At 68.9% G+C, this 42732-nt stretch carries 45 protein-coding genes, 3 tRNA genes and 2 pseudogenes; 27 read left to right on the top strand and 23 right to left on the bottom strand.

Annotated features, from left to right (window positions below):
• The 4 genes from NH339_RS05720 to coaD form a co-directional block, all read left to right on the top strand.
• Positions 1-1044, top strand: a 1044-nt coding sequence (locus NH339_RS05720) for a Dak phosphatase (protein ID WP_253023395.1), incomplete at its 5' end; no start/stop codon positions are given.
• Between the two features lie 10 nt (positions 1045-1054).
• Positions 1055-3253, top strand: coding sequence for an ATP-dependent DNA helicase RecG (gene recG, locus NH339_RS05715; RefSeq protein WP_253023394.1), 2199 nt, complete (start codon positions 1055-1057; stop codon positions 3251-3253).
• Positions 3250-3804 carry a 16S rRNA (guanine(966)-N(2))-methyltransferase RsmD gene (gene rsmD, locus NH339_RS05710; RefSeq protein ID WP_253023391.1) on the top strand — a complete coding sequence of 185 codons (555 nt, stop codon included), beginning with the start codon at positions 3250-3252 and terminating at the stop codon, positions 3802-3804. Before recG ends, rsmD begins: the two co-directional genes overlap by 4 nt.
• Positions 3805-3817: 13 nt before the next feature.
• Positions 3818-4297 (top strand): pantetheine-phosphate adenylyltransferase, encoded by a 480-nt coding sequence (gene coaD / locus NH339_RS05705; RefSeq protein WP_253023389.1) that lies wholly within the window; start codon positions 3818-3820, stop codon positions 4295-4297.
• Positions 4298-4311: 14 nt separating this feature from the next.
• Here coaD and dinB read toward each other — a convergent pair whose 3' ends face one another.
• Positions 4312-5526, bottom strand: coding sequence for a DNA polymerase IV (gene dinB, locus NH339_RS05700; RefSeq protein WP_253023387.1), 1215 nt, complete (start codon positions 5524-5526; stop codon positions 4312-4314).
• Between the two features lie 398 nt (positions 5527-5924).
• On the opposite strand from dinB, the gene NH339_RS05695 reads away from it, so the two are divergent.
• Genes NH339_RS05695 through mutM form a run of 4 tightly spaced genes read left to right on the top strand, consistent with a single transcriptional unit; the run spans position 5925 to position 8248 of the window.
• Positions 5925-6485, top strand: a complete 561-nt coding sequence (locus NH339_RS05695; protein ID WP_253023385.1) for a DUF177 domain-containing protein — start codon at positions 5925-5927, stop codon at positions 6483-6485.
• Between the two features lie 3 nt (positions 6486-6488).
• Positions 6489-6674: a 50S ribosomal protein L32 gene (gene rpmF / locus NH339_RS05690; RefSeq protein ID WP_055965465.1), complete on the top strand. Its 186-nt coding sequence runs from the start codon at positions 6489-6491 to the stop codon at positions 6672-6674.
• A gap of 19 nt (positions 6675-6693) precedes the next feature.
• Positions 6694-7386: a ribonuclease III gene (gene rnc / locus NH339_RS05685; RefSeq protein WP_256475026.1), complete on the top strand. Its 693-nt coding sequence runs from the start codon at positions 6694-6696 to the stop codon at positions 7384-7386.
• A gap of 7 nt (positions 7387-7393) precedes the next feature.
• Complete coding sequence (gene mutM, locus NH339_RS05680; RefSeq protein ID WP_253023381.1) at positions 7394-8248, top strand: bifunctional DNA-formamidopyrimidine glycosylase/DNA-(apurinic or apyrimidinic site) lyase; 855 nt, start codon at positions 7394-7396, stop codon at positions 8246-8248.
• Positions 8249-8319: 71 nt separating this feature from the next.
• On the opposite strand, the gene NH339_RS05675 is transcribed toward mutM, so the two are convergent.
• Positions 8320-9075, bottom strand: coding sequence for a metallophosphoesterase (locus NH339_RS05675; RefSeq protein ID WP_253023379.1), 756 nt, complete (start codon positions 9073-9075; stop codon positions 8320-8322).
• An 85-nt stretch (positions 9076-9160) separates the two neighbouring features.
• Here NH339_RS05675 and NH339_RS05670 point away from each other — a divergent pair, with 85 nt between their 5' ends.
• The 4 genes from NH339_RS05670 (at position 9161) to NH339_RS05655 (ending at position 13061) form a co-directional block, all read left to right on the top strand.
• Positions 9161-10390 (top strand): deoxyguanosinetriphosphate triphosphohydrolase, encoded by a 1230-nt coding sequence (locus NH339_RS05670; protein WP_253023377.1) that lies wholly within the window; start codon positions 9161-9163, stop codon positions 10388-10390.
• A gap of 23 nt (positions 10391-10413) precedes the next feature.
• Positions 10414-12294: a DNA primase gene (gene dnaG / locus NH339_RS05665; protein WP_253023375.1), complete on the top strand. Its 1881-nt coding sequence runs from the start codon at positions 10414-10416 to the stop codon at positions 12292-12294.
• A 98-nt stretch (positions 12295-12392) separates the two neighbouring features.
• A complete protein-coding gene (locus NH339_RS05660; RefSeq protein ID WP_253023372.1) occupies positions 12393-12998 on the top strand; it encodes a sigma factor in 606 nt (201 codons plus the stop codon).
• Positions 12989-13061 (top strand) — tRNA-Asn (locus NH339_RS05655). The genes NH339_RS05660 and NH339_RS05655 overlap by 10 nt, the downstream gene beginning before the upstream one ends.
• 62 nt (positions 13062-13123) lie before the next feature.
• On the opposite strand, the gene NH339_RS05650 is transcribed toward NH339_RS05655, so the two are convergent.
• From NH339_RS05650 to NH339_RS05630, 5 genes are all read right to left on the bottom strand, one after another.
• Entirely contained in the window at positions 13124-13681 is a 558-nt protein-coding gene (locus tag NH339_RS05650; protein WP_253023370.1) for a hypothetical protein, read from the bottom strand.
• Positions 13682-13710: 29 nt separating this feature from the next.
• Positions 13711-14295 (bottom strand): hypothetical protein, encoded by a 585-nt coding sequence (locus tag NH339_RS05645; protein ID WP_253023368.1) that lies wholly within the window; start codon positions 14293-14295, stop codon positions 13711-13713.
• A gap of 1 nt (position 14296) precedes the next feature.
• Positions 14297-15046: a PIG-L deacetylase family protein gene (locus NH339_RS05640; RefSeq protein ID WP_253023366.1), complete on the bottom strand. Its 750-nt coding sequence runs from the start codon at positions 15044-15046 to the stop codon at positions 14297-14299.
• Positions 15047-15142: 96 nt separating this feature from the next.
• Complete coding sequence (locus tag NH339_RS05635; RefSeq protein WP_253023364.1) at positions 15143-16333, bottom strand: heparan-alpha-glucosaminide N-acetyltransferase domain-containing protein; 1191 nt, start codon at positions 16331-16333, stop codon at positions 15143-15145.
• A gap of 909 nt (positions 16334-17242) precedes the next feature.
• Positions 17243-19357 carry a P-loop NTPase fold protein gene (locus NH339_RS05630; protein ID WP_253023362.1) on the bottom strand — a complete coding sequence of 705 codons (2115 nt, stop codon included), beginning with the start codon at positions 19355-19357 and terminating at the stop codon, positions 17243-17245.
• A gap of 202 nt (positions 19358-19559) precedes the next feature.
• On the opposite strand from NH339_RS05630, the gene NH339_RS05625 reads away from it, so the two are divergent.
• Positions 19560-20309 (top strand): hypothetical protein, encoded by a 750-nt coding sequence (locus tag NH339_RS05625; RefSeq protein ID WP_253023360.1) that lies wholly within the window; start codon positions 19560-19562, stop codon positions 20307-20309.
• Between the two features lie 388 nt (positions 20310-20697).
• Here NH339_RS05625 and NH339_RS18785 read toward each other — a convergent pair whose 3' ends face one another.
• The 8 genes and pseudogenes from NH339_RS18785 to NH339_RS19010 all read right to left on the bottom strand — a co-directional run bounded on the left by NH339_RS18785 (position 20698) and on the right by NH339_RS19010 (position 27333).
• On the bottom strand, positions 20698-22815 hold the full coding sequence (locus NH339_RS18785; protein ID WP_253023358.1) for an AAA family ATPase: 2118 nt from the start codon (positions 22813-22815) through the stop codon (positions 20698-20700).
• A gap of 100 nt (positions 22816-22915) precedes the next feature.
• Positions 22916-23212: a hypothetical protein gene (locus tag NH339_RS05615; RefSeq protein WP_253023356.1), complete on the bottom strand. Its 297-nt coding sequence runs from the start codon at positions 23210-23212 to the stop codon at positions 22916-22918.
• 311 nt (positions 23213-23523) lie between these two features.
• Positions 23524-24488 (bottom strand): annotated as a pseudogene (locus NH339_RS05610) (IS481 family transposase).
• A gap of 480 nt (positions 24489-24968) precedes the next feature.
• On the bottom strand, positions 24969-25292 hold the full coding sequence (locus NH339_RS05605; RefSeq protein WP_253023354.1) for an HK97-gp10 family putative phage morphogenesis protein: 324 nt from the start codon (positions 25290-25292) through the stop codon (positions 24969-24971).
• Positions 25293-25304: 12 nt separating this feature from the next.
• Positions 25305-25616 carry a hypothetical protein gene (locus NH339_RS05600; protein ID WP_253023352.1) on the bottom strand — a complete coding sequence of 104 codons (312 nt, stop codon included), beginning with the start codon at positions 25614-25616 and terminating at the stop codon, positions 25305-25307.
• 3 nt (positions 25617-25619) lie between these two features.
• Complete coding sequence (locus NH339_RS05595; RefSeq protein WP_253023349.1) at positions 25620-26534, bottom strand: hypothetical protein; 915 nt, start codon at positions 26532-26534, stop codon at positions 25620-25622.
• Positions 26531-26896 carry a hypothetical protein gene (locus tag NH339_RS05590; RefSeq protein ID WP_253023347.1) on the bottom strand — a complete coding sequence of 122 codons (366 nt, stop codon included), beginning with the start codon at positions 26894-26896 and terminating at the stop codon, positions 26531-26533. Before NH339_RS05590 ends, NH339_RS05595 begins: the two co-directional genes overlap by 4 nt.
• On the bottom strand, positions 26893-27333 hold the full coding sequence (locus NH339_RS19010; protein ID WP_374208216.1) for a helix-turn-helix domain-containing protein: 441 nt from the start codon (positions 27331-27333) through the stop codon (positions 26893-26895). The genes NH339_RS05590 and NH339_RS19010 overlap by 4 nt, the downstream gene beginning before the upstream one ends.
• Before the next feature lie 95 nt (positions 27334-27428).
• Here NH339_RS19010 and NH339_RS05585 point away from each other — a divergent pair, with 95 nt between their 5' ends.
• The 3 genes from NH339_RS05585 to NH339_RS05575 are packed head-to-tail and all read left to right on the top strand — an operon-like array spanning position 27429 to position 28828.
• Positions 27429-27881, top strand: a complete 453-nt coding sequence (locus NH339_RS05585) for a hypothetical protein (protein ID WP_253023345.1) — start codon at positions 27429-27431, stop codon at positions 27879-27881.
• An 11-nt stretch (positions 27882-27892) separates the two neighbouring features.
• Entirely contained in the window at positions 27893-28306 is a 414-nt protein-coding gene (locus NH339_RS05580) for a hypothetical protein (RefSeq protein WP_253023343.1), read from the top strand.
• Positions 28307-28318: 12 nt separating this feature from the next.
• Positions 28319-28828: a hypothetical protein gene (locus NH339_RS05575; protein WP_253023341.1), complete on the top strand. Its 510-nt coding sequence runs from the start codon at positions 28319-28321 to the stop codon at positions 28826-28828.
• Between the two features lie 10 nt (positions 28829-28838).
• Here the strand turns inward: NH339_RS05575 and NH339_RS05570 are convergent, their stop codons facing one another.
• Both NH339_RS05570 and NH339_RS05565 read right to left on the bottom strand, forming a co-directional pair.
• Complete coding sequence (locus NH339_RS05570) at positions 28839-29096, bottom strand: hypothetical protein (protein ID WP_253023339.1); 258 nt, start codon at positions 29094-29096, stop codon at positions 28839-28841.
• A gap of 118 nt (positions 29097-29214) precedes the next feature.
• Positions 29215-29460: a hypothetical protein gene (locus tag NH339_RS05565; protein ID WP_253023337.1), complete on the bottom strand. Its 246-nt coding sequence runs from the start codon at positions 29458-29460 to the stop codon at positions 29215-29217.
• A 512-nt stretch (positions 29461-29972) separates the two neighbouring features.
• Between NH339_RS05565 and NH339_RS19005 the strand changes: the two are divergent.
• The 3 genes and pseudogenes from NH339_RS19005 to NH339_RS05555 form a co-directional block, all read left to right on the top strand.
• Positions 29973-30305: pseudogene (locus NH339_RS19005) on the top strand (Arm DNA-binding domain-containing protein); the annotation flags it as partial.
• Positions 30306-30438: 133 nt separating this feature from the next.
• Positions 30439-31137: a site-specific integrase gene (locus NH339_RS05560; protein WP_253023335.1), complete on the top strand. Its 699-nt coding sequence runs from the start codon at positions 30439-30441 to the stop codon at positions 31135-31137.
• Entirely contained in the window at positions 31134-31469 is a 336-nt protein-coding gene (locus tag NH339_RS05555; RefSeq protein WP_253023333.1) for a hypothetical protein, read from the top strand. Before NH339_RS05560 ends, NH339_RS05555 begins: the two co-directional genes overlap by 4 nt.
• 72 nt (positions 31470-31541) lie before the next feature.
• Here NH339_RS05555 and NH339_RS05550 read toward each other — a convergent pair.
• A tRNA-Ile gene (locus NH339_RS05550) sits at positions 31542-31618 on the bottom strand.
• Positions 31619-31655: 37 nt separating this feature from the next.
• Between NH339_RS05550 and NH339_RS05545 the strand changes: the two genes are divergently transcribed.
• Entirely contained in the window at positions 31656-32084 is a 429-nt protein-coding gene (locus tag NH339_RS05545; RefSeq protein ID WP_253023330.1) for an HAD family acid phosphatase, read from the top strand.
• Between the two features lie 19 nt (positions 32085-32103).
• Here the strand turns inward: NH339_RS05545 and NH339_RS05540 are convergent, their stop codons facing one another.
• Positions 32104-32409 carry a GNAT family N-acetyltransferase gene (locus NH339_RS05540; protein WP_253023328.1) on the bottom strand — a complete coding sequence of 102 codons (306 nt, stop codon included), beginning with the start codon at positions 32407-32409 and terminating at the stop codon, positions 32104-32106.
• A 179-nt stretch (positions 32410-32588) separates the two neighbouring features.
• Here NH339_RS05540 and NH339_RS05535 point away from each other — a divergent pair, with 179 nt between their 5' ends.
• Entirely contained in the window at positions 32589-33083 is a 495-nt protein-coding gene (locus tag NH339_RS05535) for a DUF3145 domain-containing protein (protein ID WP_308207036.1), read from the top strand.
• 10 nt (positions 33084-33093) lie between these two features.
• Here the strand turns inward: NH339_RS05535 and NH339_RS05530 are convergent, their stop codons facing one another.
• Positions 33094-33921 carry an acyl carrier protein gene (locus NH339_RS05530; protein ID WP_253023324.1) on the bottom strand — a complete coding sequence of 276 codons (828 nt, stop codon included), beginning with the start codon at positions 33919-33921 and terminating at the stop codon, positions 33094-33096.
• A 74-nt stretch (positions 33922-33995) separates the two neighbouring features.
• Between NH339_RS05530 and NH339_RS05525 the strand changes: the two genes are divergently transcribed.
• Positions 33996-34949: an alpha/beta fold hydrolase gene (locus NH339_RS05525; RefSeq protein WP_253023322.1), complete on the top strand. Its 954-nt coding sequence runs from the start codon at positions 33996-33998 to the stop codon at positions 34947-34949.
• Here the strand turns inward: NH339_RS05525 and NH339_RS05520 are convergent.
• Together NH339_RS05520 and aceE are read right to left on the bottom strand one after the other, a co-directional pair.
• Entirely contained in the window at positions 34889-35971 is a 1083-nt protein-coding gene (locus NH339_RS05520) for a phosphatase PAP2 family protein (protein ID WP_253023320.1), read from the bottom strand. The two genes, NH339_RS05525 and NH339_RS05520, sit on opposite strands and share 61 nt — an antisense overlap.
• A 77-nt stretch (positions 35972-36048) precedes the next feature.
• Positions 36049-38811: a pyruvate dehydrogenase (acetyl-transferring), homodimeric type gene (aceE, locus tag NH339_RS05515; protein WP_253023318.1), complete on the bottom strand. Its 2763-nt coding sequence runs from the start codon at positions 38809-38811 to the stop codon at positions 36049-36051.
• Positions 38812-39031: 220 nt separating this feature from the next.
• Between aceE and NH339_RS05510 the strand changes: the two genes are divergently transcribed.
• The 4 genes from NH339_RS05510 (at position 39032) to NH339_RS05495 (ending at position 40499) form a co-directional block, all read left to right on the top strand.
• Positions 39032-39418, top strand: coding sequence for a DUF3052 domain-containing protein (locus NH339_RS05510; protein WP_067858566.1), 387 nt, complete (start codon positions 39032-39034; stop codon positions 39416-39418).
• A 62-nt stretch (positions 39419-39480) separates the two neighbouring features.
• Entirely contained in the window at positions 39481-39936 is a 456-nt protein-coding gene (locus NH339_RS05505) for a peroxiredoxin (RefSeq protein WP_253023316.1), read from the top strand.
• Entirely contained in the window at positions 39936-40241 is a 306-nt protein-coding gene (locus NH339_RS05500) for a thiamine-binding protein (RefSeq protein WP_253023314.1), read from the top strand. Before NH339_RS05505 ends, NH339_RS05500 begins: the two co-directional genes overlap by 1 nt.
• 184 nt (positions 40242-40425) lie before the next feature.
• Positions 40426-40499, top strand: a tRNA-Val gene (locus NH339_RS05495).
• Positions 40500-40526: 27 nt separating this feature from the next.
• Here the strand turns inward: NH339_RS05495 and NH339_RS05490 are convergent.
• Positions 40527-40877 (bottom strand): hypothetical protein, encoded by a 351-nt coding sequence (locus tag NH339_RS05490; protein ID WP_253023311.1) that lies wholly within the window; start codon positions 40875-40877, stop codon positions 40527-40529.
• A 71-nt stretch (positions 40878-40948) separates the two neighbouring features.
• Here NH339_RS05490 and NH339_RS05485 point away from each other — a divergent pair.
• The coding region (locus tag NH339_RS05485) for an ATP-dependent DNA helicase RecQ (protein WP_253023310.1) at positions 40949-42732 on the top strand (1784 nt) is incomplete at its 3' end.

Raw genomic sequence — 42732 nt, 5'->3', positions numbered from 1 at the left:
GTCGACGCGGGCGGTCGCGCGCTCGTGGTCGTCCTCGACGCCACCGAGCGGGCGCTCACGGGTCGTGCGCCCACCCCGGCGGCACAGCACGTCCCCACGCCGCTGGCCGCGTCGGGCGACGACTTCGTCGAGGGCGGTCCGGCGTACGAGGTCATGTACCTCCTCGACGCCGACGAGAGCGAGATCGCGCCGCTGCGGCACACGCTCGACGCGCTGGGCGACTCGCTGGTGGTCGTCGGCGGCGACCGGCTCTGGAACGTCCACGTCCACGTCGACGACGTCGGGGCCGCCATCGAGGCGGGCCTGCAGGCGGGTCGGCCCTACCGCATCGCCGTCACGCACTTCGCCGACCAGGTCGCCCGTCAGCAGGGTCGGCAGCGGTCGGGCCGGGCCGTGGTCGTGGCCGCCACGGGTGCGGGGCTGGCCGACCTCTGCCGCGAGGCCGGTGCCCACGTGCTCGAGTTCACGCGCGAGCGACCGGTCGACGTCGCCACGATGCTCGAGACCCTGCGCGGCCTCGACGCCGAGGAGGTCGTGGTGCTGCCGAACAACCAGCGCTACGTCGGTCTGTTCGATGCCGCCGCCAAGCAGGTGAGGGCCGACGGCGTCCGCGTCGCGGTCATCCCGACCCACGCGCAGGTGCAGGGCCTGGCGGCGCTGGCTGTCCACGACCCCGGGCGCGACTTCGACGAGGACGTCGTCGCCATGTCGAGCGCGGCGGCGCACACCCAGCACGGCGCCGTCACGGTCGCGGTCGAGCCGGGCATCACCATGGCCGGTCCGTGCGAGGCCGGCGACGTGCTCGGCGTCGTCTCGGGCGACTTCGCGGTCGTCGGCTCCGACGTCGCCGAGGTGGCCGACGCGGTGCTCGACCGGCTGCTCTCGCCCACCGCGGAGCTCGTCACCCTCGTCGTCGGCGACGGTGCCGACCACACGGTCGCGCAGACGCTGTCGCGCCGGCTGCGCGACGAGCGCGTCGACGTCGACGTCGTCGTGTACGAGGGCGGCCAGGAGAACTACCCGCTGTTCGTGGCGGTCGAGTAGGGGTGCGGTCGTGACCACCAGTCCTGCGGCGACGCCGGGTCCCACCAACCCGCCGGAGCGCCGGCTGCGCTCCGTCGTGGGCGACGCGACGGCCAAGAAGCTCGCGACCCTCGGCCTGGAGACCATCGACGACCTGCTGAGGCACTACCCGCGGCGCTACGTGTCGCTGGGGGAGATGACCGACCTCGCGTCGCTGCAGGTCGGTCAGTACGCCACCGTCATGGCACGCGTCGTCGAGGCGGTGAACAAGCGGTTCGGCCCGGGCGGGCGCAAGACGCGCACCGAGGTGACGCTCACCGACGGCAACGCCCGGCTGACGCTCACCTTCTTCTCCCAGCCGTGGCGCCAGGCGCAGCTGACCCCCGGCACGGTCGGCCTGTTCGCCGGCGAGGTGGGGCAGTTCAACGGGCGACTCCAGCTGACGCACCCGCTCTACGAGCCGCTCGAGGGCCCCGACGCGCTCGAGGGACGGATCGCGCGCGGGATCATCCCGATCTACCGGGCGAGCGCGAAGATCCCGTCGCTCGCCATCGAGCGCTCCGTCGAGACGGTGCTGCCCGTCGCCGACGTCGAGGACCCTCTCCCCGAGGACGTGCGCGCCGACCGGGGGCTCCCGTCCGCCGACGTCGCGTTCGAGATGATCCACCGCCCCCGCTCGGACCAGCAGTGGCGCACCGCTCGCGACCGCTTCCGGTTCGAGGAGGCCTTCGTCCTGCAGACGGTCTTCGCGCAGCGCCGCCACGCTGCGCTCGGCCAGACCGCGGTGCCGCGTCCTCGGCGCTCGGGCGGTCTGCGCGACGCGTTCGAGCATCAGCTGCCGTTCACGCTCACCGACGGGCAGCGTGCGGTGGTGGCGGAGATCGAGGCCGACCTCGCGCGCGAGCACCCCATGCACCGGCTGCTGCAGGGCGAGGTCGGCTCGGGCAAGACCGTCGTCGCGCTGCTCGCGATGCTCCAGGTCGTCGACGACGGCGCGCAGGCCGTGCTGCTGGCGCCCACCGAGGTGCTGGCCGCCCAGCACCACCGCGGCATCACGGCCATGCTGGGGGCGCTCGCCGAGGGCGGCATGCTCGGGGGAGCCGCGGAGGGCACGCGGGTCCGGTTGCTGACCGGCTCGATGGGCGCCAAGGCCCGCAAGGAGGCACTGCTCGACGCCGCCTCGGGTGCCGCCGGCATCGTCGTCGGCACCCATGCGGTGCTGCAGGAGACCGTCCAGCTCGCCGAGCTCGGCCTGCTCGTCGTCGACGAGCAGCACCGCTTCGGCGTCGAGCAGCGTGCCGTGCTCGTCGACCGCTACGACACCAAGCCGCACGTGCTGGTCATGACCGCGACCCCGATCCCGCGCACGATCGCCATGACCGTGTTCGGCGACCTCGAGACGTCCACCCTCAGCGAGCTGCCGGGCGGTCGCCAGCCCATCCAGACCACCGTCGTCCCGGCGGCCGAACGTCCCGACTGGCTCGCCCGGGCGTGGGACCGGGTGCGCGAGGAGGTCGCCGACGGTCGTCAGGCGTACGTCGTGGTCTCGCGCATCGGCGGCAGCGAGACGGAGCCGGGGGAGAAGGGGGCGGGGGAGAAGGCGGACCCCGACGGCCCGCCGACCCGGTCGCTGGTGGACCTGCACGAGGAGCTCGCGGCGGGTCCGCTGGCGGGGCTGCGGCTCGGGATCCTGCACGGACGCCAGCACCCGGAGGAGAAGGACGCCACGATGACGGCCTTCGCGCGGGGCGAGATCGACGTGCTCGTCGCGACGACCGTCGTCGAGGTCGGCGTCGACGTCCCCAACGCCACGGTCATGGTCGTCGTCGACGCCGAGCGGTTCGGCGTCTCCCAGCTGCACCAGCTGCGCGGGCGCGTCGGCCGAGGCGGGCACGCGGGGCTCTGCCTGCTGGTCACCTCCGCCGAGGACGGCTCGCCGTCGCGGGAGCGTCTCGACGCCGTCGCGTCCACGTCCGACGGGTTCGCGCTGTCACGGCTCGACGCCGAGCAGCGTCGCGAGGGCGACGTGCTGGGCGCGGCGCAGTCGGGGGTGCGCAGCAGCCTGCGCCTGCTCTCGGTCGTCAAGGACGAGCAGGTCATCGCCGACGCCCGCGAGGCGGCCACGGCGTTCGTCGAGGGCGACCCGCAGCTGGCGAGCGCGCCCGACCTGCGGGCCGCGGTCGAGCGCCTCGAGCAGTCGCAGCAGGCCGACTACCTGGAGCGCACGTGACCCGGGTGATCGCCGGGCGCTGGGGCGGTCGACGTCTGCGCACGCCACCGGGCGACGGCACGCGCCCGACGTCGGACCGGGTCAGGGAGTCGCTCTTCTCCTCGCTGCAGTCGCTGTTCGGTGGCCTCGACGGGGTCCGCGTGCTCGACGTGTACGCCGGGTCCGGCGCCCTGGCGCTGGAGGCGCTCTCGCGCGGGGCGGCGTCGGCCGACCTCGTCGAGTCCGACCGGCGCGCCGCCCAGGTGGCGCAGCAGAACGCGCGGGAGCTGGGCGCCGAGGCCACTGTTCACCGCACGAGCGCCGCCGCCTTCGCCGCCTCCGCCACCGGCCCCTACGACCTGGTGATGCTCGACCCGCCCTACGCGGTGGCCACCGACGACGTCGCCGCCGTGGTCGCGGCCCTCGCCCCGTCGCTCGCCGACGACGCCGTGGTCGTCGTCGAGCGCTCCACGCGCACGCCGTTCACGTGGCCCGCAGGGTTCGAGGGGTTCCGCGACCGCGCCCACGGCGAGACCACCGTGTGGTTCGGTGCCCGCTCCGACGAGTCCTGATAGCGTCGCCGCCGTGACGCGCGTCGTGTGCCCCGGCTCCTTCGACCCGGTGACCAACGGTCACCTCGACATCGTGCGCCGGGCCTCCCGGCTGTTCGACGAGGTGGTCGTGGCGGTCCTCGTGAACGAGAGCAAGAAGAGCCTCTTCTCGCTCGAGGAGCGGATGGACCTGCTCGCCCGGGCCACCGAGGACCTGCCCAACGTCTCGGTGGCGTCGTTCCGCGGTCTGCTCGTGAACTTCTGCACCGAGCAGGGGATCAGCGCGATCGTGAAGGGTCTGCGAGCGGTCTCCGACTTCGACTACGAGCTGCAGATGGCGCAGATGAACGGCAGCCTCACCGACGTCGACACCGTCTTCATCCCGACCAGCCCCGAGTACTCCTTCCTGGCCTCCAGCCTGGTCAAGGAGGTCGCACGCGGCGGTGGCGACGTGAGTGGTCTCGTGCCTGACTTCGTGCTCCAGCGCCTCGACCGGGAGTTCGGCCGGGCCTGACCCCGCGTCGACGCCTACGCGTCGTCCTCCTGGTCGGGGAGGATCGGCATGGCGGCGCGCTCCCCGCGCCCGAGCTGCACGCCCCGCCGCACGGCTCGCGCGCCGAACCGGTCTCGGACGGCGTCGAGCGCGGTGTCGAGGCCCGGGTCGGAGGCCGACGTGAGGGGCAGCAGCAGCTGCTCGCCCTGGTCGTCGAGCCCGGACGCCTGGAAGCCGACGAGGGTGACGCCACGTCGGGCGATCTCGCCGTGGCGTCCGCGCAGCAGCTGCAGCGTGGCGTCGAGGAGGACCTGCGTGTGGGCGGTCGGTCGCGGGAGCGTGTGCGAGGCGGTGGAGCTGGTGAAGTCGCCGAAGCGGACGCGCAGGGTGACGGTCGCGGCGGTGCGCCCGGCCGCGCGCAGACGCCGCGCGACGCGGTCGACCAGGCCCAGGAGCACGATCTCGACGCCCTCGGGCGTGCGCTCGTCGCGGCCGAGGGCGCGCTGCGCCCCCATCGAGCGACGCGACGGTCGCGCCCGCACCGGTCGGGGGTCGTGGCCGGAGGCGAGGGCGTGCAGGTGGCCGGCCGCACCGCTGCCGACCAGCGTGGCGAGCTCGCCGGGCTGCATGCGGGCGACGTCGGCGACGGTGCGCACCCGGGCAGCGTGCAGCTTCTCGGTGGTGCGGGGGCCGACGCCCCAGAGCGCCTGGACGGGCAGCGAGAGCAGGAAGCGTCGTTCGTCGTCGAGCGGGACGACGAGGAGGCCGTCGGGCTTGGCCATCGCGCTGGCCACCTTGGCGAGGTACTTGGTGCGCGCGACGCCCACCGAGATCGGCAGGCCCACCCGTTCGCGCACCTGCTCGCGCAGCGTCGTCGCGATCTGCGACGGTGCCCCGCGGATACGTCGGAGCCCGCCGACCTCCAGGAACGCCTCGTCGATCGAGACGCCCTCCACGAGAGGCGTGGTGTCGGCGAAGACCGCGAACACCGCGCGACTCGCCTCGCTGTACGCGTGCGGCCTGGGCGGCACGACCAGCAGGTCGGGGCAGAGCCGCAGCGCCTGCCGCAGGCCCATCGCGCCCTTGACGCCGTGCGCCCGCGCCTCGTAGCTGGCGGCCATGACCACCCCGCCGCCGACGGCCACCGGCCGCCCCCGCAGGCTCGGGTCGTCGCGGATCTCGACGGAGGCGAAGAAGCTGTCGAGGTCGGCGTGCAGCACCGTCCCCTCCCGCTCGGCCGACGTCTGCACCTGCGCATCCTCCCAGCCCCCACCGACAGTCCGGCGGACGGAGATTCCCAGGTCGACCTGGGAATCTCCTGTCCAGGCATGGTTTCCTCAGCCGGGCACGGAATGCTCTCCGTGCGTGGCTGAGATTCCCGTGCTTGGCAGTCCGGTGCGCGGAGATTCCCAGGTCGACCTGGGAATCTCCTGTCCAGGCATGGTTTCCTCAGCCGGGCACGGAAAGCTCTCCGGGCCTCGCTGAGATTCCCGTGCCTCGTCCGGTCGCGCCCGCCGGCCGCTGCCGACCGGTGGGGGAGCGATTGGTGTCGCGTGACCTGCACCGGTTATGATGGACGGCGGCCTGGAAACAGGCCGTGATCTGTTGTGCACCTCGACGGACGGACGTGACCGTGCAATCGGGCCCCTTGGTCTTCGACACCCAGGTTCTGGGTCGTCGACCTGGGACCGAACGTACCTTCACCCGCACCGTGGCGGCGCCGGCGGATCTGGGCCACGACGTCTACGGCGTGCCCGAGGACTCGCCCATCGACCTGGAGCTGCGGCTCGAGGCCGTCATGGACGGGGTGCTGGCCACCGGCACCGCCTCGGCGCGCGTGGTGGGGGAGTGCGTCCGCTGCCTGGACGTCCTCGACGACACCGTCGTGGTGGACCTTCAGGAGCTGTACCTGTACGACCCGATCGGCGCCGGCGACGGTGCCGAGGAGGACGGGGAGGAAGACGAGCTTCCGGCCCTCGAGGACGACTTGCTCGACCTCGAACCCGTCCTGCGGGACGCGGTGGTGCTCGCACTGCCGCTCAACCCCGTGTGTGATCCGGAGTGTCCGGGACTGTGCCCCGAGTGCGGGGCGCGACTCGCGGACGATCCAGACCACACACACGGCGATCCGATCGACCCCCGGTGGGCGTCGTTGAGCCAGCTGACCCAGAACCTCCCGGGCGACGTCCCGGGGCCGAACAAGGAGTAGATCGTGGCCGTTCCGAAGCGGAAGATGTCGCGCAGCAACACGCGCCACCGCCGGTCGCAGTGGAAGACCACGGCGACCACCCTCGTCGACTGCGCCAACCCCGCCTGCGACTCCAAGGTCGTCCCGCACCGTGCGTGCGGCGAGTGCGGACAGTACGGCGCGCGTGGCGAGCGTCGCCAGGTCCTCTGATCCTCAGGGCCACGAGGCCCTGAAGGAGGTGCTCGGCGTCCCCGACCTGGACGCCGAGCTGCTGGAGCACGCCCTCACGCACCGGTCGTACGCGTACGAGAACGGGGGCCTGCCCAACAACGAGCGTCTGGAGTTCCTGGGCGACTCGGTGCTCGGGCTCGTCGTCACCGACGCGCTCTTCACCAACCACCCCGACCTCGCCGAGGGCCGGCTCGCGAAGCTGCGTGCTGCCGTCGTGAGCGCGAAGGCGCTCGCGGAGGTGGCGCACACGCTCGACCTGGGTGCGCACCTGCGCCTCGGACGCGGCGAGGAGGCCACCGGCGGTCGCAACAAGGCGTCGATCCTGTCCGACACCGTCGAGGCGGTGATCGGTGCCGTGTACGTGCAGTTCGGCATCGAGCGCGCGTCGCAGGTCGTGCACGCCGTGTTCGACCCGTTCATCGCGCGCGCGGCCGACCTCGGCGCCGGGCTGGACTGGAAGACCTCGCTGCAGGAGATCGCCGCCAACCACGACCTCGGCGTCCCCCGCTACGTCCTCGAGAGCGAGGGCCCCGACCACGACAAGACGTTCACGGCGTCCGTGGTGGTGGGCGAGCAGCGATACGACGGCGGCACCGGCCGGTCGAAGAAGGAGGCCGAGCAGCAGGTCGCCGAGATCGCGTGGCGTGCCATCACCGCCGACGTGACCCCGGCCGACGCCGTCGAGGTCTGACCCGTCCGTGCCTGAGCTCCCCGAGGTCGAGGTGGTCCGCCGCGGCCTCGACACGCACGTCGTCGGCCGCACCGTCGTGGCCGTGACGGTGCACGACGTGCGGTCCCTCAAACGGCACCTGCCAGGCGCCGCCGACTTCGTCCCGCGTCTCGTCGGTCGACGGGTCGACGCGGCACGACGACGCGGCAAGTACCTCTGGCTCGTGCTCGACGGTCACGAGGCGCTGCTCTGCCACCTCGGCATGAGCGGGCAGATGCTCATCAGCGACGCCGACGCGCCGCCGCCGCGGCACCTGCGCATCGTGCTCGACCTCGACGACGGCCGTCAGCTGCGGTTCGTCGACCAGCGGATCTTCGGCGGCATGATGCTGGCCGACGTCGACGAGGAGCAGGTGCCCGTCACGATCGGGCACATCGCGCGCGACCCGCTCGACCCGCGGTTCGACCGCGACCTCTTCGCGACGCGGCTGCGTCGTCGGCGCACGGGCGTCAAGCGCGCCCTGCTCGACCAGACGTTGATCTCCGGCGTCGGCAACATCTACGCCGACGAGTCGTTGTGGCGCGTGCCGCTGCACTACGCGCGCGCGACGGAGAACCTGCGCGCCAAGGAGGTCGACGCGCTGCTCGGCCACGTCGTCGACGTGATGGGCGAGGCGCTCGAGCAGGGCGGCACGTCGTTCGACGCGCTGTACGTCAACGTGAACGGCCAGAGCGGCTACTTCGACCGGTCCCTCGCCGCGTACGGGCAGGAGGGTGAGCCGTGCCCGCGGTGCGCGACGCCGATCCGCCGCGACGCGTTCATGAACCGCAGCTCCTTCACCTGCCCCCGCTGCCAGCCCCGCCCCCGCAACGGGCGCTTCTGAGCCCGTTCGCCGCTGCTGATTCCCAGGTCGACATGGGAATCAGCAGCTCACCGAGGTGGAGGCAGGGTCAGTCAGCGTCCGTCGCGCGGGCCGAAGGCCGCGAGCGCCTCGGCGTCGCCGGCCGGGCGGCGGAACGTCTCGTCGGCCCACGCCTCGACGTCCGGCCAGCTCGACCCGTCGACGACGTCGCGCACCAGGCGGTCGACGTCGAGCGTCGTGCGCCCGAAGGTGACCTGTCCGCCGGAGAGCACCACCCAGCTCGCGCCCGCGTGGCCGTAGGGCAGACCCACGCTGCCGGGATTCACCACCAGCCTCCGATCGACCAGGCGGAGGAACGGCATGTGGGTGTGGCCGCACACCACGGTCCCGACCTCGGCGGGCAGGTCGGCGAGCACCTCGTGCCACCGCTCGAGCCGGCTGTCGACGAGCACGACCTCGGCGTCGTCGCGCGGAGTGGCGTGGCAGAAGCGGACGAGACCGAAGCCGGGCAGGTCGAGCGTCACCTGCTCCGGCATGGACTCCAGCAGGACCAGCTGGTCCGGTCCGAGCTGCGCGGCGCCCCAGACCGACAGCGGGTCGTCGTCGAGCCCGACGTCGAGTCCGCGCGCCATCTGCAGCAGCTCGCGGTCGGCGTTGCCGCGCACCAGCACGGCACGGTCACCGAGGGCCACGAGACGGTCGAGGACCTCGCACGGCTGCGGGCCCCAGGTGTGGTCACCGGTGACGACCACGAGGTCCGCCGCCCTCACCGCGGGCTCGGCCAGGACCGCGTCGAGTGCGGGCAGCACGCCGTGCACGTCGGAGAGCACCGCGACCGAACGGGTCATGGCGTCACTGTGCCACGACCCACGACCCCACCACCCACGACGCAGGGTCGCTGCGACGTGGTGCGCCTTCGGTAGCCTGCGTCCCGTGGAGAGTCCCTACGGCATCGAGGCGCGCGCCCGGGTCGTGGCGGAGCCGACGAAGCGGGCCGGGCGCACGCCGTTCGAGCGTGACCGCGGCCGCGTGGTGCACTCCGCGGCTCTGCGCCGCCTGTCGGCGAAGACGCAGGTCATGGGCGCCGGGTTCGACGACTTCGTGCGCAACCGGCTCACCCACACCCTCGAGGTGGCGCAGGTGGCGCGCGAGCTGGGCGCCTCGCTCGGCTGCGACCCCGACGTCGTCGACTGCGCCGCCCTCTCCCACGACCTCGGGCACCCGCCGTTCGGCCACAACGGGGAGGTCGCCCTCGACGAGGCGGCTGCGGACGTCGGCGGGTTCGAGGGCAACGCGCAGACCCTGCGCATCCTCACCCGGCTCGAGGCGAAGACCGTCGACGCCGCGGGCCGCAGCGTCGGGCTGAACCTCACGCGCGCGACGTTGGCCGCCTGCGTCAAGTACCCGTGGGCGCGCGGCGAGGCACCCGGCGGCGGCCCGAAGTTCGGCGTCTACGCCGACGACCGACCGGTCTTCGACTGGCTGAGGGCCGGGGCGCCCGTGTGGCGACGTCCGATCGAGGCGCAGGTGATGGACCTCGCCGACGACATCGCCTACTCCGTGCACGACGTCGAGGACGCGGTCGTGGGTGGCTGGTTCAGCCTGCTGCCCGGACGGCTCGACCTCGACGGGGTGCACGCCGTCGCACGCGACTGGTACGACGCGGGCGCCGACGACGACCGGCTCGGGGGCGCGCTGGAACGGCTGCGGGCGTTGCCGGAGTGGCCGCGCGCCGAGTTCGACGGCAGCCGCGAGGCCCTCGCCGTGCTGAAGAGCCTGACGAGCGCGCTCATCGGCCGGTTCGCCGTGAGCGCGCAACGGGCCACCGTCGAGCGGTGGGGGCCGGGGCCGCTCACCCGCTACACCGCCGACCTGGAGGTGCCGCAGGCGACGCGCGACGAGATCACCGTCCTCAAGGCCGTCGCCGCGCACTACGTGATGCTCGCCGACGACCGGGCACGCCAGCTCGCGACGCAGCGCGAGGCGCTCGGCGCGCTCGTGGCGCGGCTCCTCGCGACGGGGGAGGAGCACCTCGAGCCGGAGTTCCGGGCCGACCTGCGTCGCGCCACCGACGACGCCGCTCGCACCCGCGTCGTCATCGACCAGGTGGCGAGCCTGACCGACGGGTCGGCAAGGCTGTGGGCCGACCGGCTCCTCGGTTGACGCGCACCGCCTAGGATCGACCCGTGGCGGGACTGATCAACGACGAGGACATCCAGCTCGTCCGCGAACGCGCCCGCATCGACGAGGTGGTCGAGCAGTACGTCACGCTGCGGCGCTCGGGCGGCACCATGAAGGGTCTGTGCCCGTTCCACGACGAGAAGACGCCGTCGTTCCACGCCAACCCGGCGCGCGGCACCTTCCACTGCTTCGGCTGCGGCGAGGGCGGCGACGCGATCGCCTTCATCCAGAAGATCGAGGGCCTCAGCTTCGTGGAGGCCATGGAGCGGCTCGCGGCGAAGTACGGCATCCAGCTCCGGTACGAGGAGGGTGAGTCCCGCGGGCCTCGGCGCGACCCGCAGCAGCGTCAGCGGCTGCTCGAGGCGCACCGCCTGGCCGGCGAGTTCTACGCCCAGACGCTGGCGTCGTCGCCCGAGGCGTCGATCGGTCGCCAGTTCGTCACCGACCGCGGCTTCGACCAGCGGGCCGCCGAGACCTTCGCCATGGGATGGGCGCCGAAGTCGGGCACCGCGCTGCTCGGGCACCTCAAGGGCAAGGGCTTCACCGACGACGAGCTCGTCGCGGGCGGCCTGGCGCGCCGCTCGACGCGGGGCCTGTTCGACGTCTTCCAAGGACGTCTGCTCTGGCCGATCCGCGAGATGACCAGCGAGATCATCGGCTTCGGCGCCCGACGGATGTTCGACGACGACTTCATGCAGGGCAAGTACGTGAACACCGCCGAGACGCCGATCTACAAGAAGAGCCAGGTGCTCTACGGCATCGACCTCGCGCGCCGTCAGATCTCCTCGGAGAGCCGGGCGGTGGTCGTCGAGGGATACACCGACGTCATGGCCTGTCACGAGGCCGGCGTGCGCACCGCGGTCGCCACCTGCGGCACGGCGTTCGGCGAGGGCCACGCGAAGGTGCTGCGACGGATCCTGCTCGACGACGGCGCCATGCACGGCGAGGTCGTGTTCACGTTCGACGGTGACGAGGCGGGGCAGCGGGCCGCCATGAAGGCGTTCGAGGGCGACCAGCAGTTCGCCGCGCAGACCTACGTCGCGGTCGAGCCGCGCGGCATGGACCCGTGCGACCTGCGGATCGCCGACGGCGACGCCGGCGTCCGGGCGCTCGTGGACGCCCGGATCCCGCTGTACCGGTTCGTGCTCGAGAACGTGCTCCTGCGCTACGACCTCGACCGTTCCGACCAGCGGGTCGACGCGGTGCGCGAGGCGGTCGGTCTCGCGACGTCGATCCGCGACAAGAGCAAGGTCGAGGAGTTCCTGCGCGAGGTCTCCACGCGCGTGGGGGTCGACGTCGACCAGGTGCGGGCCGAGCACCGTCGGTACCGGCCCCCGACGAAGCCGGAACGCCGTGCGCCGGCGCAGCAGTCCGCCGAGCCGGCGCCCGCGCCACCGCCGCAGCCGTTCGTCAGCTTCGGTGCGCCCCAGTTCGCCGACGAGCGCGAGGCGCTGAAGGCCCTGGCGCAGCACCCGCACCTGGCGCGTCCGCACGCCGAGGAGCTCGACGACGGCGACTTCACGCACCCCGTCGCGCAGGAGCTGTGGCGCACGATGACCACGGTCGGGCTCCCGGCGCAGCCCGACCCGACCTTCGTGCCGCGGGTGTCCGACGCGCTCGTCTCCGACGACCTGCGGCGCGTGCTCTCCGTCGCCGCGATGGAGCCGCTCAGCTCGACCGAGGGAGCCACGGCGCGCGTGGTCGCGGCGATCATGACGCGGCTGCGGCTGCTGACGGTCGGCCGCACGGTCGAGGACCTGCGCTCCAAGCTGCAGCGCACCGACCCCGCCGAGCAGCCGGACGAGTACCGCGCGGTCTTCACCGACCTGCTCGCGCGGGAGGCGGAGTTCCGCCAGCTGCGCAACCGCACGCTGGGCGGCGAGTAGTCCCCAGGCTCGCCCTCACGGCGAGGTCCGCCGGGCACGCGTCCACAGGCGGCGCGGTCGTCCTGGAGCCGGGGCAGACCGGCGGCCAGGCTGGAGCCATGGACCTGGTGCGTCGTCTGCTGGGGGAGCCGTCGATCACCGCGGAGGAGGAGCACCGGCTCGCCGTCCTCGCCCGTGCGGGTGACGACGACGCGCGGGCGGTGCTGCTGCGCCGGTCGTTGCGCCTGGCGGCCCTGCGGGTGTGGGCGCTCGGCTTCCGGGGCGACGACGTGGACGACGCGCTGCAGGTGGCCGTGCTGGCCCTGATGTCGGCCGTGACGCGGTTCGACCCCGACCGAGGTGTCCGGCTCGCGACGTTTGCGTGGCCGTGGATCACCCGGGCTCTGCACGCCCACCGCGAGGCGCGTCCGGAGGTGCCGCACGACGTCGTCCCGGAACCGCGGCGCCGGCGCGCCGACCCGTCCGACGGCGTCGTCGCCGGGCACCTGGCCGGCCTGCCGCACCGCGAGCGTGTCGTGCTCGAGGCCCGCTTCAGCCGCACGCCGGAGGGCGCCTGCCCGACCCCGTGGACGGACGTCGCGACCCGTCTCGGCCTTCCCGTGTCCACGGCGCGGCGTGTCGGTGACCAGGCCCTGTCGAGACTGCGCGAGGGGGTTGGTAGAGTTACCGACCGTGCTCCCCGAGTGGGAGACATTCCCCCGTAGCTCAATTGGCAGAGCATTCGACTGTTAATCGAAGGGTTATTGGTTCGAGTCCAATCGGGGGAGCACAGGGCCCGCCAGGGCGACGAGAAGGGGACCGACGCCGCAGCGTCGGTCCCCTTCTCGCGTTAGCGGCCGAGGAGCGCGTCCATGCCCACGGCGAACGCGGCGGCGAGGCGGACGTCGACCCGGGGGTCGGGCACCGAGACCTCGTAGCGGTCGCGCACCGACGTCGCGCGCTCGACCGAGAGCAGCGGCTGGCCGGTCGCGTCGTCGACGACGTCGAAGTGCATCTTGAGGAAGGGCAGGTCGGTGAAGCGGCGCAGCACCGCGACGAGCTGGCTGCGCTCCTGGCCGGTGCCGACGAAGCCGTCGCCCTCGAGCGTGAAGGTGGTGCGCATCAGCGACGCGCCGAACTGCTTGCGGAAGCTGCCGATCGGCGAGCCGTCGGACGCGACCACGTCGTAGGCGCCGCGCAGGTCCATCACGTTGCGGGCGCCGAACGTGAACGCCTCCTGCTGACGTGACCCGTCGGTGTAGAAGGTCACCTTCTCCTTGAGCGCGAGCCGCTTCTGCTGCGCGACGGCGAGGACGGCGCCGTCGGGGCCGACCACCTCGTAGCGGTTGGTGGTCATCGCCAGCTTCTGGTTGACGGTGAACGACGGGACGTGCTGCACGGTGGTCACGCCGAGAGCCTAGGGGCTCGAAGGGCCGTTCAGTGGTCGATCATGCCGAGAAGTCCCACGACGAAGGCGGCCGCCAGACGCACGTCGACGCGCGGTTCGGGCACGTCGACGGCGTACGTGGTGCGCTCGCCGGGGGCCCGGCCGACCGACAGCAGCGGCGCCCCGGTGTCGTCGTCGAGCACGTCGACCGCGATCCGGCGGGTCGGGGTGTCGCTGCTGAGCCGCCGCTCCAGCGCGAGGAAGCCGCTGCGCTCCTGCGCCGTGCCGGCGAGTCCCTGGGCCTCGAGCACGACCGTCGTGCGGAGGAGGCTGCGGGCCGCCTGCTTGCGGAAGGACCCGATCGGACGACCGTCGGCGGCGACGACCACGTGACGTGCCCCGAGGTTCGGGCGACCGCGGACCTCGCTGCGGAACGCCTCGCGCGTGCGTGCCTCGTCGGCGTGGAACACGGTGGTCGCTCCCGGACCCCACGAGCGACGTCGTTCGGCGAAGGCCATCGGGGTGCCGCGGGGATCGAGGACCTCGTGCCGCTCGGCGCGCAGCGCCGGACGCTCCCGCACGAGGAAGGCGGGCACGTGCTGGACGCCGAGGGTCGTGTCGGGCTGGTCGGGCACGTCAGTCGCCCCACGTCATCGACACGACTTCGAACGCGGCCGCGTGGGTGACGCCCATGCGGGTCCCGAGGGGCCGAGACATCCCCTCGAGGAACTCGGCGGCGTCGAAGTGCTCCCAGCCGAGACCGTCGATGTAGGCGCGGTGGGCCTCCAACGACGCGACCCCGCGGTCGAAGGTGGCGGAGGTGTCGACACCGTGCGTCGCGGCGGGGGAGCCGGACACCCACACCTGCCGGACGCCGCTCCAGGGCTCGAGACCGTCGAGCAGCTGCTCGCGGTGGATCCACCGGTTGCCGGCGTCCTGCACGGCGTGGATGGTCGAGCGGCCGACGGCGACGTGGTCAGCCTGGTTCGGCGCGCTGCCGCCCCAGGTGTCGTGGTGGTTCACGGTGACGACGACGTCGGGCCGGTGCTGTCGGACCTGCTGGGCGATCGCGGCCCGCAGGGCCACCGTCTGCTCGACGACGCCGTCGGGGAAGCCGAGGAACTCGACGACGTCGACGCCGACGATGCGCGCGGACTCGACCTGCTCGGCCTCGCGCACCGTCCGGCACTCCTGGGGCGCGAGCGCGTCGATGCCGGCCTCGCCGCTCGTGACCATGCAGTAGACGACGGTCTTGCCCTGCTCGGTCCAGCGGGCCACGGCGGCAGCGGCGCCGAACTCCACGTCGTCGGGGTGGGCGACGACGACGAGCGCTCGCTCCCAGTCCTCGTCGAGCGGAATCAGCGGGACGGGCGCCTCGTCGGTCATGGCGTCAGGCTACGGGGCGCGGCTGGGGTCGGGCCATGGCCGAGCAGCAGCGGCCGACGCCGGGCCCCGCGTCGTGCTCCCGAGGGGCGAGATGGTTCAGGCCTCGGCGCGGGGTCGGCTGACGCGGGCGACGACGCGCTCGAGCGGCCCCCGCCCGACGAACGCCACCCAGAGCGTCGCCAGCGCGAGCAGGCCGACGCTGGTGCGCGCCCAGACGGTGTTGCTGATGCCGACGTACCCGCCGAACGGACCTCCGGCCAGCGCGGTGAGCAGGAGCAGGTGAGCGGTGTAGGCCGTCAGCGGCATCGAGCCCAGCGCCGCGAGGGGAAGCAGCACGGCACGCAATCGGCGGACGAGCAGCAGGCACAGTCCGATGACGGCGACCGCGAGCCCGCCGGACCCGACGATCTCCGGAGCGCCGGCGGTGTGCGGCTTGTACTGCATCGCGGTGCTCCACACGTGCTGGATCTCGTCGGACTGCTCGAGCCGGGTGAGGTAGCCGGGCTCGTTCGTGGGGTTGCCGAGGTCGTCGGTGTAGTCCGGCGCCGCGTAGCCCAGGTAGGCGACGAGGTCCTCGCGGTCGGAGCCGATGAGGTGACCCGCTCCGTACCCGAGCGTCGCGACCACGACGCCGCCGAGCAGCAGTCCTGCCGCCACGCGTGCGCGGGTGAGGGGGAGCCGCCCGACGGCCATGCCGGCCAGGAGCACCGCCAGCCACGCGGTGACCGGGTAGAGGCCGAACAGGGTGAGGTCGAGGCCGGGGCCCGACGCGGCGAGGCTGAGCGCGTGGGCCAGCGCGACCCCGAACGGCGCGACCACGGCGAGCAGGACCGCGACGGTCCAGAGCCGTCGGGTGCTCCAGTGCAGGACGAGGGTCGAGGCCACGAACAGCAGCCCGTAGAGCGGCAGGATCACGCCGACGCCGGTGTTCAGCAGCTCGATGGCGAGGCCGATCAGGAGGATCAGCAGACCGCGTCGCACGAGCGTCATCTGCAGACGGGTGTCCCCGGGGCGTGCCCGGCCCTTGCAGATGAGGCTGATGGAGACGCCGGCCAGCATCGCGAACAGCAGCGACGACCGTCCGTTCACGATGCCGTCCCAGGTGGACGGGTCGGACCAGGTGATGTCGTCGTGGGTGTCGCCCAGGTGGGCTCCGACCATCCCGAGGACAGCGAGCCCGCGGGCGACGTCGATGCCGACGATGCGGGGCGGTCGGCCGAACCGACGCAGCCGCTCCACGGGTCCGACACGGCGGCGCGACGGGGCGCCCTCCTCGACGACGGTCATCGCCACCTCGCTGCCTCGTCCCCGACCTGTCGGGCCGAGCATGCCCTGCCCGGCTGAGAGCGTCGTGAGGGCGCGCCGCGGGCGGGGGTCGTGAGGCGTCGTGACGCGCGGTGACGCGCGGTGGCTTGTGGTGGAGCTCGTCGCCAACGCTTCGAAACTGCCTCGCCCGGTTGCTGACCTCTGTAGATCCGTGGATCAAGCCCAAAAGAGCCAGCGACAGCATGGCCCCGAGGCCCCATGAATCCATAAGCTTACGACTCGCCTCGGTCAGCCAGCCATCGACAGGATGGTGGTCGATTACCTCTCCGGTGAGACGACCCGGGCTCTCGGCAGTCGTTACAGCATCTCGAAGACAGCTGTCACCGATGCCATCCGCGGGGCAGGTCATGACCTGCGGCCTCGGGGGCCACGCCCCAAGACTGAGCGTTAGGCATCAGAATCCTTGGACAGTCTATCTTTTTCCGTCTTCCATATATCTACCAATACACGAACAAGCTTGGCGTAATCGGGTTCGGGACGTACGACCGATTTGACTCGGATGACGTGCTCAGACTTCTTTGACCTGGAGCTGGCACGAGCCGGCATCGGGGCACGTTCTGCTTCTAAAAATTGCTGGTAGGCCCTCCCTGCACTATGGGGCATAGACGGCCCTACCTGGGTCAGGTGTACTCGGTGAGCAATTGCCGCATCGTCTGTCAGGTCTTCGCTCGGCTTGAAGTAGGCATGCAGATCCCACTGCTGCGACGGAGACAGATTGCCAAACAACCCTTGCCGTTCAAGCCAACACTCCCGCAAATGGGTGCGTTGCTGGAGGTAGGACTGGTTGGTGAGGCGGAGGTTGAGCTTCGCCTACGCGGTCCACCTCTGCAGACCACGGATGAGGATGGATAACGCGGACCCGAACGGCACTCAAGCCAGTAATGCGGAACTACTCTCGTCCTCGTAGTCGAACGTCTCTGGTCGCCAGCCGTCCACGTACTTCCGCAGAACTTCGCGCACTTCTGCGTTGGTATCCGTAGCGTTCTCGTCGATCTTCTGAAGGACCACGGCAAGGTTTGGTTCTCCATCGTAGATACGCACGAGCGAATCCCAGGCCAACGTCCTTGGGACATGCACCTGCCGCGAGCCAAGGGTTTGACTTCGCATGTTGCTCATGGCTGAGCGCACGAGCGCCTCGTGGAATCGGGGGTCCGCGTCGACGCTGATACGTCGAGGAGTCGTGTCCGCGAACAAGCGATCAGGGGCGATGAGCAGTCGCAGAAGATCCCACTCTCCGATCAACGACTCCTCGTCCGCCTGCACGATTTCGGCGGCGAGTGCCTCCTCCAGCTCGGCACCATACTCGGAACTGACGAGCTTGTGACCGAGCCCCTCGACATGGCCGACAGTCCCGACGATCTCCAGCTTCGCCGACAGGGACGTCAACTGAGGGACGATCTCTTCAACAGCCTCCTTCATGGCATCCTCGTCGTCGATGCGGCGCAGCAATCGCAGGATGACGCGTGTGACCACGATCCTGGTGTCGAAGCCGAGCATCCCCCTCTCCTTCTCCGGGAGGTCGGACAGCAAGTTCGCGAGCGTGACACTTGCTGGAACTACAGCCTCGACGGGATAGTCACCTTCGAAGGTCTCGAGTGCAGCGACGACGTCTTCCTGCTCGTCTGCGGGTAGGGATCGAAGGAAATGATCCAATGCTCGACCGTCCGAGAGCAGTGCGAACGCTTGCTCGGCTCGATCGTGTGCAGCCATCGAATCAGTGACGTAGCGGTCCAGGTAGAGACTCAGGACGTCGCTGTGAGCCACGCGTCGACCCTTGAGCCAGATCTTGAGCCAGTCAGAGCCGTAGACGCTTTTGCCGAGGTGGCGATCTCCCGCAGGGAAGAGTTGATGAACCAGCGCCTCGGCGACTTCGTGATCATCTCCGGCCGCCTCGATCACGGCGACCACACCTGCCTTCAAAGAGGGCGATTCGTAGTTGCCACCCCCTCCATACGAGCTAGGAGTGGTCAGTCCAGCCTTGGCGCTGGCGACCGCCCGGAACACGTCCGGTAGGAAGATGCGGATAGCCTCTAACGCCAAAAGATCGACGAGGTCGATCTTCTCCTTCAGCGTCTGCACCGTGGTTCTCGCCGAAGCGGCATACCTGCGAACGTCCCGCATGTTGTCGATGAGCGGCACGATCACCTCGAACAGCACATCGGTCCATCGGCTCTCATCGAATCGATCCACCCCGCCGACATCGTCCACGACGCCTCCCAAGGCAACTCCGATCTGCTTGAGCAGAAGCTTGCCTGGGACCACCGGAAGATCGATGCCGGACTGAACGATCTTCTCCAGATAGCTCCGCCCGGGCATTCCATCCTCAGAAAGCGCATCCTCCACGCGGTGCCGATCGAAGACGAGCAGGTAGATGATGTTGGGAAAGCTCGCCGTCAGCCGGACGAGCTTGAAGACATCCTGGATCTCCTGCCGGTTGAGCCGGTCGATGTCATCCACCACGACGACGATCGGCTTATCGAGTTTCGCAAGGGACTCCGACAGCCCTCTCTTCTGATCGGCAGCGCTCTTCTGATTCTTGTCCTTGAACTTCTTGGCAGTACTCGTGAGCGTCTTCACCCGCCCAGCCCATGGCCCAACAACCGGCAGCCAAACAAGCGGTGTCAGAACCTCACCGTATCTATCAAGTCGATCAGCGAGCGCACCGTAGTCACGGTCCCGCTTCTCCCTCAACTGAGCAGAAATCTCGCGAAAGAACGAGTTGACCAGCCCATCGGCTCCGGAGAACATCCACGGGTTGAAGTCGATGACCGGAAGGGCAGGCTCGGCCCGCAGCTGCTCCTTCACGAGGTTGACGAGCGACGTCTTACCCGAGCCCCACGGCCCCATCAGTCCCACGACATATCCCTCGGAAGCATCGATGCTTCGGATGTCGAGCGCCACGCTTTCGGCCACGCCTACTCGCCCGAGCTCATCTTGCGACTGCGAAGTGATCGGGTTGTCCCCGGCCGGTGTCTTCTTGGGCATCTCGCCTCCATTCTGCCCTGATTATGACACTGTGCAGCTGCTTTGAATATGGTCAAAGTATCAACACCACGGTCAAGTGAACTGGAAGTCTTCCTGACGAACATTAGCGCTGGTTGCGGCGACGAATCTGCCTCTCAGCATCCCGATGCGCTCCGGATAATCGCTGCCGAGAAGCGTCGGACGATCGTGACGTGCTTCCGCCATGACAGATCTCGCATACATGGTCCGCGAAGACTGGGCACAGCACGGCTCCGCAATGCACCCTCAGAGTCAGGTGATCCGCAGCTGGGCTGGGGAGTTGCCGCATCTGTTCGCCGTTCACGACCTCAAGCAATACAGTCAGATCGACCTAAGCGCTGACCACGAAGCAGCAGAATTCATAGCACCCGGCTCGTCGACCCGTTCTGTCTTGAGTTTCAGTGATCTTCGTGGCCTTCTGCGGACCGAGAAGACCGTCGATCACGCCGTCATCGCGCTCCATCCTTCCCAGGAGCGAGACCTCGACGTGCTCCAGCAGGTCGTTGCTGCCGAGCGGTTCGCCCGCTTATTCGTCCTTGTCTGGTCACCGGGCGACGCTGTGCGCGCATGGCTAGACGGTCGTGGGGCGGTGAATCTCCATATAAGGCACGCGATTGCGTCGCCCGACCCTCTACTTGTTGCGGCGGCAAAGATGATGGTCGCCGAGGAGTACAACGGCCTCAGTTCCGGGATCGGGAAGGATTCAGTGGTGTGTCTAGTTCGGGTCTTCGCTGCCAACGGTTACCCACCTGACACGGCTGTTTGGCTTCGCGCCTATTTCGCCGCTGGAGGCACATTTCGCCATGCCAAATCCGTCGAGAAACTTGTTGGCGAGGTGAGGGCAGGAGTGAAGCATCGCGTGAAGCAGCGTTACGTGGTCGACATTTTCGAGGTCATCAACGATCGAGTTCGTGATGAGGCAGCTCCAGCATGACCCATCCGCTCCCGCAGTCGGCGTGATGAATTGCTGCACCACCCCAAGGGAATCATGCTCGATGCACGAAACATGCGAGCACAGCGAGACTTCCCTTTGAGGACTGGGCCATTAACGTAGATCAGGCACATCTGACCGCTACTTGGACTCGACGGGGCTCGCCGAGAAGGGCCCGATCACACCAGTGACGATCCCTGTCGCGAGAACCATCATCGGGTTCGCGTTCATGATCTGCCCGTTGTTGGCCAGCACGATGGTCCCCACGACGCAGCTCGCACCTCGCTGACCGTCGCGAGCCTGGCCCACCTGGTCAGCAATCAGCCAAGGTCAGCGGTGAAAAAACACGACCGCAGCGACACGCCCCCTAGTCCATGCAACGTGCGGTACCTCAGCCTCCCTGCTCACCCTCCGTGGGCACATCGATGAGTTCAGCACACTTTGCCACGATGAAGCTGGGCACCGTGTCGTACTCGCGCGGATTAAGCTGCATCACGTACTCGTTCTCGATGTGGAACGTTTCATTCACAAACTTTGCAATTGCAGTTGCGCTGTTGGTCCTCTGCCCAGTCAACTCCAAGTAGACGCGGTAAAGCTGGACCTTCTCGTACCCCACTGTCGTGGCATGAAACTTGGCTCGCAACACCACCGGATCGCTGGAATCAACGACGATTCGGTCGTAGTCGAAGTCGGGAAAATGCTTCTTCACCGACTCAGTAGCACGTAGAACCTCTTGGGCACTGAGCGGTTCAAACTCGCCGAGCGTAGATCCGTAACGCGAAGGGACCGGGCGAAGATGGAGAAGGCTTGAGAGCAGGTCGTACTCGGTGCCACGCTCTCCGCGCGCTTCGAAGAGTCGGCGTAGATATATGCATTTGATGACGTCATCGGACGAAGCACCGATGTTTGCAACGCAGACCTCGAGGAAGGTTGAGATGTCCTCCTTGGCGACTCGCTTCTCGGTAACATCCCCGCCCTGGGCGCTGAGGAAGTGCACCACGGCATTCGACGCCTTGAAGCGGTCGGCCACGGACCGCACGATGTCGATCGCGGGCTCTAGATCGTGCGTTAACAGTAAAGTTGTGAAGCCACGAATACTGCCCGGACCCTGGAAAAGCTGATTCAGAATGGCGAACTTCTTGGTCTTGTCGAAGCTCGATACGGGATCGTCGAGGACGACCAAGTCTGGCTTCTTCCGCAGTACCTCGTGCATAAACAGGACCAGCGCGAACGCGTTCTTCTCGCCGTAGCTGAGATGATCGCCCGCGGATTCGATGTGACCCGCTGCGTCTTGGTGCTCCAGAATCATGCGGTAGGAATCGGCCTCCGCCTCGATACGCACCTGATACCGATAGCCAGCCGAGTCGAGGAACTCATTGATCGCGTCCTGATTGGTGCGGATCAGTCCAGCCACGCGAAATTGCTGCCTGCCAATGTGTCCCTTGATCTCTCCGACTCGGTCCGCCACATCTTGGAGTTTGCCGTTGATTATCTCTACAACCGAGCGGGTCGCGTGAGAGTCGAGACTACGCATCAATCGGAGATCGATCTCCATGTCTCGCAGAACGTTTTCCACGTCGTTGACTTTGGCGAATGTATGAAACGAAACCTGCTTCGCCGTTCGAAGTTTTTGGAGAAAGGTCTCGACCTGCGTGTGCAGGCTGACCAGGAATTTGCTCTGCTCAGGTGTGGGATCAGTGAGGAGCGATGTGATCTGGTTGAGGGTCGCCAAATCCTGCTCATCGAAGTAGCTGCCCAGACGATCGATGACCTCCCGCAATGCGCTCATGTTCTTGACTGCCGCAGAGTCGTACTCTTTCGAGACCCTGCGAGCCGTCTCCTTGTTCAGACTGGGCGTCGAGCAGAAGGGGCAATTGTCCGACTGCTCCAGGAAGGCCTGCCCTTTGGCTTGCCATGCCACCCACGCGGCCGGGTTGTCTCCCTGAATGAAGTTGGAGTACCCCTGAAGCGGTTCGGGGACTGATTGAAGCTTGCCGCCGACTTTTAAGGCCTTTACGCCCCGGCTTGCTTTAGAAAGTGACTGCGTCTTGGTCACACTGAACGCATCACGGAGTTCAGTGAAATCCAGAACAGCTTCGTCGAACGCAGGCTGTACATCGAACGCAGCCCTGAGCTCATCGAACATCGCAGCGATCTGCTCGATGCCTTGTTTGTACTCGTCGGTATTGATGAAGATCTCGAAGCTGTCCTTGAGCACCTCATCGCGCTGAAACGCAAACTGCTCGACGTAGCGGTCGCTGAAGACGAGTACGGTCTTGATCGCCTCGGCGCCAGAGACCTCGGGCCCGGGCTGGTCCGGGTCTGCTCGATACTTGAAGGGCCGGAGGACCTCCAGCGCCTCAGCACCTTCAGCGTTGAGTTTCAGGGCTCGCGAGATCGTGCTCTTGCCGATCCCGTTGGGGCCGTACTTGATGTTTAGCGCCGCTGGCGTCAGGGAGAGTGCAGCACTCTCGATGCTGTTGCAGTTGCGGATCTTGATGTCGTACACGACGCCGGTCCTTTCGGGAGATCATCAACGCTACCAACAACCTGCACTCAATGTGACCAAACCGTGTGACCGGACGCGGAGGACTCGGACCGCCAAAGATCTAGAGCTGCGTGAAGATAGTCGACATGTGCCGGTCGTCGCGGGAGTAATCGGGCGGGTCGTCACTGAACCGCCGTTCGGTCACGACGAGATCAACGATCTTCTCGGTCAGAAACATGTCCCAGAAAGGCGGCACACGGCTGCTGCTTTCGCCATCAACCTGATAGCCACGCAGGAATGTATTGCCAGTCGTGTGGTGGATGCCGTGAGCTCCCGGCCGAACCACCCTTGGTAATCCGTTGTATGTGAACTCAATCTCCACTCGGTTGGTGATCGCATCGTCGATCTCAGTAGTCATTCGTCCAACTCCACTCAATTTCCGACCTCATGGGTCGATCGGAGTATGGATACTGCCAGCCCTTGCGGCCGATCGGCAAGGATTGATCCACCACAGCTGGCTGTATGCGCATCGCGACCGAGGAGCGTCCTGGAGATCGCTTGTCGGAGCGACGAGTAGCGTCTCAATCGAGGAAGGGGCACCTTTTCTCAAAGTTTTCGTGGAGCCTCTTAAAGCAGATCAAGGCGCCTTGAACAGTGGCTCGGATCTCGCGGATCTGCTTCGGGAGTGCATCGCACTCGGCGGCCAGGCCGGTTCCGCGGGCGAGTGAGCTAGTTGTAGTTCCCCGTGACGTTGTGAACGCGCTGCGCTGGGGCGAGTCCGCCGATGCCGGTGTGGGGGCGGTGGTGATTGTAGTGGTGGAGCCAGTCGGGGTAGGTCGCTGCGCGAGCGGCGTCTGAGAGGTAGGTCTGGGCGTAGGCCCACTCGGCGGCCAGGGTCCGGTTGAAGCGTTCAACCTTGCCGTTGGTCTGGGGCCGGTAGGGCCTCGTGCGCCGGTGCTTCACGCCTTCGCCGAGGGCTGTCTTGAAGGCGTGGGATCGGTAGCAGGCGCCGTTGTCGGTCATGACTGCAGTGACCTCGACCCCGCCTCGGAGAAGAAGGCTCGGGCGCGTTCCCAGAACCCTGCGGCGGTCTCCTTGCGCTCGTCGGTGAGCTGCTCGGAGTAGGCCAGGCGGGAGTAGGAATCGACCGCGTGGTGCACGAACGCATAGCCGAGACCCTGCTTCTTGTTGTGCCGATTCCCGATCGTGCGGCCGAGTTTGCGGTGCCCGCCGCCGTCGGGGATCCGGCCGAGCTTCTTGATGTCGACGTGGACCAACTCGCCCGGCGCCGACGCCTCGTAACGGACCGCTGGGGGTTTGCGGACCGGTAGTCCGGTGGCCTGGTCGACGTGGGCCAGCAGCGGCATCGAGTAGCGGGCCAGGACTCTCCCGACCGTCGACCTCGGAACACGCAGTCGGTAGCTGATGCGGTGCGGGCCCCACTGGCGGCAGAACCGCAGCTTGATGATGCGCCGCTCCAGATGTTGCGAGCACCTCGTCGGAGAGTGGTGCGGGCGCGACGAACGGTCAATCATCGACTCACCAGAGCGGTAGCGGTTGGCCCACTTCGAGGCCGTCGCCGAGGAGACCTGGAACCGTTCAGCGGCCCTGGCGACCGGCCATTTCTCGTCGACGATCAGCCGGGCAAGACGCAGGCGGCCAATAGGGGTCAGAGGGGCATTAGCGTGAGTCACGAGGACCTCCGGTCGACGGTTGGTGTGGTAACCCCTTCGATACCGGAGGTCCTCACCTCACGTCAGCCGTTCACAACCTCCGTGGGAACTACAGCTAGTCGCGCTTCGTACCTGCGAGACGGATCACAATGCCTGGCTTGCCGTGGTACCCGAGGTCAGCCACCTTGACGGGAAAGTCACGCAGGACACTGAGATCGCCGTTGGGGTGCTTGGGGGTGAAGGTGCCGTCGCACGCGATTACGATGGGTACGGGGACCCAGGTCGTGTCACCCATGGACGGCCTGACAAGAATACCGCCGGCGTTGAGTCCGTCGCAGCGAGCACCGTCTCTGAAGCCAACACCCATAGGCCTTCCCCCTGACTGTCAACCCACTCATCGCCCTTGGGTGCTGCTCGGCCGGTACTGAACTACCACAAGACATAGGACGACATAGGGAAGAGTTACAGGCCCAAACAACCGATCAGACCGAGTCCTTCGGATCAGACTTGCCAGCCGACGGAGGAGTCGAGAGCCGGTTCCATGAAGGGCTGCGGCGCCATCCGCGACGTGCCGTACTCAACGTGCTTTCCGTACTCGGCGTCCGCGCGCACCCGCCCCGTGATGGCCCAGGCCCTGTCGATCGTCAGTCGATGGATCGACGAGCGCAGGTTGCCGGTGTCCACAGGGGCGAGCAGCGGAGCGTAGCGCTTGATGTCCTCGGAGGCCTTCTGCACAGCGACCCGGACCCGTGCTCGCGCAGCCGCAGGAACGACCACTGCCAGTTCGACCGCGAGTCGGTCAAGGTCGGAGGTGTTCAAGTTCACGGATGCCATTGTTCAGCCCTCCCTGGCGTACACGACGAGCAGTCGCGCCCGGAGAACGTCGACAACGGCTGACTCGTCCATCGAGAGCAATCCCGCGAGTTCTGACACCGCGGATGAGGCCATCCCGGCGAGCACGAACGCGAGCTCCAGAGAGCTTTCTGCAACGACCGATTCCGCGAAAATGTGGTCCATTGGCGGGTCTCGGCCGTCGCCGCTCAGGCGTAGTAGGACCTGCGCAGCGCGGTCAATCTCGACACGGTTGACCCCGACGATCCTCGGTGCCTGTTTTGCACCTCGAGTCGTGGCCCGCTGAGTGTCCGTCATCGGTCAGCCCTCCGCGGCGACGGTGCTCGCCGTGAGCATCAGAAAGTCCTGCCGGAGACTTCGAAGCACATGCTCTGCGTTCTCCCGCCACGCGGTCCGGGCAACGGCCTGGTCCGCGCAGTACTGCTGCGCCTCCCGGTCCTCTGGGGAGAGCTGCTCTCCGAGTGCGGCCAGGGCCGTCGCGCGCTCATCCCAGTCGACAACCTTCTTGTTCCACTCCGCGATGATCTCGTCGTCGTCGCGGGCCATCTCTGCCTGGTGCGCTGCCAGCATGGCTTCGGCGCGATCAACAGCCAGCCGGAAGGCACGAGCAGGCTTGATCGCAGCAGGACCCCAGATCGCTGCCGTGTAGAGACTGCGCTGGTCGAAGTCAGCGTCGATCAGGCCGCTGGTGATCAGCTCCGAGATTCGCTTGGCAGGATCTCGATCGCTCGCGACATCGCGAATCATCGCAGCACGAAGCTCCTCGAGATGGATCTCCTTCTTGAGCTCCCCGGACTTCGCCGAAGGAGGCGCGGGCACGCTCGAGCCGGCGTGGCGCTCCAATCGCTGCACGATCTTGCGAGTCGCAGCCTCATGCTCCAGAAGACGAGCCCGCGCGTCTTCGGCTCGGACGTCGTACTCCTGCGCGAAGTTCTCCAGCGCCGCGGTGCGCGCGGCACTCAGTCGCGGCTCCAAGGCCTGCAGGGCCCTCCGAGCAAGGTCGATGTCGACCTCTGCCCGCCGCATCTCGTTCAGCGCCGAAGGAACCTCGTCATGGGCGTCGAGGAGCATCGCGCCGAGTCCTTCATCGAGATCAGTCCGTCGATCTTCGGCGAGCTCGCGCGCCCGAATCCACTCAGCACGCTCGCGTTCCAACCGGCGGCACTCAGCGACCAACTTCGGACGCTCTTGCGCGATCGTCGCTGCCGCCATCATCGGGCCACCTCACGAATCATTGAATTCCGCACCCGCTTGACCTGCACGACCGCCTCGCTGAGCGTGGGCGCCTTCTCGATCGCTTCCATCACGTCCGACTTCGCCCGCACCTCCGCCTCTACCTTCCGGAGCCCGCGTCGACTCCGGTGCAGGGCTGCCAGCTCGTCGATGAGGGCGTCGCACTCGTCACGCGACCTCGATTCTGCGGCCAGAAACTCGAGGGCCTCGTCTCGCTGAGCCTCGGTGATGCCCCGACGCCAGATGGCGTCGAACGCCTCCTCCGCGGTCGCGATCTCCGACGCGACCTCCACCGGCTCCTTCGAGAAGGCCCGGTCGAAATCCTCGATCGACACGTAACTCACCGGTCGCTCCTAGCTTGCAGAAAGTCCTCGACCGACCGTCGGTCGATGCTCCAGGTCCCTCCCCGAGTGCGCTGCGTCCCGGCAAGAACACCGTCCTCGAGCAACTGCCGCACCCGACGTCTGGTGACCTCCAACCCGTCCGCGACCTCAGCGACACTCAGGGAGTTCGAGGAGCCACCCCTAGAGCCTCGCCCAGTGTCCGATCCATCTCCTTCCGCACTACCGATCCGCGGAAGTAGGTCCTCGCGAGACACCTGCTCAGCTGCAGCCGTCAACTGCAAGAAAGCAAACCGCAACTCATCGCCCACCCGACGGTTCCCCCGACGATCGAAGGCTGCCGCGAAGGCCAACAACTCCTCGTGGACGCGCCACAGCAACCACAGCGAGGCCGCGGGAGGGACTGAAGCTGACAGTCCGACCCGCCGATTGCCGTTCATCCCAACCACCGTCGACACCGGTAGTCCGCAATCTGACCCCCGGTGTCGTACTCCGTGAGTAGCGTCAGCATCCCGTCACCCCCGCAGGAGCCACCATGACCGAACCACTGACCGACACCTGGCACACACGAGACCTGCTCGTCCTCAGAGCGGCCGTCCGGCACATCGACGCCACGGGCGAGGAGGCAAGAGTCCACCACCTCACCCAGGCCACCGGCCTCGACTCTGAGCAAGTGATCCGCGCGGCCCGTGCTCTCGACTCCGCGGGAATCGTCTCAGCCGTGATCCTCGACGGCGGCTGGGGAGGACCAACCCAAGTCGAAGCGATCCGACGCCTTTCCCGGCAAGCGTACGAACTCTCGGGCGCTTGGCCTGGACCCGACTCCGTGGCCGACCGGCTCCTCGCCACCCTCCAGGACGTCGCAGAGCACGGCTCCGACCCAGTCGAGAAGGCCAAGGCGCGCAAGGCGCTCGACGCGATGGGCAGCCTCGGCCGGGACCTGCTCGTCAGCGTCGCCGGCGCCGCAGCCGGCGTGGCCATGCAGTGAGCCGCTGGCGCATGACCTTCCTGCTGCCCCTTGCCGGCATCGTCGTCACCGCCATCCTTGGCGCCGTCACCGCCTACCGAGCTCCCGACCGCCGCCTCGCCCGACTCGACGTCGAGACGCAGGTTCTTGCGCGCCTCAACGCGAGCACCGACGCGGCAAAGGCCGTCCGCGAGGTCGTTGACGAACACGCCCGGCAACTCCGCGCCGACCTCCACATGCGCCGAGACCTTCGCGGCAGCGCCACCTTCTTCGGTGTCTACTTCGTCCTCGCGCTCGCGGGACTGGTCACCATCGACCGCAGCAACCAGCTGTGGGCGGACAGCCTCGGTTTCGCCGCCATCGGTCTTGCGCTCGCCTGCCTGGTCGAAGGCATCCGCCGAGGAGAACGACGCCCACGCAACCCCGACGGCAGCCCACGAACCTAGGAGTACAAACCCATGACAGAGATCCTCGCTGGGTTCCTCGGCGGCTTTCTCGCCCTTGCCGGCGGTGCGCTCGTGCAGGTCCTCACCGCCCGTTCTTCTCGTCGCGAGCGGATTGCGAGGCTCGGGACGACTCTTCTCACTGACGGCGCCTTCGCGATCGAAGATCTGAGTATCTACCGCAAGACCACAGGGGTAGGCGCACGCCCGAGAGCTCTTGCTGATGTGCGCTTCATGCCCTCCGCCACCGCAGCCGCCGTTGAACTCGGCCTGCTCGGTGGCAGACGGCTCGCGTTCCAGGCGCAGGCAGTGTCGGGAGCCATGAACCACCTCACGCTGTTGGCTATCCCGGGCGTGCCCGATGACCGGTGGCGCGATGCGGTGCTCGACCTTGGGGAGGCACGCCTCGTGCTCTCGCACCAGTTGAGGCGAGAGCTGGGTCGACGGCGGATGTCCGACGATGACCTCGGGCACGACGCGCCTGACATCGAGAATCCCGGCACAACTCACACTCAGCGCAGCTGAGATCGACGGCTCATGCATCGTCGAGCTCCACCCCGTGCATCTGCACCGTGAACTTGCGGCGGAGGATCCAGTCCCGCAGTTCACGTTGTGACCTGCGCGGGCGGATGCCTCGGACGCACTCGACGGCGAGCATTGCCGCGACACGCTGCGCGGTGTCCCCGTCGAGGTCGCGGACCATGGCGACGACTGCGTCGACCGCCTGTTGCTTGGTCGGTGCCTCGAGCGCCGCAGACATCATGTCGAGCCCGAACGTGTGGACGTCCTCCACCGAGGCCTCAGCGCTCATCGGTTCTGAACCTTCCGCAGACGTAGCGAACCGTTAGCAAGAGCGGCGTTCGCGCAGGTCAGACGCAGCCCGGGGGAGAGGTAGTCCCTCCGACGGCCGCTCATGCTGCACCGCCTGACGGCAACTCGCGCTCTGCGCTCACCGATCGGAGCACCGGCGGAACCACGATCCCCGGCAGTGCAGGCCACGCCTGCTGGACCAGCCTCACCGCGTCCGGCTGATCCTCGAGCCGCAACACCAGGTGCCGCAGCATCCCGTCGAGGATCTGCTGAATCGCTACGACCAGCAGCTGCCCCTGCGCCTCCGACACTCGCGTCCTAAGCTCCTCGATCCCGGCGTCGACCACGAGCTATAAAATCCGCGCAGCCCGATCTACCCAGTCACCCAGCGCGGTCAGATCAGTCACGGTCACCCGACCGTCAGCGATGTTCGACTTCAACCGCTGCAGCAACGAGTGCGAATCGTTCATCGCCGACGTCAACACGTCCGCCGCATCGGCCGCCGACCGTGGTGCCTCGAGCGCAGCCTCCGCCGCCAAGATCCGAGCCTCGCGAACAGCACGAACCTGCGGCGCGTTCCCGCCATGCATCACGCACACCCCGCCACCGATGACGATCCGCGCGCACCGACGCCCCGTGCCCTTCGCAGTAGAACCACAGCCCAGGGGTCGGGGGGCCGCTCCGCCATCGAACGAGGAACTGCGGGCGTTTGCCGCCGTTTACGCAGCCAAGAGCTGCAAGCGAAGCCTCGGGGAGCAATCACCCGAGCTGCAAGTCGCTTCGGGATGCACCGAGTCACCGCGCACAAGTGGGTTCAGCGTTGCCGTGAAGCGAAGATCTTGCCTGCCGAGGAGAAGTCATGCGCAACGGCAAGATGAAGGACGGCATCGTCCAGCGGGGCAAGACGTGGGCGTACGTCATCCGAGAGACCGACCCAGCAACCGGCAGGAGCCGCCCGCGCTGGCGTGGTGGATACGCGACGAGGGCCGCCGCGAAGCGAGCGCGCGACGAAGCGCGCGCCGCCGTCCACCAGGGCACCTACGTGAGCCGGCAGGACATCACCGTGGGGGAGTGGCTCGATCAGTGGATGGGCGCCCACGCCGTCGAGCTCAAGCCGTCCGCGGCGGCGACCTACCGCGCGAAGATCGACCTCTACCTGAAGCCGACTATCGGGCACAAGCGCTTGCAGTCTCTCTCCGAGCCGACTCAACGTCGTCTTCGCGACGCTGCGGGCCGAAGGCGGCCGCGGCTCGAAGAACGGCCGAGGCGGCGCCCCGCTCTCACCTCGCACGGTGGAGTTCGCTCGAGCAGTCCTGCGACGCTCCATGAACGACGCCATCGTCGACCGACTCATCCAGGTCAACCCCGTGGTCGGCACAAAGCGACCCCGACCGGAGAAGGCGAAGCACACCACCTGGACCGGGGCGCAGCTGCAGAGGTTCTTGGCCGCTGCGTCGCAGGACCGCCTTCTGCCCCTGTGGGTACTCGCTGCCGCGACAGGGATGCGCCGCGGCGAGTTGATGGGCCTGCGCTGGGAGGACGTTGACCTCGACGCCGGCGTCATCACCGTCGAGAGGTCGACGACCCAGCTCGGCAAGGAGCTCGTGACGACGACCCCGAAGAATCATGAACGGCGCCGAGTCGCTATCGACAGTCAGACTGCGACCGCGCTGCGGGCTTGGCGCCGCACGCAGGCCGAGGATCGGATGGCAGTAGGAGCGGGCTGGGTGGATCGGGTGGGCGCTCTGTTCACCTGGCAGGACGGCACTCCGGTGCAGCCGGACTACGTCACCAAGCGGTTCAAGGCTGTGCAGGCTGTCGCCGATCTGCCGCGGTTGACCCTTCACGAACTTCGGCACACTCACGCCACGATCCTGCTGCGCGACAGGGTGCCCGTGCACATCGTCGCGAAGCGCCTGGGGCACCGCGACCCCTCGGTCACGTTGGACGTGTACGCAGACGTCATCCCAGACGACGACGGAACGGCCGTCGACGTGTTCAGCAAGGCGGTGTGGGGAGCATGAACCTCGACAATGACCCTGAGGACCAGAGGCGGCTCGCGGCACAGGAGGATCTGACCCGGTGGTGCCTGGCGCTCCTGACGATGAGGGTTGAGACGCCCGCTGGCGAGTGGTTGGACGACACGTTCCACCGCATCTACAGCGACGGGTGGCACGAGGCGGAAGAAGCCCTCGGCCTCGAGGATGCTTCCGAAGTGGCGATCTTGGATCTGACGAACATGGCCGACCTTCTGGTCAACTGGCTCGCGCAGATCTCGGGGAAGGCGCCCGCGTTCTGGCTGTCAGAACTGCGAAAGCACTACGTCGATCCGGAGGAGGCAGCGGACGATGCGTAGCAGCTTGTTAGCAGGCGGCGCTGGTCAGCGACTTGATGCACGAGTGCACAAGCCGCTGACCTGCAGCAACGCTGGTGGGGCGGGTGGGGCTCGAACCCACGACCCAAGGATTATGAGTCCTCTGCTCTGACCGGCTGAGCTACCGCCCCAAGGGTGCACAGCCTAGCGAGCGGGCAGACTGGGCCCATGACCGACGCCGTGATCGCCGACCTGGACGGGACGTTGGTCGACGTGTCGTCGATCCTGAACCACGTGACGGGGGAGGAGCGCGACTTCGCGGCCTTCCACGGTGCGTCGCGCGACTGCCCGCCCCGACCGGAGGTGGTCGAGGCGGTGCGCGCCGCGCACGAGCAGGGACGTGCGGTGCTCGTGGTGACGTCGCGAGAGTTCGTGTGGCGCGACCTGACGCTGGACTGGCTGCAGGAGCACGACGTGCCCTACGACCAGCTGGTCATGCGGATCGTGGGCGACTGCCGCCCCGACCACGTCGTGAAGGGGGAGATGCTCGACCAGCTCGAGAAGGACGGCTACCGCGTGCTCGAGGCGTGGGAGGACGCCCCGGACATCGCGGACCTGTGGCGCTCGCGGGACATCGATGTGCACGTGGTCGGCTGAGCCGGCCGCGACGTCGCGCTCAGAGGCCGAACATGCCGCGCTGGTCGGCGGGCACGAGGTCGAGGAACTCGGGGTGGTCGCGGATCACCTTGGGCACGAACGGGCAGAACGGCAGTACCTGCGCGTCACGTTCGGCCAGCTCGCGCAGGGTCCCGACGATGAGCTCGGAGCCGATGCCGCGACCCTCGAAGGCGGGGAGCACGCGGGTGTGGGGCAGGGCGTACACGTCGCCGTCGGCGCGGTAGTCGACCCAGCCGGCGAGCTCGTCGTCGACGGTGATCTCGAAGCGGGAGGCGCTCGGGTTGTCCTGCACGACGGAGGTCATGACCACATCGTCACATGCACCGCCGACGGTCGCGACCGACCGCGCGCGAGCGTCGCGCGGGCTCGGGGCTGGTGCCGAGGACGCTGCTGTGGCTACCATGGGCGCAACGCGGACTGATGACGCGTGGCTCCGTGAGGTCGCTGGGGAAGGCGGATCTCGAGCTAGGAGGCACGATGAGCATCCCCACCCGTGGAGTCCTGTATGTCCACTCCGCGCCGTCCGCGCTGTGCCCGCACGTCGAGTGGGCGGCCGCGGGCGTCCTCGGCGACAGCGTCGACCTCGACTGGCAGTCGCAGCCGGCGGAGGCCGGTACGTACCGCGCCGAGCTGTCGTGGCAGGCCCCGGCAGGGTCCGCCGCGGCCCTCGCGTCGGCGATGCGTGGCTGGGACCGGCTCCGCTTCGAGGTCACCGAGGAGCCGACCGGCTCGAGCGAGGGGGCACGGTTCTCCTTCACCCCGAGCCTCGGCATCTTCCATGCGATGACCGGTCTGCACGGCGACGTCCTCATCCCGGAGGATCGCATCAAGGCGTTCCGCGTCAAGGCAGCGCTCGGCGAGATCACCATGGACGAGGCGCTCGACGGCCTCCTCGGGGTGGCGTGGGACGCCGAGCTCGAGCCGTTCCGGCACGCCGGTGAGGGCGCCCCGGTCCGCTGGCTGCACCAGGTCGTCTGACCCGCGGCGTTCAGCCGATCGTGACCTTCGCGGACGGCGACGCGGTGTTGCTGTCCTCGTGGAACACGCGGAACTCCCGCTCGCCCGGACGTGACGTGTAGATCTGGGTCTGGAACCGGCCGCCCTCGCGGGTCTGCAGCGAGACGGGGAAGTCCTCCCAGTCGGCACCCGGGTCGCGGGACTGCACCTGCAGCAGCTGGCCCTCGCCGAGGGACGGGAAGCGGCCGGAGATCGTGAACCGCTGACCGGCGGCGATCCGGTCGCTCTCGACCGAGAACGTCGGCTTCTCCTCCGGCTCCTGCGTCGCGGACGGCGTCGGCGACGGGCTCGCCGACGGGCTGCTCGACGGCGTCGCGGGGGCGGTGGGGCCCGAGATCGGTGGGAGCTCCACGCCGCCCAGGCCGGTCGCGCGCACCACGGTGGCGCCGGCGAAGCCGAGTCCACCGCCGATTACCAAGCCGGCCACGACGAACCACATCGCGAGCCGCCAGAGCGCGTCGGCGCGGCCCGCGAGGCTGCGCTCGCCCGGCGCCCGCTCGCGACCCTCGGCGCCGAGGGTCACCGCCACGGCAGGACCACGGCGACCACGCCGGCCTGCCGGTCGGTGCTCGACGACGGCACGCACGGCGTCGTCGACGGTCACGAGCGTGTCGACCGTGGCGTCCTCGAGGTGGACGCCGAACCGACGGCCCAGCTCGTCGGCGACCTCGACGGCGGCGAGCGAGTCGACGCCGAGGTCCTCGAGGCGGGCGTCGTCGCGCACCTGGTCAGGGGTGCACTCGACGACGGTCACGAGGATGTCGGTCAGCTGTGCGCGGACCTCGGCTGGGGTGGGCACGGCGTCAGTCTAACGAGCCACCCGACGTCGTCGGTTCCGGCGCGGCCGAACCCGCCACCTCCTACGATGGGTCGATGACCAGCGGCGACGATCTGCAGTTCGTGGTGGTGCACGGCTACCGTCGCGCCTACCGACGCAAGGGCAAGGGTCCGGCGCTGCTCCTGCTGCACGGCCTGGGCTGCGAGTCCGGCACGTGGGAGCCCGTCATGGACGCGCTCGCCGAGCACTACACGGTGATCGCGCCCGACCTGCTCGGCCACGGCGAGTCCGACAAGCCCGACGCCGACTACTCGCTCGGTGGCTACGCCAACGGCATGCGCGACCTGCTGACGGTCCTCGGCATCAACAAGGTGACCGTCGTGGGCCACAGCTTCGGCGGCGGGGTGGCGATGCAGTTCGCCTACCAGTACCCCGACCGCACCGAACGCATCGCGCTCGTGTCCTCCGGTGGCCTCGGCAAGGACGTCACGCCGCTCATCCGCTTCCTCACCCTGCCCGGCAGCGGGGCCGCGCTCGGCCTCGCGACCCTGCGCCCGTGGCGCCGGGCGGTCGCCGCGAGCATGCGCGGACTCTCGCGCACGGGCGTCCGGCAGCTGCGCGACCTCGGCGAGGTGGCGGCGATCTACGAGTCCTTCGCCGACCCGCGCGCACGGCACGCGGTGCAGCGCGTCACGAGCCACGTGCTCGACTGGCGCGGCCAGTTCGTCACGATGATCGACCGGACCTACCTGGCCCGGATCATCCCCGTGCTCGTCGTCTGGGGCGCCGACGACCTCGTGATCCCCGCCTCGCACGCCGAGATCGCGCGCAACCAGGCGTGGTCGCACGTGCACGTGCTGCCCGACGCGGGCCACTTCCCGCACCGTGACCACCCGGAGCAGTTCGCCCAGATCCTCCACGACTTCGTGGCCGCGACCGACCCGGCCACGTACCACCGCAGCACCTGGCGCGCGATGCTGCGCCAGGGTCAGCCCGTGATGGACCCGGAACCGCCGCCGGGACCGGGCGCCGTGACCGTCGCCGGCTGAGCCGGCTGCTCGTCGACCGGCGCCAGGCCTCGTCGCTTGCGCCGCCCTCGGTTCCCGGACGCCCAGGCGCCCAGCGACACCGACGCCCAGCCGATGACGATGCCGGCGATGTCGTCGGCGAGGTAGTGCCAGCCGAAGTAGATGGTGGCCAGGACGGTGACCACGAAGAACGCCCAGGTGATCGCGCGGATCGCGAGCTTCTGACCGGTGCGCTGCATGAACAGCGCCGCGGTGAACGTCACGGAGACGTGCAACGAGGCGAAGCCCGCCACACCGTGGATCTTCTCGCTCGCCCACGGATCGGTGAGCACGTCGACCCTGTTGCGGAACAACGAGCGTTGCAGCTCGGTGACGTCGGTCGTCGCGAGGTCCCAGTACATCGACGGCTGCGCGAACGCCGGGCCGAGGGTCGGGAGCGCGTAGTAGCTGAGGACGCCGAGGATCCAGTTGAGGCACAGCGCCGTGGCGTACCAGGCGCCGATCGAGAAGTCGCGGTTGAGCACCAGGAAGGCGCCCAGCGTGATGGGGATGAGCGGCAGGTAGGCGATGTACGCGAACGACAGCACGTGCGCCATCACGTCGGTGCCGAGCAGGTTGTGCAGGACCGTGGCCGGGTTGTGGCCGAACATGAGCCAGTGGTCGAGCTCGAGGAGCTGACGGTCGAACAGCACGCCCTCGCGGTACGTCGGCAGGTAGCTCTTGAGGTTGCGGTAGCTGACGTAGCTCGCGTAGAAGGTGATCAGGCCGGTGGCGATGTAGCCGACCCGCTTGAGCGACCACTCCTCCCGCACGACCTCGCGCGCGCCCTCGCCGATCTGCTTCCAGCCGCGGCGACGCACCGCGGCGGGCACGATCCCGGCGGCGAAGAACAGCAGCGCCAGCAGCGGGAGACGGACGTACGCCGGTCCGAGGAACCCCTCGGGGTCCTTCATGGGGAGCCCGAGGTAGAGCGAGGAGAACACCGCGGCGCCCGTGACCGCCACGGACAGCGCGACGGCAAAGGTGTACGGCCAACGACGCATGGGCAACATCCTAGGGTGCGTCGGCTAGGAGTTCCCTGAGACGCCGACCGTCGAGGTCGGCGCCCCAGGGCACCGCGTCAGGCGTCGCCGCCCTCCTGGGCGACACCGCGGGTGGCGGTCGGGTCGTCGATGCGCAGCGACGTGAAGGCGTCGCGCACGACCGACTGGTCGACGAGCTCCTGCTGGGCGAGGCTCTGCAGCACCGAGACGACGATCGACTCCGCGTCGATCTGGAACACGCGACGCGCGGCGGCGCGCGTGTCGGCGAAGCCGAAGCCGTCGGCACCGAGCGACTGCCACGGTCCGGGGACCCAACGGGCGATCTGGTCAGGGACGGCCCGCATGTAGTCGCTGACCGCGAGCGTGACGTTCGCGTGGTCCATGAGCTGCGTCGTGATCCACGGGACCCGCTGGTACTCGCCCGGGTTGTTGAGGTTCCACTTCTCGGCGGCGACCGCGTCGCGCGCGAGCTCGTTCCACGACGTGACGGACCAGACGTCGGCCTTCACGTCGTACTGCTCGGCGAGCATCTCCTGCGCCTTCAGCGCCCACGGCAGGGCGACGCCCGAGGCCATGATGCGGGCCGTGTGGCGACCCTGCGTGCCGCGGCGGTACAGGTAGGCGCCCTTGAGCAGCGCGTCGACGTCGAGGTCCTCCGGCTCGGCCGGCTGGTTGATCGGCTCGTTGTAGACGGTCAGGTAGTACAGGACGTCCTCGCCGTGCGGGCGGTCGTCGGACGTGCCGTACATGCGACGCATGCCGTCCTTCACGATGTGCGCGATCTCGTAGCCGTACGCGGGGTCGTAGTGCACGACCGCCGGGTTCGTCTGCGCGATGAGGGGGGAGTGGCCGTCGGCGTGCTGCAGCCCCTCGCCGGTCAGCGTCGTGCGTCCCGCGGTGGCACCGATGAGGAACCCGCGCGCCAGCTGGTCGGCCATCGCCCAGATCGAGTCCGCGGTCCGCTGGAAGCCGAACATCGAGTAGAAGAGGTAGACCGGGATCATCGGCTCGCCGTGCGTCGAGTACGCGCTGCCGGCCGCGATCGCCGACGCCATGGCCCCGGCCTCGCTGATGCCCTCGTGCAGCAGCTGGCCCTTCTCGGACTCCTTGTAGGCCAGGAGCAGCTTGCGGTCGACCGACTCGTACGTCTGGCCGGCCGGGTTGTAGATCTTCGCCGACGGGAACATCGAGTCCATGCCGAACGTGCGGTACTCGTCGGGCGCGATCGGCACGATGCGGCGGCCGATCTCGGGGTCCTTCATGAGGTCGCGCAGCAGGCGGACGAACGCCATCGTCGTCGCGATCTGCTGCTTGCCCGATCCCTTCGACAGCGCCGAGTAGGTGTCGGGCTCGGGCAGCTTGACCGAGACCGGGTCCACCCGACGCGACGGGAGACCGCCGCCCAGCGCGTCGCGGCGGGCGCGCATGTACTGGATCTCCTCGCTGTCCTCGCCCGGGTGGTAGAACGGCGCGAGGTCGTCGCCCTCGATCTGTGCGTCGCTGACCGGGATGTTGAGCCGGTCGCGGAAGCGCTTGAGGTCGTCCTTGGTCAGCTTCTTCATCTGGTGCGTGGCGTTGCGGCCCTGGAACGACTCGAGCAGCCAGCCCTTGATGGTGTGCGCCAGGATCACGGTCGGCTGGCCGGTGTGCTTCTGCGCGGCGTCGAACGCGGCGTAGACCTTGCGGTAGTCGTGCCCACCGCGCGGCAGGCGCTCGATGTCCTCGTCGCTGAGGTGCTCGACCATGGCGCGCAGGCGCGGGTCGGGGCCGAAGAAGTTCTCGCGGTTGTACGCGCCGGACTCCACCGACAGCGTCTGGAACTCACCGTCGGGCGTGCGGTTCATCTGGTTGACGAGCACGCCATCGACGTCGCGGGCAAGGAGGTCGTCCCACTCGCGGCCCCACACGACCTTGATGACGTTCCAGCCGGCGCCGCGGAAGTACGACTCCAGCTCCTGGATGATCTTGCCGTTGCCGCGCACCGGGCCGTCGAGCTGCTGCAGGTTGCAGTTGATGACGAACGTGAGGTTGTCGAGCTCCTCGCGGGCGGCCAGGCCGATGGCGCCGAGCGACTCGGGCTCGCCCATCTCGCCGTCGCCGAGGAACGTCCACACGTGCTGCTGGCTGGTGTCCTTGATGCCGCGGTCGTGCAGGTAGCGGTTGAACCGCGCCTGGTAGATGGAGTTGATGGCCGCCAGACCCATGGAGACGGTCGGGAACTCCCAGTAGTCGGGCATGAGACGGGGGTGCGGGTACGACGACAGGCCCTGGCCGAAGCCATGGGAGTGCTCCTGGCGGAAGCGGTCGAGCTGCTCCTCGCTCAGGCGGCCCTCGAGGAAGGAGCGCGCGTAGATGCCGGGCGCGGCGTGGCCCTGGATGTAGATGTGGTCGCCGCCGCCCGGGTGGTCCTTGCCGCGGAAGAAGTGGTTGAAGCCGACCTCGTAGAGGCTGGCCGCCGACTGGTAGGTCGCGATGTGGCCACCGACGCCCAGGCCGGGACGGTTCGCGCGGGAGACCATGACGGCCGCGTTCCAACGGATGTAGGAGCGGATCCGGCGCTCGATCGCCTCGTTGCCGGGGAACCACGGCTCGTGCTCGGGCGGGATCGAGTTGATGAAGTCGGTGCTGCGCAGGGCCGGCACGCCGATGTTCTGCTCGCGGGCGCGCTCGAGGAGCTTGAGCATGACGTACCGGGCACGGGAGCGGCCTCGCTCGTCGACCATCTGGTCGAGCGACGCCAGCCACTCGGAGGTCTCGTCGGGATCGATGTCGGGCAGCTGCGTCGGCAGCCCCTCGTGGATGACAGCGGGGCGCTCGGTGGGGGACTGGCCGGTGGGCATGTGCGACTCCTGGGACGTCTTGTGGACCTCTCCATCTTTCCACGCCGGATTCGCTAGGGTGACACCGGCGGACGTTGTGAACATCTACCGATCAGTAGGAAAATCCCCTACTTTGCAGTAGGTTCTCGACCACCGTCGCACCCGACCCGGTCCCGGGCGGCACTGCCCCTCCAGGCGTGCCAGAGTGGGACCACACCACCGGACGAACTGAGGAGAACCGTTGGACGCCGCGAGGCTGGGCTTCAGCCCCGACACCGTCATCCAGGAGCTGGGCTGGGACGAGGACGTCGACAACGAGCTCCGCTCCGCGATCGAGGAGATCGTGGGGCACGCACTCGTCGACGGTGAGTCCGACGAGGTGGTCGACGGCGTCATCCTGTGGTGGCGCGACGACGACGGCGACCTCGTGGACGCGTTGTTCGACGCGCTCTCCGACCTCGCCGAGGGTGGGTCGATCTGGGTGCTCACGCCCAAGGTCGGCCGACCGGGCTACGTGACCGGCGCCGACATCGCCGAGGCGGCGCCCGTCGCCGGCCTGTCGACGACCACGACCTCCTCGGCGTCGGCCGAGTGGGCCGCCACCAAGCTCTCCACCCACAAGCGCTGAGTCCCAGCGTTTCGAGGCCGGCGCAGCGGCGCCGGGGGCTCGTCGCGTCCTAGGCTGGGGCCATGACGATCGACGTAGGCCAGCCCGCCCCCGACTTCACGCTCAAGAGCCAGCACGGCGAGGACGTCTCCCTGTCGTCCTTCCGCGGACGTCCCGTGGCGCTCGTGTTCTTCCCGTTCGCGTTCAGCGGCATCTGCACCGGTGAGCTCTGCGAGATCCGCGACAACATCGGCGCCTTCGCCGACAGCGACGTCGAGGTGCTCGCGATCTCCTGCGACCACTTCTTCTCCAACCGCGCCTTCGCCGACGCGGAGGGCCTGACGTTCCCCGTGCTGAGCGACTTCTGGCCGCACGGCGAGGTCAGCCGCGCCTACGGCATCTTCAACGAGGGCGCGGGCGCGCCCGAGCGCGGCACCTACCTCGTCGACGCCGAGGGCGTCCTGCGCTGGAAGGTGGAGCACCCCATCGGCCAGGCGCGCGACTTCGACGCCTACCGCGCCGCGCTGGCCGAGCTCTGATGCTCGCCGCGTTCAGCATCAGCCCGGTCAGCGCCGACGAGTCGGGGTCGGTCGCGGCTGCGGTCGCCGAGGCCGTGCGGGTCGTCCGTGCGTCGGGCCTGCCGTGCGAGACGACGTCGATGTTCACCACGGTCGAGGGGGAGTGGGACGAGGTGATGGCGGTCGTGAAGGCTGCCGTCGACGCCGTCGCGGCGGTGTCGTCGCGGGTCTCGCTCGTGCTGAAGGCGGACATCCGGCCCGGCTTCACGGGCCAGCTGACGGCCAAGGTCGAGCGGCTCGAGGCCCGCCTGCGCGACGACGGCTGAAGTCGCCCGAGTTTCCCGCCCAAACGGCTGCGCGCGACACCCGTGCTGCGCCATGATGGGGGTGCTGCGGCCGCCCGGGACCCGAGACCCCGGCGGCCGCAGCCTCTGTCTGTCGGGGACCAGGTCGTCGCATCCGCGTGCGGTAGGGTTCCCAGGCGTCCGACGCACTCGTCGGATGCACCCGGGGCGAATAGCTCAGCTGGTCAGAGCACTCGGCTTACACCCGAGCGGTCGGGGGTTCGAGTCCCTCTTCGCCCACCCGAGGATCCCGTCCGCCGGGTCGTCTCAGCCCTGCGAGCACGTGTCGCGCACCAGGCGCTCGACCTGCGCCAGACCGGCCGACACGCCGTCGCCCTCGGCCTGCGCGACGACGGCCACGCCGTAGCGGTCGTGCAGGAGGCGGTAGGCGCGCTCCACGTCACCGTCGACCAGCGCCACGATCCCTGCGGGGGTGCTGCGGGCGAGGCGCACGACGACGTCGTCGGTGCGCAGGCCGCCGACCTTCTCCACCACGTCCTTCGCCGCGTCCGACGTCTGGTCCTGGCCGCACCGCAGGCCGGGAGCGGTCACGCTGGTGGGCGCGCCCGAGCAGCCGAGGAGCAGGGCGAGGATGCCGACGGCGAGGGCGCGACGCATGCGCCCACTGTCGTCCACAGGGCGCGACGCGGCAAGGAGCCGGTGTCGGCAGCGCCTGACACGATGACCGGGTGACCACCTCCACCGCCACCGCCACGGACGCGCTCGACGCCCTGCGTCGCCTCACCGGCCGACCCGACGCCCAGTTCCATGACGGGCAGCTCGAGGCGATCACGGCCCTCGTCGACGACCACCGGCGCGCGCTCGTCGTCCAGCGCACCGGCTGGGGCAAGTCGGCGGTCTACTTCGTCGCCACCTCGCTGCTGCGCGCGCGGGGCACCGGCCCCACCCTCCTGGTGTCTCCGCTCATCGCCCTCATGCGCGACCAGGTCGCCGCCGCTGCGCGCGCCGGGGTGCGGGCCGTCTCGATCAGCTCGGCCAACGCGCACGAGTGGGACGACGTGCGGGCCCGGCTCGACGCCGACGACGTCGACGTGCTGCTCGTGTCGCCCGAGCGCCTCACCAACCCCCGGTTCCGCGACGAGCAGCTGCCCGAGCTGCGCCGCCGCATCGGCCTGCTCGTCGTCGACGAGGCGCACTGCATCTCCGACTGGGGCCACGACTTCCGGCCCGACTACCGACGCCTCGCCGACCTCATCGACTCCATGCCCGACGGCGTGCCGGTGCTCGCCACGACCGCCACCGCCAACCAGCGGGTGGTCACCGACGTCGAGGAGCAGCTGGGTGCCTCCGGGTCCGGCGCTCCGGCCGACTCGGGCGTCCTCACGCTGCGCGGCTCCCTGGCACGCACGAGCCTGCGTCTGGGCTCGCTGAGGCTGCCCAGCTCGAAGGAGCGGCTCGGCTGGCTCGTCTCGCACCTGGCTGAGCTGCCCGGAAGCGGCATCGTCTACACGCTCACTGTGTCGGCGGCGGAGGACCTCGCGCGGCTGCTCACCGAGGCGGGCCACGGGGTGGCGGCCTACACGGGCCGCACCGACCCCGACGAGCGGGTGCGGCTGGAGCAGGCGCTCAAGGACGACCAGCTGAAGGCCCTCGTCGCCACCAGCGCGCTCGGCATGGGCTTCGACAAGCCCAACCTGGGGTTCGTCGTGCACCTCGGGGCGCCCTCCTCACCCGTGGCGTACTACCAGCAGGTCGGCCGCGCGGGACGCGCCACGGAGTCCGCCGACGTCCTGCTGCTGCCCGGACCGGAGGACGCCGACATCTGGCGCTACTTCGCGACGGCGTCGATGCCGACGCAGGCCAAGGTCGACGCCGTGCTCGGTGCCCTGGGCAGCACCCCGACGTCGGTCGCGGCGCTGGAGGCGCAGGTCGACATCCGTCGCACGCCGCTCGAGCTGCTGCTCAAGGTGCTCGACGTCGACGGTGCCGTGCGCCGCGTGCAGGGCGGCTGGGTCAGCACGGGGGAGCCCTGGGTCTACGACGCGGACCGGTACGAGCGCATCGCGCAGGCACGCGAGGCGGAGCAGGAGGCGATGCTCGAGTACCAGGCGGGCCGCACCTGCCGGATGGAGCTGCTGCAGCGTCAGCTCGACGACCCGACCGCCGCGCCGTGCGGCCGTTGCGACGTGTGCGCGGGCCCCTGGTACCCGACGAGCACCGACGGCGAGGCCGTCGCGCGGGCCACCCAGTCGCTCGACCGAGTGGGCGTGCCCGTCGACCCGCGGGCGCAGTGGCCGTCCGGTGTCGGCCGGCTCGGGGTGGACGTCTCGGGTCGCATCCCTCCGGCGGAGCGCCCGGAGACCGGCCGCGTCGTCGCGAGGCTCACCGACCTCGGCTGGGGCGGCACGTTGCGCGAGCTGTTCGCCACGGGCGCGCCCGACGTCGCCGTGCCGGAGGCCCTGCTGGGTGCCTGTGCGCGTGCCCTGCGCGACTGGCCCTGGGCGCAGCGCCC

Source organism: Aeromicrobium sp. CnD17-E (assembly GCF_024124745.1).
Taxonomy (GTDB): domain Bacteria; phylum Actinomycetota; class Actinomycetes; order Propionibacteriales; family Nocardioidaceae; genus Aeromicrobium.
Note: the sequence above shows the minus strand (reverse complement) of the source record. Positions and strands in the feature narration are given on the sequence as shown.

Bases quoted from the DNA above. Each gene is read 5' to 3' on its own strand.
- NH339_RS05675 (WP_253023379.1), bottom strand. From the start codon at position 9,075: ATGACCCGTTCGGTCGCGGTGCTCTCCGACGTGCACGGCGTGCTGCCC.
- NH339_RS05630 (WP_253023362.1), bottom strand. From the start codon at position 19,357: ATGCCCAAGAAGACACCGGCCGGGGACAACCCGATCACTTCGCAGTCG.
- NH339_RS05615 (WP_253023356.1), bottom strand. From the start codon at position 23,212: ATGACTACTGAGATCGACGATGCGATCACCAACCGAGTGGAGATTGAG.
- NH339_RS05560 (WP_253023335.1), top strand. From the start codon at position 30,439: ATGAACGACGCCATCGTCGACCGACTCATCCAGGTCAACCCCGTGGTC.
- NH339_RS05555 (WP_253023333.1), top strand. From the start codon at position 31,134: ATGAACCTCGACAATGACCCTGAGGACCAGAGGCGGCTCGCGGCACAG.
- NH339_RS05505 (WP_253023316.1), top strand. From the start codon at position 39,481: ATGACGATCGACGTAGGCCAGCCCGCCCCCGACTTCACGCTCAAGAGC.
- aceE (WP_253023318.1), bottom strand. From the start codon at position 38,811: ATGCCCACCGGCCAGTCCCCCACCGAGCGCCCCGCTGTCATCCACGAG.
- NH339_RS19010 (WP_374208216.1), bottom strand. From the start codon at position 27,333: ATGAACGGCAATCGGCGGGTCGGACTGTCAGCTTCAGTCCCTCCCGCG.
- NH339_RS05640 (WP_253023366.1), bottom strand. From the start codon at position 15,046: ATGACCGACGAGGCGCCCGTCCCGCTGATTCCGCTCGACGAGGACTGG.
- NH339_RS05585 (WP_253023345.1), top strand. From the start codon at position 27,429: ATGACCGAACCACTGACCGACACCTGGCACACACGAGACCTGCTCGTC.
- NH339_RS05520 (WP_253023320.1), bottom strand. From the start codon at position 35,971: ATGCGTCGTTGGCCGTACACCTTTGCCGTCGCGCTGTCCGTGGCGGTC.
- NH339_RS05545 (WP_253023330.1), top strand. From the start codon at position 31,656: ATGACCGACGCCGTGATCGCCGACCTGGACGGGACGTTGGTCGACGTG.
- NH339_RS05600 (WP_253023352.1), bottom strand. From the start codon at position 25,616: ATGACGGACACTCAGCGGGCCACGACTCGAGGTGCAAAACAGGCACCG.
- NH339_RS05660 (WP_253023372.1), top strand. From the start codon at position 12,393: ATGGACCTGGTGCGTCGTCTGCTGGGGGAGCCGTCGATCACCGCGGAG.
- NH339_RS05525 (WP_253023322.1), top strand. From the start codon at position 33,996: ATGACCAGCGGCGACGATCTGCAGTTCGTGGTGGTGCACGGCTACCGT.
- NH339_RS05540 (WP_253023328.1), bottom strand. From the start codon at position 32,409: ATGACCTCCGTCGTGCAGGACAACCCGAGCGCCTCCCGCTTCGAGATC.
- NH339_RS05580 (WP_253023343.1), top strand. From the start codon at position 27,893: ATGACCTTCCTGCTGCCCCTTGCCGGCATCGTCGTCACCGCCATCCTT.
- NH339_RS05575 (WP_253023341.1), top strand. From the start codon at position 28,319: ATGACAGAGATCCTCGCTGGGTTCCTCGGCGGCTTTCTCGCCCTTGCC.
- NH339_RS05500 (WP_253023314.1), top strand. From the start codon at position 39,936: ATGCTCGCCGCGTTCAGCATCAGCCCGGTCAGCGCCGACGAGTCGGGG.
- NH339_RS05490 (WP_253023311.1), bottom strand. From the start codon at position 40,877: ATGCGTCGCGCCCTCGCCGTCGGCATCCTCGCCCTGCTCCTCGGCTGC.
- NH339_RS05625 (WP_253023360.1), top strand. From the start codon at position 19,560: ATGACAGATCTCGCATACATGGTCCGCGAAGACTGGGCACAGCACGGC.
- NH339_RS05635 (WP_253023364.1), bottom strand. From the start codon at position 16,333: ATGACCGTCGTCGAGGAGGGCGCCCCGTCGCGCCGCCGTGTCGGACCC.
- NH339_RS05595 (WP_253023349.1), bottom strand. From the start codon at position 26,534: ATGATGGCGGCAGCGACGATCGCGCAAGAGCGTCCGAAGTTGGTCGCT.